The organism is Kitasatospora sp. NPDC002040 (genome assembly GCF_040296785.1).
Lineage (GTDB): Bacteria > Actinomycetota > Actinomycetes > Streptomycetales > Streptomycetaceae > Kitasatospora.
Genome location: NZ_JBEOXV010000024.1, coordinates 1 through 57671 on the forward strand (window position 1 = coordinate 1; position 57671 = coordinate 57671).

General features: G+C 69.8%; 51 protein-coding genes and 2 pseudogenes (1 of these 53 running past the window's edge). 15 read left to right on the forward strand and 38 right to left on the reverse strand.

Features of this window, described 5'->3' with window-relative positions; all coding sequences use genetic code 11:
* Positions 1-241 precede the first annotated feature (241 nt).
* The 3 genes from ABT118_RS30155 (at position 242) to ABT118_RS30165 (ending at position 2666) form a co-directional block, all read left to right on the forward strand.
* Positions 242-1039 (forward strand): hypothetical protein, encoded by a 798-nt coding sequence (locus ABT118_RS30155; protein ID WP_350675871.1) that lies wholly within the window; start codon positions 242-244, stop codon positions 1037-1039.
* 61 nt (positions 1040-1100) lie between these two features.
* Positions 1101-1844: a DUF4166 domain-containing protein gene (locus ABT118_RS30160; protein ID WP_350675872.1), complete on the forward strand. Its 744-nt coding sequence runs from the start codon at positions 1101-1103 to the stop codon at positions 1842-1844.
* A 165-nt stretch (positions 1845-2009) separates the two neighbouring features.
* A complete protein-coding gene (locus ABT118_RS30165; RefSeq protein WP_350675874.1) occupies positions 2010-2666 on the forward strand; it encodes a TetR/AcrR family transcriptional regulator in 657 nt (218 codons plus the stop codon).
* 115 nt (positions 2667-2781) lie between these two features.
* Here ABT118_RS30165 and ABT118_RS30170 read toward each other — a convergent pair whose 3' ends face one another.
* The 8 genes from ABT118_RS30170 to ABT118_RS30205 form a co-directional block, all read right to left on the reverse strand.
* Positions 2782-4305, reverse strand: a complete 1524-nt coding sequence (locus ABT118_RS30170) for a CoA-acylating methylmalonate-semialdehyde dehydrogenase (RefSeq protein ID WP_350675879.1) — start codon at positions 4303-4305, stop codon at positions 2782-2784.
* Positions 4306-4549: 244 nt separating this feature from the next.
* On the reverse strand, positions 4550-4990 hold the full coding sequence (locus ABT118_RS30175; RefSeq protein WP_350675882.1) for a hypothetical protein: 441 nt from the start codon (positions 4988-4990) through the stop codon (positions 4550-4552).
* A 151-nt stretch (positions 4991-5141) separates the two neighbouring features.
* Positions 5142-6536 carry an NAD(P)/FAD-dependent oxidoreductase gene (locus ABT118_RS30180; RefSeq protein WP_350675886.1) on the reverse strand — a complete coding sequence of 465 codons (1395 nt, stop codon included), beginning with the start codon at positions 6534-6536 and terminating at the stop codon, positions 5142-5144.
* A gap of 55 nt (positions 6537-6591) precedes the next feature.
* The gene (locus ABT118_RS30185; RefSeq protein WP_350675889.1) at positions 6592-7395 is read right to left on the reverse strand and encodes an ABC transporter permease; all 804 of its coding nucleotides are present in this window, start codon (positions 7393-7395) and stop codon (positions 6592-6594) included.
* Positions 7395-8318, reverse strand: coding sequence for an ABC transporter permease (locus ABT118_RS30190; protein ID WP_350675894.1), 924 nt, complete (start codon positions 8316-8318; stop codon positions 7395-7397). Before ABT118_RS30190 ends, ABT118_RS30185 begins: the two co-directional genes overlap by 1 nt.
* Entirely contained in the window at positions 8315-9460 is a 1146-nt protein-coding gene (locus ABT118_RS30195; protein ID WP_350675898.1) for an ABC transporter ATP-binding protein, read from the reverse strand. The genes ABT118_RS30190 and ABT118_RS30195 overlap by 4 nt, the downstream gene beginning before the upstream one ends.
* A gap of 40 nt (positions 9461-9500) precedes the next feature.
* Positions 9501-10748, reverse strand: a complete 1248-nt coding sequence (locus ABT118_RS30200; protein WP_350675901.1) for a polyamine ABC transporter substrate-binding protein — start codon at positions 10746-10748, stop codon at positions 9501-9503.
* A gap of 43 nt (positions 10749-10791) precedes the next feature.
* A complete protein-coding gene (locus ABT118_RS30205) occupies positions 10792-12306 on the reverse strand; it encodes a gamma-aminobutyraldehyde dehydrogenase (protein WP_350675904.1) in 1515 nt (504 codons plus the stop codon).
* A gap of 322 nt (positions 12307-12628) precedes the next feature.
* Between ABT118_RS30205 and ABT118_RS30210 the strand changes: the two genes are divergently transcribed.
* The gene (locus ABT118_RS30210; protein ID WP_502884727.1) at positions 12629-14284 is read left to right on the forward strand and encodes a PucR family transcriptional regulator; all 1656 of its coding nucleotides are present in this window, start codon (positions 12629-12631) and stop codon (positions 14282-14284) included.
* A gap of 37 nt (positions 14285-14321) precedes the next feature.
* Here ABT118_RS30210 and ABT118_RS30215 read toward each other — a convergent pair whose 3' ends face one another.
* From ABT118_RS30215 to ABT118_RS30225, 3 genes are all read right to left on the reverse strand, one after another.
* Complete coding sequence (locus ABT118_RS30215) at positions 14322-15473, reverse strand: polyamine ABC transporter substrate-binding protein (protein WP_350675911.1); 1152 nt, start codon at positions 15471-15473, stop codon at positions 14322-14324.
* Between the two features lie 65 nt (positions 15474-15538).
* Positions 15539-16897, reverse strand: coding sequence for an aspartate aminotransferase family protein (locus ABT118_RS30220; protein WP_350675914.1), 1359 nt, complete (start codon positions 16895-16897; stop codon positions 15539-15541).
* A 149-nt stretch (positions 16898-17046) separates the two neighbouring features.
* Positions 17047-18492: a gamma-aminobutyraldehyde dehydrogenase gene (locus tag ABT118_RS30225; protein WP_350675918.1), complete on the reverse strand. Its 1446-nt coding sequence runs from the start codon at positions 18490-18492 to the stop codon at positions 17047-17049.
* A 265-nt stretch (positions 18493-18757) separates the two neighbouring features.
* On the opposite strand from ABT118_RS30225, the gene ABT118_RS30230 reads away from it, so the two are divergent.
* The 4 genes from ABT118_RS30230 (at position 18758) to ABT118_RS30245 (ending at position 22712) form a co-directional block, all read left to right on the forward strand.
* Positions 18758-19231 carry an Lrp/AsnC family transcriptional regulator gene (locus ABT118_RS30230; RefSeq protein ID WP_057232352.1) on the forward strand — a complete coding sequence of 158 codons (474 nt, stop codon included), beginning with the start codon at positions 18758-18760 and terminating at the stop codon, positions 19229-19231.
* On the forward strand, positions 19228-20619 hold the full coding sequence (locus tag ABT118_RS30235; RefSeq protein ID WP_350675925.1) for an aspartate aminotransferase family protein: 1392 nt from the start codon (positions 19228-19230) through the stop codon (positions 20617-20619). The genes ABT118_RS30230 and ABT118_RS30235 overlap by 4 nt, the downstream gene beginning before the upstream one ends.
* A 213-nt stretch (positions 20620-20832) precedes the next feature.
* On the forward strand, positions 20833-21561 hold the full coding sequence (locus tag ABT118_RS30240) for an ABC transporter ATP-binding protein (protein ID WP_350675928.1): 729 nt from the start codon (positions 20833-20835) through the stop codon (positions 21559-21561).
* Positions 21558-22712: a hypothetical protein gene (locus ABT118_RS30245; RefSeq protein ID WP_350675931.1), complete on the forward strand. Its 1155-nt coding sequence runs from the start codon at positions 21558-21560 to the stop codon at positions 22710-22712. Before ABT118_RS30240 ends, ABT118_RS30245 begins: the two co-directional genes overlap by 4 nt.
* 67 nt (positions 22713-22779) lie before the next feature.
* Here the strand turns inward: ABT118_RS30245 and rlmN are convergent, their stop codons facing one another.
* The 4 genes from rlmN to ABT118_RS30265 all read right to left on the reverse strand — a co-directional run bounded on the left by rlmN (position 22780) and on the right by ABT118_RS30265 (position 27066).
* Positions 22780-23880 carry a dual-specificity RNA methyltransferase RlmN gene (rlmN, locus tag ABT118_RS30250; RefSeq protein ID WP_350675935.1) on the reverse strand — a complete coding sequence of 367 codons (1101 nt, stop codon included), beginning with the start codon at positions 23878-23880 and terminating at the stop codon, positions 22780-22782.
* 125 nt (positions 23881-24005) lie between these two features.
* Complete coding sequence (locus tag ABT118_RS30255; RefSeq protein ID WP_350675939.1) at positions 24006-25337, reverse strand: restriction endonuclease; 1332 nt, start codon at positions 25335-25337, stop codon at positions 24006-24008.
* 71 nt (positions 25338-25408) lie between these two features.
* Positions 25409-26233 carry a protein phosphatase 2C domain-containing protein gene (locus ABT118_RS32795; RefSeq protein ID WP_502884722.1) on the reverse strand — a complete coding sequence of 275 codons (825 nt, stop codon included), beginning with the start codon at positions 26231-26233 and terminating at the stop codon, positions 25409-25411.
* Entirely contained in the window at positions 26233-27066 is an 834-nt protein-coding gene (locus ABT118_RS30265) for a sigma-70 family RNA polymerase sigma factor (RefSeq protein WP_350675945.1), read from the reverse strand. Before ABT118_RS30265 ends, ABT118_RS32795 begins: the two co-directional genes overlap by 1 nt.
* A gap of 372 nt (positions 27067-27438) precedes the next feature.
* Between ABT118_RS30265 and ABT118_RS30270 the strand changes: the two genes are divergently transcribed.
* The 6 genes from ABT118_RS30270 to ABT118_RS30295 all read left to right on the forward strand — a co-directional run bounded on the left by ABT118_RS30270 (position 27439) and on the right by ABT118_RS30295 (position 33684).
* Entirely contained in the window at positions 27439-28152 is a 714-nt protein-coding gene (locus tag ABT118_RS30270; protein ID WP_350675949.1) for a hypothetical protein, read from the forward strand.
* The gene (locus ABT118_RS30275) at positions 28149-28448 is read left to right on the forward strand and encodes a helix-turn-helix domain-containing protein (protein ID WP_350675958.1); all 300 of its coding nucleotides are present in this window, start codon (positions 28149-28151) and stop codon (positions 28446-28448) included. Before ABT118_RS30270 ends, ABT118_RS30275 begins: the two co-directional genes overlap by 4 nt.
* A 288-nt stretch (positions 28449-28736) precedes the next feature.
* Positions 28737-28964: a helix-turn-helix domain-containing protein gene (locus ABT118_RS30280; protein WP_350675963.1), complete on the forward strand. Its 228-nt coding sequence runs from the start codon at positions 28737-28739 to the stop codon at positions 28962-28964.
* Positions 28965-29519: 555 nt separating this feature from the next.
* On the forward strand, positions 29520-30863 hold the full coding sequence (locus tag ABT118_RS30285; RefSeq protein WP_350675970.1) for a DUF3987 domain-containing protein: 1344 nt from the start codon (positions 29520-29522) through the stop codon (positions 30861-30863).
* 959 nt (positions 30864-31822) lie between these two features.
* Positions 31823-32077 carry a helix-turn-helix domain-containing protein gene (locus ABT118_RS30290; RefSeq protein ID WP_350675977.1) on the forward strand — a complete coding sequence of 85 codons (255 nt, stop codon included), beginning with the start codon at positions 31823-31825 and terminating at the stop codon, positions 32075-32077.
* Between the two features lie 365 nt (positions 32078-32442).
* The gene (locus ABT118_RS30295; RefSeq protein WP_350675984.1) at positions 32443-33684 is read left to right on the forward strand and encodes a tyrosine-type recombinase/integrase; all 1242 of its coding nucleotides are present in this window, start codon (positions 32443-32445) and stop codon (positions 33682-33684) included.
* Between the two features lie 196 nt (positions 33685-33880).
* On the opposite strand, the gene ABT118_RS30300 is transcribed toward ABT118_RS30295, so the two are convergent.
* The 5 genes from ABT118_RS30300 to rpsB all read right to left on the reverse strand — a co-directional run bounded on the left by ABT118_RS30300 (position 33881) and on the right by rpsB (position 38450).
* Positions 33881-34900 (reverse strand): phosphatidate cytidylyltransferase, encoded by a 1020-nt coding sequence (locus ABT118_RS30300; protein WP_502884723.1) that lies wholly within the window; start codon positions 34898-34900, stop codon positions 33881-33883.
* On the reverse strand, positions 34900-35421 hold the full coding sequence (gene frr / locus ABT118_RS30305) for a ribosome recycling factor (RefSeq protein WP_502884728.1): 522 nt from the start codon (positions 35419-35421) through the stop codon (positions 34900-34902). Before frr ends, ABT118_RS30300 begins: the two co-directional genes overlap by 1 nt.
* Positions 35422-35541: 120 nt before the next feature.
* Positions 35542-36297, reverse strand: coding sequence for a UMP kinase (gene pyrH / locus ABT118_RS30310; RefSeq protein WP_350676002.1), 756 nt, complete (start codon positions 36295-36297; stop codon positions 35542-35544).
* A 270-nt stretch (positions 36298-36567) separates the two neighbouring features.
* On the reverse strand, positions 36568-37407 hold the full coding sequence (gene tsf, locus ABT118_RS30315) for a translation elongation factor Ts (protein ID WP_350676008.1): 840 nt from the start codon (positions 37405-37407) through the stop codon (positions 36568-36570).
* Positions 37408-37538: 131 nt separating this feature from the next.
* Entirely contained in the window at positions 37539-38450 is a 912-nt protein-coding gene (rpsB, locus tag ABT118_RS30320) for a 30S ribosomal protein S2 (protein ID WP_350676012.1), read from the reverse strand.
* A 573-nt stretch (positions 38451-39023) separates the two neighbouring features.
* On the opposite strand from rpsB, the pseudogene ABT118_RS30325 reads away from it, so the two are divergent.
* Positions 39024-39596: pseudogene (locus ABT118_RS30325) on the forward strand (peptidoglycan DD-metalloendopeptidase family protein); the annotation flags it as partial.
* A 98-nt stretch (positions 39597-39694) separates the two neighbouring features.
* Here the strand turns inward: ABT118_RS30325 and ABT118_RS30330 are convergent.
* The 18 genes and pseudogenes from ABT118_RS30330 to rplS all read right to left on the reverse strand — a co-directional run.
* Positions 39695-40363: a TetR/AcrR family transcriptional regulator gene (locus ABT118_RS30330; RefSeq protein ID WP_350676019.1), complete on the reverse strand. Its 669-nt coding sequence runs from the start codon at positions 40361-40363 to the stop codon at positions 39695-39697.
* Between the two features lie 171 nt (positions 40364-40534).
* On the reverse strand, positions 40535-41446 hold the full coding sequence (gene whiG / locus ABT118_RS30335) for an RNA polymerase sigma factor WhiG (protein ID WP_502884729.1): 912 nt from the start codon (positions 41444-41446) through the stop codon (positions 40535-40537).
* 272 nt (positions 41447-41718) lie between these two features.
* Positions 41719-42393 (reverse strand): annotated as a pseudogene (locus ABT118_RS30340) (DNA-processing protein DprA); the annotation flags it as partial.
* A 71-nt stretch (positions 42394-42464) separates the two neighbouring features.
* Complete coding sequence (locus ABT118_RS30345) at positions 42465-43178, reverse strand: hypothetical protein (RefSeq protein ID WP_350676025.1); 714 nt, start codon at positions 43176-43178, stop codon at positions 42465-42467.
* Between the two features lie 136 nt (positions 43179-43314).
* Entirely contained in the window at positions 43315-43785 is a 471-nt protein-coding gene (locus ABT118_RS30350; RefSeq protein WP_350676032.1) for a hypothetical protein, read from the reverse strand.
* A complete protein-coding gene (locus ABT118_RS30355; RefSeq protein ID WP_350676039.1) occupies positions 43782-45872 on the reverse strand; it encodes a hypothetical protein in 2091 nt (696 codons plus the stop codon). Before ABT118_RS30355 ends, ABT118_RS30350 begins: the two co-directional genes overlap by 4 nt.
* A gap of 62 nt (positions 45873-45934) precedes the next feature.
* A complete protein-coding gene (locus tag ABT118_RS30360) occupies positions 45935-47848 on the reverse strand; it encodes a hypothetical protein (protein ID WP_350676044.1) in 1914 nt (637 codons plus the stop codon).
* The gene (locus ABT118_RS30365) at positions 47845-49335 is read right to left on the reverse strand and encodes a site-specific integrase (RefSeq protein ID WP_350676050.1); all 1491 of its coding nucleotides are present in this window, start codon (positions 49333-49335) and stop codon (positions 47845-47847) included. The genes ABT118_RS30360 and ABT118_RS30365 overlap by 4 nt, the downstream gene beginning before the upstream one ends.
* Before the next feature lie 73 nt (positions 49336-49408).
* The gene (locus ABT118_RS30370; RefSeq protein ID WP_502884724.1) at positions 49409-50044 is read right to left on the reverse strand and encodes a DNA-processing protein DprA; all 636 of its coding nucleotides are present in this window, start codon (positions 50042-50044) and stop codon (positions 49409-49411) included.
* Positions 50045-50123: 79 nt separating this feature from the next.
* Positions 50124-51776, reverse strand: a complete 1653-nt coding sequence (locus ABT118_RS30375) for a YifB family Mg chelatase-like AAA ATPase (RefSeq protein WP_350676055.1) — start codon at positions 51774-51776, stop codon at positions 50124-50126.
* A gap of 1 nt (position 51777) precedes the next feature.
* Positions 51778-52335, reverse strand: coding sequence for a YraN family protein (locus ABT118_RS30380; RefSeq protein WP_350676063.1), 558 nt, complete (start codon positions 52333-52335; stop codon positions 51778-51780).
* A gap of 195 nt (positions 52336-52530) precedes the next feature.
* Positions 52531-52857, reverse strand: a complete 327-nt coding sequence (locus tag ABT118_RS30385; RefSeq protein ID WP_145793704.1) for a DUF2469 domain-containing protein — start codon at positions 52855-52857, stop codon at positions 52531-52533.
* On the reverse strand, positions 52854-53387 hold the full coding sequence (locus tag ABT118_RS30390) for an NUDIX hydrolase (protein ID WP_350676070.1): 534 nt from the start codon (positions 53385-53387) through the stop codon (positions 52854-52856). The genes ABT118_RS30385 and ABT118_RS30390 overlap by 4 nt, the downstream gene beginning before the upstream one ends.
* Positions 53388-53460: 73 nt before the next feature.
* Positions 53461-54201, reverse strand: coding sequence for a signal peptidase I (lepB, locus tag ABT118_RS30395; RefSeq protein WP_350676075.1), 741 nt, complete (start codon positions 54199-54201; stop codon positions 53461-53463).
* A gap of 153 nt (positions 54202-54354) precedes the next feature.
* Positions 54355-55266, reverse strand: coding sequence for a signal peptidase I (gene lepB, locus ABT118_RS30400; RefSeq protein WP_350676080.1), 912 nt, complete (start codon positions 55264-55266; stop codon positions 54355-54357).
* A 237-nt stretch (positions 55267-55503) separates the two neighbouring features.
* Positions 55504-56316 (reverse strand): signal peptidase I, encoded by an 813-nt coding sequence (lepB, locus tag ABT118_RS30405; RefSeq protein WP_502884725.1) that lies wholly within the window; start codon positions 56314-56316, stop codon positions 55504-55506.
* 196 nt (positions 56317-56512) lie between these two features.
* Positions 56513-57247, reverse strand: a complete 735-nt coding sequence (gene lepB / locus ABT118_RS30410; protein ID WP_502884726.1) for a signal peptidase I — start codon at positions 57245-57247, stop codon at positions 56513-56515.
* A gap of 221 nt (positions 57248-57468) precedes the next feature.
* Positions 57469-57671, reverse strand: partial view of a 50S ribosomal protein L19 gene (rplS, locus tag ABT118_RS30415; RefSeq protein ID WP_184913868.1) — the 3' portion only. It continues 148 nt past the right edge of the window; only the last 203 of its 351 coding nucleotides appear in the window; its start codon lies beyond the right edge, outside the window — the gene reads right to left on this strand; the stop codon is at positions 57469-57471.

The window sequence follows — 57671 nt, forward strand, 5'->3', positions numbered from 1 at the left end:
CAGAAGGTGTTTCAGAGGATTGGCCACCCCGGGACCGTCCGCGCCGATGCGTGTCCGGTGCTCCCTGCCGAGCGACTAGAGAACACTACCCCCGCCACGGCCCGTACGCAAACTCCGGCCCGAGGCGGCATCCCGGCCCGCCTCTTGAGCAATCGCTCAAACCTCTGCCATCATGGCGGCGCCACGCTTGAGCAGTCGCTCAAAACCCGTTCACCCCTGGCGAGAGAAGGGAGAACCGACCATGCCCGGAAGCGCCAACACCAACGTCAAAGCCAGACCCCACGCACGGCCCCTGTACGTCGAAGTCACCATCGACGCGCCACTCGACCGCATCTGGGAGCTGACCCAGTCACCTCATCTCCACCAGCGATGGGACGCACGGTTCAGCCGGATCGCCTACGGCGACGTCGAGGCCGACGCCAACGCCAACGCCGGGGACAACGACAGTCACGGCACCACGGGAGCGGTCCGCTTCCACTACCGCCTGGGCGTCGGGCCTGTCGGCGGGCGGGGTCCGGCCCTCACCGGGAACGGCATCACCACGGCAGAGCGTCGCCGGGCGGACGGTGCCAGGATCAGCGCCCTTCGCTTCGCCTCGGACTCGCGGTGGTCTCCCCTCCAGGAGGGCACCGGCTACTGGCGGTACGTCCCGGAGGCCGGGCAGGTCCGCTTCCTCACCGGGTATGACTACCGCACCTGGCCGGGTCGCTCGGCGGGCCGGCTGGACCGCTACGTGATCCGGCCCTGGGTGGGGTGGCTGACGGCCTGGTCGTTCGACCGGCTCAGGCTCTGGGCCGAACTGGGGATCACCCCGGAGCGCTCACGGCGCAACGCCTGGTTCGACGCCACGGCCCGTACCGCCGCTGTCCTCGCCGTCGCCGCGGTGGCCGGGCTGCTGCCGGCGCTGGGGACCGCCCTCATGGTTTCCCTTCTCCCTCCCCTGCCCACGACCCCCGCCGCCAGACGGTGCGTCAGAAAGCCGCCCGACCCCAAGTCCGCCCGACCGCCCGGTGCGCTGGCCCGACTGGCCCGCCCCTGAGCCGGCACCACCCCACCGCCCCACAACCCCCGTAGCTCCGAAGCCGAAGAGGGAGACCCCCATGCTGCAGACCAGCGCCCGCCCCGTCGCCGTCGACAACGCCGCCACCACTCTGCCCGCCACGACCTCGATCTTCCGGAATGCCCTCGGCTCCGAGTTCGACCGGCTGCACCCGCAGTTGCAGCGCCGCTTCGGCTTCTCCAGCCAGGACCGCACCGCCTGCATCGGCACCGGCCGGATGGACCGGGTCTGGCACGGGTCCCCTCTGGTGACACCGCTGCTGCGGTTGGGGAGCAGCTGCAACATCCTGTTCCCGGAGCGCGGCCGCGACGTGGCGTTCACCATCGCCAACTACGCCTACCAGGACGGGTTCGGCCGGGAGACCGTCACCTTCGTGCGGACCTTCCAGTTCACCCGGCCGCGGCGCTTCGACGCGACGATGATCGCCTCGGACCGTCCGGGCACGGTGATCGACTACCTGGGTACCCACCAGCACCTCGCGGTGGACCTGGACCTGAAGGTCAGCCCGGCCGGCGGGCTGGTGATCACCTCCGGGGACCAGCGGGTGTCCGCCCTGCCGGGCTCGCCCCGCTGCCCGGCCGCGCTGACCGGCCGGGCCACCGTGCACGAGTGGTTCGACGACGAGGCGGACCGGTTCCGGATCTCGGTCCGGGTGACCAATCCGGTGATCGGCCCGGTGATCGGGTACGAGGGCTCGTTCACCGCCGAGTACGTGTCGACCGACGCCGACGGCAGCGGGGTGCCCCGGCACGTCCGCCCGGTCCGGGAATGCGCCCGCACCTGACCTCCGCCACACCCGACCGCCACCCGGCACCACCACGCCCGAGGAGACGAGCTTGGAAGGACCGATCCGAACGTGTCACCAGGAGCCCTGCGGGAGCAGCCGACGGAAGCGCCGCCAGGACGGGCGGAACGACCGGGCAGAGCCCCGCGCACTACGCTGCTCCGCATGAGCGACACACGCGAACGGCTGATGGAAGCGGCCATCGCCGCGCTCAGACGACACGGCATCTCCGGCGTCTCGGCCCGCAGCATCGCGGCCGAGACCGGCGCCAACCAGGCCCTGGTCTTCTACCACTTCAAGACGGTCGAGGGCCTGCTGGCCGCCGCCGCACTCCGGGAGACCGGGCTCCGGCTGGACCGCTACCGCCCGCGGCTGGCGCAGGCCGGGTCGCTGCGCGACCTGCTGCAGGTCGGACGGGAGCTGCACGAGGAGGAGCGCGAGCTCGGCAACGTGGCCCTGCTCGGCCAGTTCCTGGCCGGCGCGCCGACCTATCCGGCGCTCGGCGCCGCGACCGCCGACGCGCTCCGGCTCTGGAGTGCGGAGATCGAGCAGGTCATGGCGCGGATCTTCGCCGGGCACCCGCTCGCCGACCTGCTGGACGTCCCCGGACTGTCCCGGGCGGTGTCGGCCTCGTTCATCGGGTTGGAGCTGTACGAGGGGGTGGACCCTGACGGTGCGTCGGCCGCCTTCGACGCCCTGGACCGGATGGGCGCGCTGGTCGAGGTGGTGGACGGCCTCGGTCCGGTCGCCGCCAAGGCCCTGCGGGTCAAGCTCCGCCGGAGCACGCGGGCGGACGGCGCCACCCGCGACCGGAACGCCTGACGACGACGGCAACGCCAACGGCGGCCCGCCCCGAAGGGCGAACCGCCGTCAGCGCACATCCGCACGCGTCAACACGCATCGACACGCTCAAGCGCGCACCGGAACCGCGCAGAGATCAGGAGTTGGTCGGGAACCCGAGGTTGATCCCGCCGTGCGACGGGTCCAGCCAGCGCGAGGTGACTGCCTTGCCGCGGGTGAAGAACTGCACCCCGTCCGGACCGTAGGCGTGGGTGTCGCCGAACAGCGAGGCCTTCCAGCCGCCGAAGGAGTAGTAGGCGACCGGCACCGGGATCGGCACGTTGATGCCGACCATGCCGACCTCGACCTCGTGCTGGAAGCGCCGGGCCGCGCCGCCGTCGTTGGTGAAGATGGCGGTGCCGTTGCCGTACGGGTTGCTGTTGATCAGCTCCAGGCCCTCCTGGTAGGAGGCGACCCGGACGACCGAGAGCACGGGGCCGAAGATCTCGTCGTTGTAGACCGACATGCCGGGCTTGACGTGGTCGAACAGGGTCGGGCCGAGCCAGAAGCCGTCGGCCGTGGGGGTACCGGCGGTGTCCTCCCCGGCGATCGCGTGCTTGCGTCCGTCGACGGCCAGCTCGGCGCCGTCGGCGAGGCCGGACTCGACGTACGAGGTCACCTTGTCGCGGTGCTGGCCGGTGACCAGCGGGCCCATCTCGCTCTCGCCGTTGCAGCCGGGGCCGACCTTGAGGGTGGCCATCCGCTGCTTGATCTTGTCGACCAGCTCGTCGCCGATCGGGTCGACGGCGACCAGGACGGAGACCGCCATGCAGCGCTCGCCGGCCGCGCCGAAGCCGGCGTTGATGGCGGCGTCGGCGCTCAGGTCGAGGTCGGCGTCGGGGAGCACCAGCATGTGGTTCTTGGCGCCGCCGAGGGCCTGCACGCGCTTGCCGTACCGGGTGCCGGTCTCGTAGACGTAGCGGGCGATCGGGGTGGAGCCGACGAAGCTGACGGCCTTGACGTCCGGGTGCTCCAGCAGGCGGTCGACGGCGACCTTGTCACCGTGCACCACGTTGAAGACGCCGTCCGGCAGCCCGGCCTCCTTCCACAGCTCGGCCAGGAAGTTGGCGGCCGAGGGGTCCTTCTCGGAGGGCTTGAGGATGACGCTGTTGCCGGCCGCGATCGCGATCGGGAAGAACCAGAGCGGCACCATGGCCGGGAAGTTGAACGGCGAGATGATCGCGACCGGGCCGAGCGCCTGACGGATCGAGTAGACGTCGATGCCGGTGGACGCCTGCTCGGTGAAGCCGCCCTTCACCAGCTGCGGGATGCCGCAGGCGTACTCGATCACCTCCTGGCCGCGGGCCAGCTCGCCGAGGGCGTCGGAGTGCACCTTGCCGTGCTCGGAGACGATGATCGAGGCCAGCTCGTCCTTGCGGGCGTTGAAGAGCTCGCGGAAGGCGAAGAGCACCTGGGTGCGCTTGGCGATCGAGGCGTGCCGCCACTCGCCGAAGGCCGAGGCGGCTGCGGCGACGGCCTGGTCGACCTCGGCGATCGAGGCGAAGTCCACCTGCCCGGTGACCTGGCCGGTGGCGGGGTCGAAGATGTCGCCGCGCCGCGGGGCGGAGCCGGCGGTGGCGACGGGGGCGCCGCCGATCCAGTGGGTGATGTGCTTGCTCAAGGTCGTCTGCCTCCGAAGTCCGTTCGGCGTCTCGGCCGACGGTCCCTGGTACGCGCCGCCGGCATCGGCCGGGCGGCGGGATCACGGGCTACCGCGCTCGTTCTCCAGTCTGCTCACCGTCGCGCCCCGGCTCAACGAACAGGCTGACGGGGAATGCAGATTCAGCCTTACAGGTCGTCACCGCAGCCGCCCAAGCAGGGACGTTTCTTCAGCATCTCGGGCCCTGCCCACAGCAGCACCCCGCTCACAGCATCCGCGCCGCCGCGTCGTGCAGCGCGAGCTCCAGCACCGCCGGATCGGTCAGCCGCCCCGACCCGTCCGGAGCGGCCAGCCAGCGCAGCCCCCGCCCGCTGCCCGCCGGGTGCGGCAACGCGACCCAGGTGCCGCTGCCCGCGCTCCGCACACCGGTGCCGATCCAGCGCGCCGCGGTGCCGACCGGCACCAGGAAACCGAGCTGCCCGTCGGCGAAGTCCGCGTACACCGGGCCGGTGCCGGTCAGCCGGGAGAGCACCTCGAAGGTGAGGTGCCCGAGCCGGCCGGGCACCAGCAGGACGTCCCACAGCCGGCCGGCCGGGAGCAGCATGACGCCCCGTCCGCTGCGCTCCCAGTCCTCGCGGCAGGCCTCCGGATCGGGTGCCGCAGCGGTGAGCCAGTCCACCGCGCGGTCCCCAGGGGTGCTCGCCATCGGTCCTCCTCCTCGGGTACCTGTCAGGAGGGAGAGGAGCGGAACGCCGGTCTCTTACACGCAAACGCCGAAAAAGAACGCCGAAAGGTGGGGCGCCCCGTCGAAACGGAGCGCCCCACCCGGTGACCACGGCTCAGCCGGCGACCACGGCTCAGCTGTCGAAGCCCAGCCCGAGCCGGTCGAGCGAGCGCAGCCAGAGGTTGCGGTGGCCGCCGTGCCGGTCGGAGCGGTCCAGCGACCACTTGGTGAGTTCGATGCCGGCCCAGCGCACCGGCTCGGGCGGGAACGGCAGCGGCTTGCTGCGCACCATCTCCAGCGCCGTACGCTCCGTCAGCTCGCCGGCCAGCAGGTCGAGCATCACCTCGGCGCCGTAGCGGGTGGCGCCGACGCCGAGGCCGGTGAAGCCGGCCGCGTAGGCGACCCGGCCCTTGTAGGCGGTGTCGAAGAAGGCCGAGAAGCGGGTGCAGGTGTCGATCGCGCCGCCCCAGGCGTTGGTGAAGCGGACGCCGTCCAGCTGCGGGAAGGTCTGGAAGAACTGCCGTGCCAGGGTGCGGAAGGTCTCCGGCCGCTGGTCGTGCTCGGCCCGCACCTTGCTGCCGAAGTGGTAGATGGTGTCGTAGCCGCCCCAGAGGATGCGGTTGTCGGCGGAGAGCCGGAAGTAGTGGAACTTGTTGGCGCTGTCGCTCAGCCCCTGCCGTCCGCTCCAGCCGATCGAGGCGAGCTGCTCGTCGGTGAGCGGCTCGGTCATCAGGGCGTAGTCGTACACCGGGACGATGTACGGCCGGACCCGCTTGACCAGGGAGGGGAAGACGTTGGTGCCGAGCGCGACCTTGCGGGCGAAGACCCGCCCGTACGGCGTGCGGACGGCCATCCCGCTGCCGTACTCGGCGAGCGAGAGGCCCTTGGTGCGCTCGAAGATCCGGACGCCCAGGCCGAGGCAGGCGTCCCGCAGGCCCCAGGCGAGCTTGGCGGGGTGCAGCATGGCCACCCCCTCCTTGTCCCAGATGCCGCCCAGGAAGGTGGGCGAGTCGACCTGCTCGCGCAGCTGGTCGGCGTCCAGGAAGGTGAGCTCGCCGCCGTACTCGGCGACGGCCTCGGCCACCTCGCGCAGTTCGGCGAGCTGGTGCGGCTGGGTGGCGATGTCGATCTCGCCGGTGCGCTCCCATTCGCAGTCGATGCCGTAGCGCTTGACCGCGTTCTCGATCTCCGCCAGGTTGGCCAGCCCCTGGCGCTCCAGCTCGGCCAGTTCGCCGGGCCAGCGCTGGAGGCCGTTGCCGAAGCCGTGGGTGAGGCTGGCGGCGCAGAACCCGCCGTTGCGCCCGGACGCCGCCCAGCCGATCTCGTTCCCCTCGATCAGGACCACGTCCAGCGAGGGGTCCCGTTCCTTGGCGATCAGTGCGGTCCAGAGTCCGGAGTAGCCGCCGCCGACCACCAGCAGGTCGCACCTGGTGTCGCCGACCAGGGCGGGCAGCGCCTCCGGGCGGCCCGGGTCCTCCAGCCAGAAGGGGGTCGGGCGGGCATCACTGAGCGCACGGGCGGAGTCCATGCCTATCAGCTACTTTCTGCGGATTGACGGTATTTCAGACGATCTGAACAGAATGTCAGGCTTGCGCCTTGCGACGGTTGCCGACCCACTGGCCGACCACCGTCAGCACCACGGCGGCGAGGAACATCGCGGTGCCGATCACGTTGACCTGCACCGGGATGCCGCGCTGCGAGGCACCCCAGACGAACATCGGGAAGGTGACCGTGGTCGGTCCCGAGTTGAACTGGGTGATGATGAAGTCGTCGAACGAGAGCGCGAAGCTGAGCAGCGCGCCGGCCGCGATGCCGGGGGCGGCGAGCGGCAGGGTGATCTTCAGGAAGGTCTGCACGGGCGTGGCGTAGAGGTCCTGGGCGGCCTGCTCCAGCCGGGGGTCCATGCTCATCACGCGGGCCTTGACCGCCGTCACCACGAAGCTCAGGCAGAACATGATGTGCGCGATCAGGATCGTGGTGAACCCGAACGGGATCCGCATGTTGAGGAAGAGCGTGCCGAGCGAGGCGGCCATCACCACCTCGGGCATCGCCATCGGCAGGAAGATCAGGCCGGTCGCCCCGCCCCGTCCGCGGAACCGGTACCGAGCCAGCGCGAAGGCGACCATGGTGCCGAGCACGGTGGCGCCGATGGTGGCCAGCACCGCGATCTGCAGGCTGAGCGAGAGCGAGCCGCACATGTCGGCGACGCCGCAGGGGTCGGTCCAGGCGTCGGTGGAGAACTGGTTCCACTCGTAGTTGAACTTGCCGCTGGGCTTGTTGAACGAGAACGCCAGCACCACCAGGTTGGGCAGCACCAGGTAGGCCAGGGCGAGCACGCCCGCCAGCACCACCAGGTGGGCCCGCACCCACTTCAGGATTCGGCTCATCAGACCAGTTCCTCCGTCCCGGCCTTGCGCATGTAGACCGTCACCATGCCCAGGATCAGGGCCATCAGAATGAAGCTCAGCGCGGCCGCCGTCGGGTAGTCGAGCACGTTGAGGAACTGCTTCTGGATCGCGTTGCCGATCATCTGCTCGCTCGGCGAGCCGAGCAGCTGGGCGTTGATGTAGTCGCCCGAGGCCGGGATGAAGGTGAGCAGCGTGCCCGCCACCACACCCGGCAGCGAGATCGGGAAGGTGACCTTGCGGAAGGTGGTGAACGGCCGCGCGTACAGGTCGCCGGCCGCCTCGTGCAGCCTCGGGTCGATCCGCTCCAGCGAGGTGTAGAGCGGCAGGATCATGAACGGCAGGAAGTTGTAGGTCAGGCCGCAGATCACCGCGAGCGGGGTGGCCAGCAGCCGCTCTCCGGTGGTCAGGCCGATCCAGTCGGTGACGCTCAGCAGGTGCAGCGCGTTGAGCGCCGACACCACCGGGCCACCGTCCGAGAGGATGGTCTTCCAGGCCAGCGTGCGGATCAGGAAGCTGGTGAAGAACGGCGCGATCACCAGGATCAGGATGACGTTCCGCCAGCGCTTGCCCGCCTTGAAGGCGATCGTGTACGCCAGCGGGTAGCCGATCGCCAGGCAGAGCAGGGTGGCGATCGCGGAGAAGCCGAACGAGCGGACGAAGTGCCACTTGTACTCGCTCAGCGCGTCCCAGTAGGTGGAGAAGTGCCAGGTGAGCCTGAAGCCCTGCTCCAGCGAGCCGGTCTGGAGCGAGGTGGAGGCCTGGTAGACCATCGGCACCACGAAGAAGACCACCAGCCAGGCGAGGCCGGGCAGCAGCAGCCAGTAGGGCGTCAGCTTCCGGCGCGGCGGCCGGTCCTGAAGAGGTATCACCTGGGTCGGTGCGGCCTCGGTGGTGGCGGTCACGCGGCGGCCTCCCCGGTGCCCGCGTCGATCGCCTGCGCGGCGTCGAGGCCGAAGGAGTGCGCCGGGTTCCAGTGCAGGACGACCGGGGCGCCGGGGGTGAGCCGGGTGGTGCGGTCCATGTTCTGCTCGAACACCGCGAGCTCCTGGCCGGTCTCGGCGCGCACCACGTACTGGGTGGAGACGCCGATGAAGCTGGAGTCGACCACGGTGCCGGAGATCCGGTTGCGGCCCTCGGCCACCTCGGTGCCGGCGCCCGCGATGGTGATCTTCTCCGGGCGGATGCCCAGGTAGACCCGCGCGGCGTCGGTGGAGCAGCGCGCCCGCGGGACGGCCAGCCGGGTGCCGCCGGCGCTGAGCAGCAGCGAGCCGTCGGCGCTGCCGGTGACCTCGGCCGGGATCAGGTTGGACTGGCCGAGGAAGTTGGCCACGAAGGTGGTGCCCGGGTTCTCGTACAGGTCGGCGGGAGCGCCGAGCTGCTCGACCCGGCCGCCGTTCATCACCGCGATGGTGTCGGCCATCGTCATGGCCTCCTCCTGATCGTGGGTGACGTGCACGAAGGTGATGCCGACCTCGGTCTGGATCCGCTTGAGCTCCAGCTGCATCTGCCGGCGCAGCTTGAGGTCGAGCGCACCGAGCGGCTCGTCCAGCAGCAGCACCTGCGGGTGGTTGATCAGTGCGCGGGCGACCGCTACGCGCTGCTGCTGGCCGCCGGAGAGCTGGTGCGGCTTGCGCCGGGCGTACGGGCCGAGCTCGACCAGCTCCAGCATCTCCTCGACCTGCTTCTTGACGTCCTTCTTCCCCCGGCGGCGGAGGCCGAAGGCGACGTTCTCGAAGATGTCCAGGTGCGGGAAGAGCGCGTAGCTCTGGAAGACGGTGTTCACCGGCCGCTTGTACGGCGGCAGCGCGGTCACGTCCTGACCCCCGATCAGGACGGTGCCGCTGGTGGGCTCCTCCAGTCCGGCGATCATCCGCAGCGTGGTGGTCTTGCCGCACCCGGAGGCGCCGAGCAGGGCGAAGAAGGAGCCCTGGGGCACGGTCAGGTCGAGCGGGTGGACGGCGGTGAAGGCGCCGTAGGTCTTGCCGATACCGGTGAGGCGTACGTCGCCACCGGCCGTCGCCGCCTCGCGCAGCTGCTCAGTCATGGTGTCTCTCTGTCGGGAAGAAGGGGCCGAGTGGTGGGGGTCAGGCGCCGATCAACTTGGAGAACTTGTCCTCGAAGTCGGTCTCCTCGGCCTCGGTCAGGCTGCGGAAGACGTGGACCTGGGCAGCCATCTCCGGGGTGGGGAGCACCAGCGGGTTCTCCGCCACCTCGGGGGCCAGCTTGGCGAGTTCGTCCTTGATCCCGGCCACCGGGGAGACGTAGTTGATCCCTGCGGTGAGCTGGGCCGCGACGGCCTGCTGGTAGTAGAAGTCGATCAGCAGTTCGGCGTTCTTCTTGTGCTTCGCCCGGGCCGGGACCAGCAGGTTGTCAGTGGAGGCGACATAGCCCTCGGTCGGGATGACGAACTCGATGTCGGGGTTGTCGGCCTTCAGCTGGATCAGGTCGCCGCCCCAGGCGATGCAGGCCGCGATGTCCCCGGAGGAGAGCTCCTGGCCGTAGTCGTTGCCGGTGAACTTGCGGATCTGCTTGCTGTCGACGGCCTGCTGCACCCGGGCGATCGCGGCGTCGTAGTCGGCCGCGGTGAACTTCGCCGGGTCCTTGCCGAGCGAGAGCAGCACCATGCCGATGGTGTCGCGCATCTCGGACAGGAAGGTGACCCGGCCCTTCAGCTCGGGGTCGTCGAGCAGTTGGGCGACCGAGGTGACGGCCTTCCCCCCGGTGGCCTTCCGGTTGTAGGCCACCACGACCTGGATGCCGGACCACGGGTAGGAGTAGAGCCGATTGGGGTCCCAGTCCGGGGCGCGGTAACGATTCTCCAGATTGGTGATCGCGTGGGTGAGGTTGGCCGGGTTGAGCCGCTGCGCCCAGCCGAGCCGGATCATCCGGCCGGCCATCCAGTCGGTCAGCACCATCAGGTCCCGGCCGGTGTCCTGACCCGCCGCCAGCTGCGGCTTCACCTTGCCGAAGAACTCGACGTTGTCGTTGATGTCCTCGGTGTACTTCACCTTGATGCCGGTGGCCGCGGTGAAGGCGTCCAGGGTGGGCCGCTTCTCCTCGTCCTTGGCGTCGACGTCGATGTAGAGCGGCCAGTTGGAGAAGTTGACCACCTTGTCGCTGTCGGAGTCGTCCGGCCCTGCGGCCGCCTCACCGGTGCCGGTGCTGCGGGCGGGCGGGATCCCGCAGGCGGCCAGGGTACCCGCGCCGGCCACCAGGCCGGCCGCGCGTATCAGGGCCCGCCGGCTCATCGCGGCCCGGCCGTTGGCGAGGCTGCGTTCCCAGGCCTTGCGGACCGGGTCCGACAGGCCGTCGGCGATCTCGTTGAACTCCATGCGGGGACACCCTCCGGGGGAAGAGGTGAGGAGCAGACGGGGGTTATCTGTCTCCGAAGACCGTGCGGTGCCAGTCCTTCCTGGCCACCGCGGTGGTGTCGAACATGACGTGCTTGAGCTGGGTGTACTCGTCCAGCGAGTACTGCGACATGTCCTTGCCGTAGCCGGAGGACTTGTAGCCGCCGTGCGGCATCTCGCTGATGATCGGGATGTGGTCGTTGACCCAGACGCAGCCGGCCTGGATCTCCCGGGTCGCGCGCAGCGAGCGGTGCACGTTGGTGGTCCAGGCGGAGGCGGCCAGACCGTAGGGGGTGTCGTTGGCCAGCCGCAGGCCCTCCTCGTCGGAGTCGAAGGGCAGCACGACCAGCACCGGGCCGAAGATCTCGCCCTGCACCACCTCGCTGTCCTGCGGCGCCCCGGTGATCAGGGTGGGGAGGTGGAAGGCGCCGGGGGCGAGCTCGGTGCCGTCGTGGCCGAGGCCGAGCGCCTGACCGCCCGTCACCACGGTGGCGTACGAGCGGGCCCGCTCGACGAAGCCGGCCACCCGGTCCCGGTGGGTGAACGAGACCAGCGGGCCGAGGTCGGTCGCGGGGTTCAGCGGGTTGCCGATCCTGACCTGGCTGTACAGCTCGGCGACGCCCGCCACGAAGGCGTCGTACAGCGGGCGCTGGATGTACGCCCGGGTGGCGGCGGTGCAGTCCTGGCCCGCGTTGATCAGCGAGGCGGCCACCGCGCCGTGCACGGCGGCGTCCAGGTCGGCGTCGTCGAAGACCACGAACGGGGCCTTGCCGCCGAGCTCCAGGTGGGTGCGCTTGACGGTGGCGGTGGCCAGCTCGGCGACCCGCTTGCCGACCGGGGTGGAGCCGGTGAAGGAGACCATCGCGACGTCCGGGTGCGAGACCAGGTGCTCGCCCGCGCCCCGGCCGGCGCCGGTGACCACGTTGACCACGCCGTCCGGGATGCCCGCCTCGGTGCAGGCCCGGGCGAACATCAGCGAGGTGAGCGGGGTCAGCTCGGCCGGCTTTAGCACGATGGTGTTGCCCGCCGCGATCGCCGGGAGGATCTTCCAGGCGGCCATCTGGAGCGGGTAGTTCCACGGCGAGATCGAGCCGACCACGCCGATCGCCTCCCGGCGTACGTACGAGGTGTGGTCGCCGGAGTACTCGCCCGCGGCCTTGCCCTCCAGGTTGCGGGCGGCCCCGGCGAAGAACGAGGTGTTGTCGACCGTGCCGGGCACGTCGAACTCGGTGGAGAGCTTGATCGGCTTGCCGGTCTGCGCGGTCTCCACCCGGGCGAAGTCCTCGGCGTGGTCGGCCAGCACGGCGGCCAGCTTGAGCAGCGCCTCGGCCCGGGCCCCGGGGGTGGTGCCCGACCAGGCGGGCAGCGCGGCCTTCGCCGCGGCCACCGCGCTGTCGACGTCGCCGGTCGAGGCGAGCGTGACGTGCTGGACCACGCTGCCGTCGGCCGGGTTGACGACCTGGAAGGGCTCGGTGCCGGTGCCCTCGGTCAGCCGGCCCGCGATGTACTGCGCGCCTGCGCTGAAGTCGGTCAGGTCCATCAGGTTCCTCCAGGGTGCCCGGTGAGTCGGCCAGGGTGCCTCGGGGTCCGGTGATCCTGACACCCGGGGGTTGCCCCTACAAGGGATTCCGCGGTTGCGTTCTCGTTACGCGACGGATTTCGGGGGCAACACCGCATTCATCCCACGGCCCGGGGTCCGGGCCGGTACTGCCGACCCGCTGACGATGCCCGCTCACTCCTCGGGGTGACAAGGGTCACTCCGACAGCCTCGGCCACAAGGGCCTTACAGGGTGGAAAGGCAACAGGTCGTCGGGCGGATGCATGATTCACCTGACACCCTGCTGCCCATGGAAGGTCCTCCCGTGCTCCCCACCGTCGCCCGCGTGCTCGACCTCGACGTGATGCGGCGCGGCCTGCCCCAGGTGGTGGCCGGCGCGGATCAGCTGGAGCGCCCGGTCCGCTGGGTGCACGTCAGCGAGCTCCCCGACGTGGCCGGCATGCTCCAGGGCGGCGAGCTGGTGCTCACCACCGGCATCGCCCTGCCCGAGGACCGCGACGGGCTGGCCCGGTACGTCCGCGAGCTGGCCGAGATCGGCGCCGCCGGGCTGGTGGTCGAGTTCGGCCGCCGCTACTTCGACAACCTGCCGCGCGCCCTCGTGCACGCCGCCGAGCAACGCGGACTGCCGCTGATCGCACTCCGCCGGGAGCTGCGCTTCGTCGCCGTCACCGAGGCCGTGCACGCGCTGGTGGTCAACGCCCAGCTGGAGCAGCTGCGGATCTCCGAAGCCGTCCACCAGGTCTTCAACGAGCTCGCCGTCGAGGGGGCCGAGCCGGCCGAGGTGGTCCGCCAGGTGGCCCGGATGGCCGGGGCCCCGGTGGTGCTGGAGAACCTCGCCCACCAGGTGCTCGCGCACGAGACGGCCGGCCGCCCCGAGACCGAGCTGCTCGAAGGCTGGGAGCGCCGCTCGCGCGGCGTCCGCCCGCCCGGCCGGACCGGGTACGACCCGCGCAGCGGCTGGCTGGTCACCGCCGTCGGCGCCCGGGGCCAGGACTGGGGCCGGCTGATCCTGGTCGACGACCCCCGCCCGCTGCCCGACGGCGTCCCGCACCCGCACGCGATGCTGCTGGAGCGCGGCGCCGCCACCCTCGCGCTCAACCGGCTGGTGGTCCGGGACCGCGAATCGCTGGAGCGGCAGACCCACCGCACCCTGCTCTCCGGCATCCTCACCCACGCCCTGACGGTCAGTGAGGTCGCGCTGCGGGCCGCCGCCCTGGGCGTCCCGCTGGACAGCCGCCGCCTGGTCGGCGTGGTGCTGCGCCAGCGGCGCGGCCCGATCCCCGCCGCGCTGGAGGCCCAGGCCCGGCTGCGCGACTTCACCGAACTCACCGCCACCGCGATCCGCACCAGCCGGCTCTCCGCCCTGGTCGGCGCGCTCGACGACGAGGGCGTCGGGGTCCTGATCGCGCTCGGCTCGCAGCAGGACGAGCACGCCGCGCTCGAAGGCTTCGCCGCCGCGCTGCGCAAGCTGGTCGCTGAGGGCGACCGTGACGCCGCGTCACCCGCCCCCGAACCGGTGATCGCCGTGGGCTCCTCGGTCGGCTCGGTCCGCGACGCCCGCCGCACCCTGCTGGAGGCCACCCAGGTCGCCGACGCCGCCCTGCACGACGCCCCCGGCGGGCGGGCCGCCTCGTACTACCGCCTGCCGGACGTCCGGCTGCGCGGCCTGCTCCACCTGCTCCGGGACGACGCCCGCCTCCAGACCTACGTGGAGCGCGAGCTCGGCCCGCTGCTGGCGTACGACGCCGAGCACGGCGGGCAGCTGGTCCAGCTGCTGCGGATCTACCTGGAGCAGGGCCGGAACAAGTCGGCCGCGGCCGACGCCGCCCACCTCTCCCGGCCCTCCTTCTACGACCGCCTGCACAAGGTCGAACGCATCCTCGCCGTCGACCTCGACCAGGTCGAGTCCTGCCTCTCCCTGCACGTCGCCCTGCTCGCCCTGGACGCCGTCCGGCGCTGACTTCCGGCCCCCGCTTCGGAAGACCGGGACCCGGGGGTCAGACGCCCGCGACCTTGCCCCAGATCCGGTGGAAGTCCGGCCGCTCCGCCGCCGTGACGTCGCGCATGCTGTGCAGCCGGGCCCGCATCTCGTCCGTCGGGAACATCAGCGGCTCCTCCGCCAGCGCGGCGGTCTCCGCGTCCGAGCTCCCCGCCAGCACGTCCCGCGCCGCCGGCACCGGGCAGATGTACTGCACCGCCGCCGCCAGCTCGGCCGCGACCTCGGGCCGGTAGTAGTAGTCGATCAGCAGCTCGGCGTTCTGCTTGTGGGCGGCCCGGTTCGGCACCATCAGGCTCTCCGCCCACAGCTCGCCGCCCTCCTCGGGGACCACGAACTCGATGTCCGGGTTCTCCGCCTTGAGCTGGATCGCGTCGCCGGAGTACGCCTGGCAGGCGATCGCCGCACCTGACGCCAGGTCACTCGTGTAGTCGTTGCCGGTGAACCGCCGGATGTGCCGGGTGTCCACCAGCTTCTGGACCTGGGCCATCGCCTTCTCCGCGTCGTCCGCGGTGAACTTCGCGATGTCCGCGCCCTGGGCCAGCATCAGCAGTCCGAGCGCCTCGTCCATCCCGGCGAACAGCGTCACCCGCCCCTTGAGGTCCGGTGCCCACAGGTCGGCCGTCGACCGTATCTCCCGCCCGAGCGCCTTGCGGTTGTACGCGATGCCGGTGATCCCGGACTGCCACGGCACGCTGTGCCGGCGCCCCGGGTCGAAGGCCGGCGAGGCGAGCTGCGGGTCGAGGTACTTGGCGACGTTCGGCAGGTTCTCGGCGTCGAACTGCTGCACCCACCCCAGCGCGACGTACCGACCGGCCATCCAGTCGCTGACCACCATCAGGTCGCGTCCCGGGTCGCCGCCCTGCGCCAGCACCGGGCTGATCTTGCCGAAGAACTCGTCGTTGTCGTTGATGTCCTCGGTGTACGTGACCTCGATCCCGGCGTCCTCGGTGAAGGCGTCCAGGGTCGGCCGCCCGCCCTTGTCGTCGGTGTCGATGTACTGCGTCCAGTTGGAGAAGTTCAGCGTCTTGTCGCGCTCCGAACGGTCGGCGGCGGCCCGCCGCTCCTCGGGCACGTACGCGGCGGGGATGCCGCAGGCGGAGAGGCCGAGCAGGCTCGCGGTGCCCAGCAGGGCGCGGCGGGTGAAGGTCATGTGACTCGTCTCCGGGCAGAGGAACGGCCCCGGGCGGCACTGCCCGGGGCCGAACGGACGGTACGTCAGCTGGTGTGCGCGTCGGTGAGGGTGAGCACCTCGTCGAGGACGGCCAGACCGGTCTTGGCCTCCTCCTCGCTGACCGTGCACGGCGGCACCACGTGGAAGCGGTTCATGTTGACGAAGGGCCAGAGCCCGCGCTGCTTGCAGGCGGCGGCCAGCTCGGCCATCGGCGCGTTGGCGGCACCGGCGGCGTTGTACGGGACCATCGGCTCCCGGGTCTCGCGGTTCTTCACCAGGTCGAGCGCCCAGAACACGCCGAGTCCGCGCACCTCGCCGATCGAGGGGTGGCGCTCCGCCAGCTCGCGCAGGCCGGGGCCGAGCACGGTCTCGCCGATGTGCTTGGCGTTCTCCACGATGCCCTCCTCGGCCATCGCGTTGATGGTCGCCACCGCCGAGGCGCAGGCCAGCGGGTGACCGGAGTAGGTGAGCCCGCCGGGGAACGGCCGCTCCGCGAAGGTGGCCGCGATCTCGGCCGAGATCGCCACCCCGCCGAGCGGGACGTAGCCGGAGTTGACGCCCTTGGCGAAGGTCAGCAGGTCGGGGGTGACGTTCCAGTGGTCGGCGGCGAACCACTCACCGGTCCGGCCGAAGCCCGCCATCACCTCGTCCAGGATGAAGACGATGCCGTACCGGTCGCAGATCTCCCGGACCCCGGCCAGGTAGCCGGCCGGCGGGATCAGGATGCCGGCCGTGCCGACCACGGTCTCCAGGATGATCGCGGCCACGGTGCCGGGGCCCTCGAACGCGATCACCTGCTCCAGGTGCTCCAGCGCGCGCTCGCACTCCTGCGCCTCGTTCTCGGCGTGGAAGTTGGAGCGGTAGGCGTAGGGCCCCCAGAAGTGCACGATGCCGGAGACGCCGGTCTCGTTGGCCCAGCGACGGGGGTCGCCGGTCAGCGCGATCGCATTGGCGGTGGCACCGTGGTACGAGCGGTAGGTCGACATGACCTTCTGCCGGCCGGTGTGCAGCCGGGCCATCCGGATGGCGTTCTCGTTCGCCTCGGCGCCGCCGTTGGTGAAGAAGATCTTGTCGAGGTCCCCCGGGGTGCGCTCGGCGATCAGCCGGGCCGCCTCGCTGCGCGACTCCTGGGCGAAGCCCGGGGCGATGGTGCAGAGCTTGGCGGCCTGCTCCTGGATCGCGGCGACCACCTTGGGGTGCTGGTGGCCGATGTTGGTGTTCACCAGCTGCGAGGAGAAGTCGAGGTAGCGGTTGCCGTCGTAGTCCCAGAAGTACGAACCCTCGGCACCGGCCACCGCGAGGGGGTCGATCAGTGCCTGGGCGGACCACGAGTGGAAGACGTGCGCGCGGTCGGCGGCCTTGACAGCCTGCCCGGCGGCCGAGTCAGCAGTGGGGGTGCTCATGCCGGTAAGCGTAGGGAACCGACGCGCCGACGGGCAGTTGCATCATGTCAGGCGGGCCGCCGCTCACCCGACAGCCTGACAAGCAGCAGGGGCGCACCCGATCGGATGCGCCCCTGAAGTGAGCCTGCGTCAGCCCGTGGACCGGATCATCAGATCGCGGTCATGACGTGCTTGACCCGGGTGTAGTCCTCGAAGCCGTACGAGGAGAGGTCCTTGCCGTAGCCGGACTTCTTGAAGCCGCCGTGCGGCATCTCCGCGACCAGCGGGATGTGGGTGTTGATCCAGACGCAGCCGAAGTCCAGCCGGCGCGACATCCGCATGGCGCGGGCGTGGTCCTTGGTCCAGACCGAGGAGGCGAGCGCGAACTCGACCCCGTTGGCGTAGCCGACCGCCTGGTCCTCGTCGGAGAACTTCTGCACGGTGATGACCGGGCCGAAGACCTCGTTCTGGATGATCTCGTCGTCCTGGTTCAGGCCGGAGACGACGGTGGGGGCGTAGAAGTAGCCGACCTCGCCGACCCGGTGGCCACCGGCCTCGACCTTGGCGTGCGCGGGCAGGCGCTCGATGAAGCCGGCCACCTGCTTGAGCTGGTTGGCGTTGTTCAGCGGGCCGTAGAGCACGTCCTCCTCGTCCACCCCGCCGGTCTTGGTGTCGGCGGCGGCCTTGGCCAGCGCGGTCACGAAGTCGTCGTGGATGGACTCGTGCACCAGCACCCGGGTGGCGGCGGTGCAGTCCTGGCCGGCGTTGAAGAAGCCCGCGACCGAGATGCCCTCGACCGCCTCGGCGATGTCCGCGTCCTCGAACACCACCACCGGCGCCTTGCCGCCGAGCTCCAGGTGCACCCGCTTGACGTCCTTGGACGCCGACTCGGCGACCTGGATGCCGGCCCGTACCGAACCGGTGATCGAGGCCATCGCGGGGGTGGGGTGCTCGACCATCAGGCGGCCGGTCTCGCGGTCACCGCAGATCACGTTGAAGACGCCGGCCGGGAGCTCCAGCTCCTTCAGCACGCCGCCGATGATCTCGGCCAGCAGCACGGTGGAGGCCGGGGTGGTGTCGGAGGGCTTGAGCACGACCGCGTTGCCGGCCGCGATCGCCGGGGCGAACTTCCACACCGCCATCATCATCGGGTAGTTCCACGGTGCGACCTGGGCGCAGACGCCGACCGGCTCGCGGCGGACGATCGAGGTCATCCCGTCCATGTACTCGCCCGCGGCCTTGCCCTCCAGCAGCCGGGCGGCACCGGCGAAGAAGCGGATCTGGTCCACCATCGGACCGATCTCCTCCGACAGCGTCAGCGAGCGCGGCTTGCCGGTGTTGTGACACTCGGTGTCCACGATCTCGTCGGCCCGCGCCTCGACCGCGTCCGCGATCTTGAGCAGCAGCTTCTGCCGAACGGACGGCGTGGAGTCACGCCAGAGGGGGAACGCCGCCGCGGCCGAGGCCATCGCCGCGTCCACGTCCGCCGCGCCGGACAGCGGCGACGTCGCGTACACCTCGCCGGTGGTCGGGTCGATCACGTCGAGCGTGCGGCCGTCCGCCGCATCGACGAACTCACCGTTGACGTAGTTGCGCAGCGTACGGAGCTCGCTCACTGGTCTCTCCTCGGTCGGGGCCTGCCACGTTGCAGGAACCGGCGCCAGGGTACTCCGGCGCCGAGTGGCCGGGCTGTGGGAGCCGCGGTCCACTGGGGTGGTGTGCACGCCTCCGCGTGTACCTGACCAGCCTAGCCGGTCAGCTTCCCTTCTCGGCAGCCCCATCGGACAAGTGCCACGCAATCCGCACTGATTTTTGGAAATGACGACGGAATCAGCAGCCGACGCGGTTGCGCGCAACGGGTGGATCAGGCACAGTGGCGACGTGGCCAACCGCGACCGGAACGCGAGCGTTCCCCTCGATGCCGCCTCCAAGGCGATCATCGAGCAGCTTCAGGAGGACGGGCGTCGCCCGTACGCCGCCATCGGCAAGGCCGTCGGCCTGTCCGAGGCGGCGGTACGTCAGCGGGTCCAGAAACTGCTCGACCAAGGCGTGATGCAGATCGTCGCCGTCACCGATCCGCTCACCGTCGGGTTCACCCGGCAGGCGATGGTCGGGATCAACGTCGAAGGCGACATCGAGCCCGTCGCCGACGCGCTGGCCGCCCTCGACGAGGTCGACTACGTGGTCTGCACCGCGGGCTCGTTCGACCTGCTGGCCGAACTGGTCTGCGAGGACGACGAGCACCTGCTCGAACTGATCAACAAGCGCATCCGCGCGCTTCCCGGCGTGCGGAGCACCGAGAGTTTCGTTTACCTGAAGCTCCGGAAACAGACCTACACCTGGGGCACCAGATGACTGCCGACCCGGCGCAGAAGGACCTTTCCAAGACCGCCTACGACCACCTGTGGATGCACTTCACCCGCATGTCGTCGTACGAGAACTCCCCCGTGCCGACGATCGTCAAGGGCCAGGGCACGTACATCTGGGACGACAAGGGCAAGAAGTACCTGGACGGGCTCGCCGGCCTGTTCGTCGTCCAGGCCGGCCACGGCCGCGAGGAGCTCGCCGAGGCCGCCGCCAAGCAGGCCAAGGAGCTCGCCTTCTTCCCGGTGTGGAGCTATGCCCACCCGAAGGCCGTCGAGCTGGCCGAGCGCCTGGCGCACTACGCCCCGGGCGACCTGAACAAGGTCTTCTTCTCCACCGGTGGCGGCGAGGCGGTCGAGACCGCCTGGAAGCTGGCCAAGCAGTACTTCAAGCTGACCGGCAAGCCGACCAAGCACAAGGTCATCTCGCGCGCCGTCGCCTACCACGGCACCCCCCAGGGCGCCCTGTCGATCACCGGCCTGCCGGGCCTGAAGGCCCCGTTCGAGCCGCTGGTCCCGGGCACCCACAAGGCGCCGAACACCAACATCTACCGCGCCCCGGCCTTCCTGGAGCGCGACGGCAAGATCGACCCGGAGGCGTACGGCCGCTGGGCCGCCGACGAGATCGAGGTGGCGATCCTCAACGAGGGCGCCGACACCGTCGCCGCCGTCTTCGTCGAGCCGGTGCAGAACGCCGGCGGCTGCTTCCCGCCGCCGCCCGGGTACTTCGCCCGCCTGCGCGAGATCTGCGACCGCCACGACGTGCTGCTCGTGTCGGACGAGGTCATCTGCGCCTTCGGCCGCCTGGGCACCATGTTCGGCGCCGACAAGTTCGGCTACCAGCCCGACATGATCACCTGCGCCAAGGGCATGACCTCGGGCTACAGCCCGATCGGCGCCACGATCATCTCGGACCGCCTGGCGGAGCCGTTCTACAAGGGTGACAACACCTTCCTGCACGGCTACACCTTCGGCGGCCACCCGGTCTCCTCCGCGGTGGCGCTGGCCAACCTCGACATCTTCGAGCGCGAGGGCCTGAACCAGCACGTCCTGGACAACGAGTCGAAGTTCCTCGGCACCCTGGACAAGCTGCGCGACCTCCCGATCGTCGGCGACGTGCGCGGCAACGGGTACTTCTACGGCATCGAGCTCGTGAAGGACAAGGTCACCAAGGAGTCGTTCAACGACGACGAGGTCGAGCGCGTGCTCTACGGCTTCCTCTCGAAGGCGCTCTTCGACAACGGCCTGTACTGCCGCGCCGATGACCGTGGCGACCCGGTCATCCAGCTGGCCCCGCCGCTGATCTCCGACCAGTCGACCTTCGACGAGATCGAGCAGATCCTGCGGGTCAGCCTCACCGACGCGTGGGCCAAGATCTGACCAGCTCTCCGTCCCACCCTCCGCCGAAGGCGGCCCCGACCGAGGGGCCGCCTTCGGGCGTTTCCGGCCGTCATCGGGGGGATTTCTTCCGGCCAACACGCCGTGTTCGCCAGCTTTTGACCCTGATTGGGTCAGTGTGCCGCATCCTCGACCCGCCCCGGTCGTTCTAATCTGACGACTGTCATATCCCCGTCGCGCACCAGGATGGACCCCATGTCAGCGGCCCCGCCCGACAACGACGTGCTGTGGGCCCGAGGGATCGTCAAGTCCCACCACGGCACCCCCGCCCTGCGCGGGATCTCGATCGGCGTCCGGGAGGGCGAGGTCCTCGCCGTCACCGGCCCGCGCGGCTCCGGCAAGAGCACCCTGCTCGGCTGCCTGTCCGCACTGCTCCCGGTGGACGAGGGCGAGGTCTGGTTCAACAGCGCCCCCGTGCACACCCTGGGCCGGGTCGGCCGGGAACGGCTGCGCCGGGACCGCTTCGGCTTCGTCGGCTCCGAACCGCACCTGGTCCCGGAACTGACGGCCCGGGAGAACGTCGCCCTGCCGCTGCTGCTCTCCGGCGCCGGCCACAAGGCCGCGTACACCGCCGCCGCCGAGTGGCTGGAGCGGCTCGACGTGGCCGACTTCGCCAAGCGCCGCCCGGCCGAACTGATCCAGAGTCAGCGCCAGCGGATCGCGGTGGCCCGGGCGCTCGCCCCGCTGCCCGCCGTGGTCTTCGCCGACGACCCCACCGCCCCGCTGCACCGCGAGGCCAAGGACCAGGTACTGCGGATACTGGCCAGCGCCGCCCGCTCGCACCAGCTCACCCTGGTGCTCGCCACCCACGACCCCGAGCTGGTCAAGTACGCCGACCGCACGGTGGCCATGCTCGACGGCCGGCTCACCGGACCGGTCGCCCCCGTGCCGCGCGGCGCCGCCGCCCTCACCGCGGGGCGGTGACCGTGCTGTACTTCCGCCTGGCCCGCGGCTACCGGCCCGCCGACCTCGGCCGCTGGCTGCTCACCGCGACCGCCGCCGCCGTGGTCGCCGCCCTGCTGCTGCGCGCACTCGGCCGCGCGCTCAACGACCCCGCCGCCGGCGCCGTCCCCCGGCTGCTCTGGTGCCTGCCCCCGCTGGCTGCGGTCGGCTGGTTCGCCGCCGTCGCCGCCCGCGCCGTTCCCGCCGCCCGTCCCGAGCGGATCAACGGCCTGACCGCCGCCGGGGCCGGACCGGTCCGGCTCCGGCTGCTGGTCGCCGGGGAGATCGCGCTCGCCTGCGCCCTCGGCAGCGCCCTCGCCCTGCTGCTGTTCCTGGTGCTGCGCAACGACATCGCCGGCCCCGCACTGGCCGCCGACCTCGGCATGGGCAGCCCGCTGCCCGCCGCCGCGCCGGTCACCCTGCTGGTGCTGGTCCCGCTGGTCGCCGGGGTCTCGGCCGCCTGCGCCGTCCCGTCCGCCGATCCGCTGCCCACCGGCCTGGAGCGCACCGCCCCGACCGGCTTCGGCCCGCTTCGGATCGCCCTGCCCACCGGCCTGCTGGTGACCGGCCTCGCCCTGGAGCTGTACGGCCTGCGGCCCGGCGGCTCGGTCGACGGCCGCCCGGTCGTGCTGCCCGGCGGCCTCGGCGACACCGGCGTCCCCGTGCTGGTCGGCTGGACGTTCGCGGCGCTCGGGCTGGCCCTGCTCACCGCCCCGCTGCTGGCCCTGACAGGCCGCCTGCTCGCCCTCGGCCGACCCGCCCCGCTCCGACTGCTGGCCGGCCGCAGCCTGACCGCCGAGGCCCGGCGGCTCGGCACCCCGCTGGCCGTGCTAGCGCTGGCGGGCGCCGCCGTCCTGGCCGCCTTCCGGTACTGGATCGGGCGCCCCGGCAGCTCGGAGGCCCTGACCAACGTCGAGGGCGTCCTGGTGGTCGCCTGCGCGCTGGCCGCCGTGGTGGTCCGGGCCGCCGAGGTCCGCAGCGCCCGGCGGGACGTCAGCTCCGCCCTGCTCCGGCTCGGCGCCGCACCCGGGCTGCTGTTCGGCGCGGCCGTCCTGCGGGTGCTCGCGGCCGGCACCGTACTGCTGCTCACCGGCGGGGCGACCGCCGTGCTGGCGGCGGGCGCCCTCGGCTGACCTGGCGCAGGAACGCGAGCGGGGCCCGGACTTCCGTCCGGGCCCCGCTCGCTGTGACGTGGTGGTGTCAGCCCGCGGCGGCGAGCTGACCGCAGGCGCCGTCGATCTCCTGGCCCCGGGTGTCGCGGACCGTGGTCGGCACACCGTGCGCCTGCAGCCGCCGGACGAACTCGCGCTCGTCCTCGGGCCGGGAGGCGGTCCACTTCGAACCCGGCGTCGGGTTCAGCGGGATCAGGTTCACGTGCACCCGGTGGTTCTTGATCAGGCGGCCGAGCAGGTCGGCCCGCCAGGCCTGGTCGTTGATGTCCTTGATCAGCGCGTACTCGATCGAGATCCGCCGGCCGGACTGCTCCGCGTAGTTCCACGCGGCGTCCAGCACCTCGGCCACCTTCCACCGGGTGTTCACCGGCACCAGCTCGTCCCGCAGCTCGTCGTCCGGAGCGTGCAGGGAGAGCGCCAGGCGGCAGGACAGGCCCTCGTCCGCGAGCCGGTTCATGGCCGGGACCAGGCCGACGGTGGAGACGGTGATGCCGCGCTGGGACAGGCCGAAGCCGTCCGGCGCCGGGTCGGTCAGGCGGCGGATCGAGGCCAGCACCCGGTTGTAGTTGGCCAGCGGCTCGCCCATGCCCATGAAGACCACGTTGGACAGCCGCGCCTCGCCGCCCGGGATCTCGCCCGCCTTCAGCGACCGCATGCCGGCCGCGATCTGCTCGACGATCTCGGCCGTGGACAGGTTGCGGGTCAGCCCGGCCTGGCCGGTGGCGCAGAACGGGCAGTTCATCCCGCAGCCGGCCTGCGAGCTGATGCACATGGTGACCCGGTCCGGGTACCGCATCAGCACCGACTCGACCAGGGTGCCGTCGAACAGCTTCCACAGCGTCTTGCGGGTGGTGTCGTCGTCGCAGGAGACGTGCCGGACCACCGACATCAGCTCGGGCAGCAGCGCGTCCGTCAGCTTCTCCCGGCTGGCCGCAGGGATGTCCGTCCACTCGGCCGGGTCGCTCGACAGCCGGCCGAAGTAGTGGTTCGACAGCTGCTTGGCGCGGAACGGCTGCTCGCCCAGCTCGGCGACGGCCGCCTTGCGATCGGCGGGGGCGAGGTCGGCAAGGTGTCGCGGGGGCTTGGCGCCACGCGGCGCGACAAAGGTCAGTTCTCCGGGCTTAGGCATGGTTCATCCAGTGTCGCAGATCCGAAGGCATGGCCCATGTCCCGCCTGGGTCCGAGGCCGCAGCACTGGTCATCATCGGTCATAGCTGGCTGGCTTCGCACGGCCCACAGACGGCCCAGCCCGATCTACCCATCTAGCTTGCCGAGCGCCCTACGGACTCCAGCTCCTCTCAGCCAGTCCGTCAGGCGGGTCTTGGAGGACACCAGCTCCTCCAGGTCGTCACCGTCGAGAGCAAAGATGATTCCACCCTGCGCCTGAAAAGCCTTGAGCCTTGCAAGAAACGGCCTTGTAAATCCCGCCATCGACACAAAGATTCCAATCTTGCACAATGCAGACCGGTCTTTCATCTTGGACTCAAAGACGCGAAGTTCAGGAACCCCAGGCTTATTCTTCCAGTTCTTGCACTCAATCAGTATCAACGGACTTCCTTGGGCAACCCAAAACGGGTCACGGAGGCCATTGGTGACGAGGATATCAATCTCCTCTTCTGCAGTGCGAAAATTCTTCTCGACCACCTCCAGCTCTGGCTCCTCAGTTCTAAGGATCGCCTCCATTAGGGCTTCCAGGATATCCCCGCGAGCCTTCGCAGAAAGACCCCCGCCGTCGCCAGAAATAGACCTCAGCTTACCGAGGAGACCAGCAGATCGGGCGAACCAGAACTCTCGCCCAAGGGCATTGTCGAACCCGGAAAGCACCCCGAAGAGTCGGCCAAGAGTCTGCGCAACACCAACGAGTGACTGCCCAGAGACCTCCCAGTATCTAGCCGCATACTCGTGAGCTGAATCCTCGCCATCCACGTCTTCTTGGGCGGCATCCTCGCTAATATCAAACGAGATGATGAGGTCTTGCGGGAGGTGCTTTAGGAACGTGCACACGATCATCGGCCAGCAGATCAAGGGGGCACTGCGGTCGAGAACCGTGAGCGACTCTACTGCACGAAAGATGCGATATGGGTCAACGATTCCAAATCGTTCAGCCCCATCGAAGACACGACTGTGATAGTCCCAGGACCTTTCAAGGTCTCCCTCGTAGGTCAACTCACTGAGGAGAATTAGATCTTCTCCCGCCATCCACTGAGCCACCATCAGAGCCCCGAGGGCAGAGAGGTCAGACTCAGCAGGCAAGGATACGAACTCTTCCAACTCTGCGCGTGCTTGCTCGTCAGTCAGGTCTCTAAATTTGACATCGGCCATTTTTATCCCATACGCACCGGCCTCGACAAATCGATTGTCCGAATATGCATCTACTGTCGCATGCCAGCCAAATCCAGCCCGTTCGAGATTCTCCAAAGCGGAACCCACTGAGCATGCAAAGGCCACCTGCCAAGAGTCATCATCCGCAGGAGGTTTAATTTCCAGCTGGTCGAACCGAAAAAGCAAACGAGGCAGCGGGCTCGCATCTTTCCGCCACTGCAGGACAGTCTGACCATCAACCTGAAGGTATGTGTCGAACCCCATTGCGCGTTTCCCCCTCGGAATCGATATCGGTACCTACAATTCGCTTTTCGCTCTAGACAGGGCTGCGAACTCTAGGTGCCAGGTGCATCTTCAAAGCGGGCGTAGACCACTGACGCATCATCGCTTTTCTTGTTGCGAGGCCATCGCTCGCCGACGGGATCGGAGTCCTCAAGTTCCCGCGTCAAGCGGATCAGTGCGGCCGGCCCATCGCCGCCTCGCAACGTATTCAGCACGCCAGTCCAGTCCGCAGCTGCGAACAGGTCCACGATTCGCGCGGCTCCGTCGGTAAGCACCGCTACCTCTCGGACCCCAATAACGGGGACCGTCCCAGTCAGAGCATGCTCCACTCCGGACGGCTCCGACGTCGCAATCCAGTAGCCGCCGTCCTTGTTCTTGGCCGCCAGCTCTCCGGCCTTCATCTGCAGGAGAGCTGCTTGCTTCTCAGGTGCCCCGATCGGGTAACGGTCAGCCTGGTCTCTGGCTGCGCGGGCGGTAGCGCTTACGCGCTGATCGGTCACAATTGAGATTTGGTCGGCATCAACAATTGCCAGGGTTACGTCTCCTAGCACCAGGTACTCCAGCGCTTCCCCCGTACGCACAATTCCAACAGCCGCAGACGGACTGCCCGGATGGGACAAGTCACACTGTGGATGGCGCCCAGCGACCCGCTCAATCGCCATTGTTAGGGAACGTTCAAGCGTGCAGCCACGGTCTGCCGCAAACTCACGAATCGCGGAGCCCAACTGCTCAACAAACCATGAAACACCATGAATACAGCCAGTGTCCGTGCGTGCTGTCGCACCATCAAGGACCACAAGGAGGTCAGAGCCACCAGAGAGCCAATCCTCGTTCGCCTTACCTGGCGTCCCAGGATTAGAATCGCAAACCACCCACATCAGGAAACCCCCTCGTGCTTGTAGAGCGGCGTCACCTGGTCGACGCTCTCAACGTTCCCTGTGTGCTCGTCGAGATTACACTTCACAAGCAAGGAGAACCGGCGGGTTTTGACCTCGCGATACAGCTTCTCCAGGTTGGCTTCCAGGAACTGAGTCGCCCCAAGAGTCCCCGGGCCGTGAATCCCAGCAAGGTATAGAAACGTGCCCTTGCCATCCGGCCGAGGAAGTCGTCCGATATAGGCGTAATCACTCTGCTTCTCATTGCCAATCGGCGAGCGAAACTCCATGCCAGCCACGCGGTCGACAAGATACCAACCTCGTTCATCGCTCTCAAAGCCGAGGCTTGCATCTGATTCGAGAACCTGTCCCACAAAAGGAAGGATTCTTGGACTTCCGACAACGATTAGGTTCGGCCGGTTCAAGTTGACCATTCCCGGCGGAGGGACAACCTCATTGTGCGTCTTCAAGTTCAGATTGCGCGCAAGCTCAGAAATCCGCTCATACCCGGCAAGCATTTCGGCGGAAACCACCAGCTTCGGCTTTTCGGCCTCTCGCTTCCCACCGAGCGCCACAGTGAGTTCGCCACTACCAAGAAAGATGCGCTCCGGCCGAGGCCCCGAAGACAGGAGCTGCCCCACGCGCGCCCTGGTCATCCCGATCTGTCCAGCGATCTGCACCTGCGTCATGCCGGCCGACAGCAGCTCCTCTAGGGCCTCGCGACGAATGCGGGACAGTTCCAGGATGCTGGCCTGGTGCTCGTCGATCAGGCCACCAGCCCGCCGCGCACGCTCCGCAGGGTCAGACAGCTCAGTGAGCCCCTGAATCTCGATCACCCTCGTTCGCCTCCAGCCACGGGTCCAACTCAGCCAGACAAGCGTATCGGGTGAAGGGGCTTGACGCACGCAAGGGGGGTTGCCATAAGCTCGACCCCAGGAAGGCAACCCCCCTTGACGTGGGGAGTCGCCTAGCCATGCTGCGGGGAAGCGATGCCCAAACCGCCAAGTCAAGTCATCGCTCCCCGCCCCTATGCAGGGAGTTCCATCATGCCTGTTCTGTCTGTAGGTGCACGAGTGTCAGCCCCGTTGTCCGGGGGTCTGTCGGTGGTTGACCGGCGGTTGCCGGGGCGTCGGTACCCGTTGGTGCCGGTGTGCGGGTTGGAACTGAACCGGCTCCAGGTCGCCACGGCCCTGTACGAGGGTCAGGTCATGTCGGTGGATGAGGACCCGGGGTCGGCGTTCTCGGAGCTGGCGGGTCGTCTGCGGGTGGCGGTGAACGTGCTGGGTGTGTCGGGGATCGACCGGGCGGCGCGGGACATGGTGCACCTGGACGTGACCGCCTGGTCCAACGGCGATGTGGCCGACGCGTGGGCCGACGCTCACGAGCTGGTGGTGGGCCACTGGTACAGCCACGCCTACTCGCGGCGGATGACCGCCTGGGAGCGGGCGGTGGCGCTGCACCTGGTCGGTGAGGAGTTGTTCCCGCGCCGTCCGGCGGCCGACTCGTCGGCGGACGACATTCCCGCCGCTGACGTCTCCGCCCTGGTCGCCCAGGGCGCCGCCCTCGTGCCCGTGGAGCTGCTGGAGGACCTGGCGGACGCGCTGCACGAGGAGCAGGGCCGGTGGGACAACCGCCCGGTCACGCCGCAGCAGCGGGAGCGTCGGGCACTGCTCAAGCGGTGGCTGCCGGACTTCAACCGGCGCCGGTACTGCCTGCGGACGGCCCGTCAGCACGGCTACATGCACTCGCTGTCCACGCCGCTGGTGGTCAACACCGGCTCCGGGGAGAGGTTCCTCGGTGCCAGCGTGCCGGACAGCCCGGAGCTGCACCTGCGCGAGAGCACTCACCGGCAGCAGCGGCTGGCCGAGCGCGCGCAGCGTGCCGCCCTGCGGGCCCCGCGCGGTGCTGGGCGGGCCGTGTGAACACCAACGGCGTTGTGGTGGCCTCCGTGCTGCTGGCCGAGCTGGTCGGCTTCGACTCGGACGAGCCGTTGCAGGTGAAGCAGATCGCCGCTGCCCTGGGCACGACGAAGTGGACCGTCCACCGCGAGGTGAACTCCGGCCGCCTGCCGCACTACCGGATCGGCTCCGGCATCCGGATCGAACGGTCCGCCTTCCGTGCCTACCTGAAGGACCACAACATCCCCGTGCGGCTGGGCCCGGTCGCTGGCTGCCAGGCCGCCCAGCCCGGCTGGGCACCGGACACAGACGGCTCTTAGGGCAGGAGTCGGGCCCTGCCTACCCCTCCCCTAAGAGCCTCCCGGCCACCCACGGACCGGCGGCCGGTGAGCGCCGCTCAGCCCCGCTCACCGGCGCTCACCGGCACTCACGGAGCGCTCACCTGATTGGCCAGCGATCGGATCCCGATCGGATTCCCATCGGCCGGCATCGGCTGCCGATCGGCGGCTCCGCCAATCAGGAACCGATCAGCCGCCGATCAGCGAACCGATGCTGACCTGCGAAAGCCATTCCATCCGATCAGATCCACACACCCCCTTGGAGAGACCGTGAGCACCCCGGCCACCACCATGCCGTCCGCTGAGTACCTGACCGCCCCTCAGATCGCCGCCTTGCTGGAGCTGTCGTCGGAGACCGTCTACCGGATGGCCCGCAGCGGCGTCCTGTCGTCCTACCGCGTCGGCAACGGCCGGGGCCTGGTCCGGTTCCCCCTCGACGGCTTCCGCGCCTACCTCGCCGCCAACCACCTGCCCGCCGCACTCGCGGGCCACATCTGACCGGTGGACACCCGACCGTCCACCACGTACCCGGCAGCCCTACCCGCCGTACCCGGGTGTACCCGGCTGCCGTACCCGGTGTACCCGCCGGGTGTACCCGCACCGGATACACCCCCGGGTACACGTACCCCGGCCCGGCACTCACGGCCACTCAACTGCCCCGGCTGCGGGAGGACGGGGGCGGGAAAAGCCGCTTTCCCCGCCCCGCGCCCCATCCGGCCCGCACCGACTACATCGACTACATCCCAGGTCAGACCCCGACCGGACGCCCGACTACACGGGCCCCGTAGTCGACTACACGACCGCTGTAGTCGGGCCTGTAGTCGGCCGTTCAACGACACGACCAGTCGGTGGACAGCACGCCCGACCAATACCCGACCACCAGCGTCCACCGACCCGACCGGAGACCGCCGTGAGCGCCGCCCGAAGCCCACCACCCACCGGCCCAAAGGCAAGACGCCACCCCGCCCCTACCCGGCCGGGGAGTTGGTGTCTTCCCGGCCACCGGCCGACCACCGAACCGTCCACCCTGACCACCGACCGCTGGAGCAGCCCGTGACCACCGACACCCAGCCGTCCACCGAGGTGACCACCATCCGACCAACCCGAGCGGCGAACCCGCTCTACGACCCCGCGCCGGGCCTTGAGCGGCCCGCACGACCCGGCCCGACCCCGGACCCCGAGGTGTTCTGCGGCTGGGTCGGCGAGACCGTGCACGCCCTCGACCCGACCACCGAAGCCGACCCCGTCGCCATCCTGGTCAACCTGCTCTCCGCCGGAGGGGCCGTCATCGGACCGGGCCCGTTCCTGTGGATCGGCAACGACCGCCACCCCGCCCTCATCTGGGCACTCACCGTCGGCGCCACGGCTGCCGGCCGGAAGGGCGCCGCGTCGAACACCGTCAAGCGCCTGCTGAAGGCGGCGTTCCCGGACTTCGTGGCCACCAACACCCCGTCGGGCCTGTCCTCGGGTGAGGGGCTGATCGAAGCGGTGCGCGACGGCGACCCCGACGACGGCGGGGGGAAGGGGAAGAAGCAGCCCGGAGTGCTCGACAAGCGGCTGTGGGTGGTGGAGTCCGAGTACGGCATCACCATGGCCCGCGCCCGCCGCGAAGGCTCCTCCCTGGGCGGGGTGCTGCGGCAGGCGTGGAACGGCGAAGACCTCGGGGTGATGAACCGCGAGGCGATGCACTCCACCGCCCCCCACATCGCGCTGATCGGCCACATCTCCCCCCGTGAGCTGCGCGCCAAGATGCAGGACTCCGAGCTGGCCGGGGGCACCTACAACCGGTTCCTGCCGGTGTTCGTCCACCGCAACCTGCTCCTCCCGGACGCTCCCGGCGCCCCGGACCAGCTCATCGTCGACCTGGCCGCCCGCTGGTACTCGGTCCTCAACGACGCCCGCCGCGTCGGAGAGGTCCAACTCGACGATGATGCGGCCCAGTTGTGGCGCGACCAGGTCTATCCGGCGCTGTCCGGGGATGAGGACGGGGATGGGCCGCTGGCGGAGTTCACTGCCCGCGCCGCCCCGTACACCAAGCGGACCGCCATGGTCTACGCCCTGCTCGACCACACCGACCGCATCGGCGAACAGCACCTGCGCGCCGCCTGGGCCCTCACCCGCTACGCCCGCGCCAGCGCCGCCCACATCCTGGGCACCGACGCCAACAGCACCGGAGATCCCGACCTGGACAAGCTGGCCAGTGCGGTCAGGAACGCCGGGTCGAGCGGGCTGACCGGGGACGAGGTGTACCGGCTGTTCAAGCGCCGCAACGCCACCCAGCGCGCTGAGCTGACCGCCCGGCTGTGCGAACTGCCCGGCTACGCCGCCGTGCAGGTCCCCGGGGACGGCCGCCACCGCACCGTCTACCTCTACGCGCCGCCGACGCTCCCCGGGTGAAAAGGGTGCGAAGGGTGGAATGCCCTCCCACCTGCGCAAACGCCGGGTGCCAGGCCGGGTGGAAAGGGGTGCCAGGCCCCACCATCCCGGCCAGCACCCACCCCTGGCACCCCTTTCCACCCACCTTTCCACCCGACAAAACCCCAGGTCACAGCCCTTATCAACCTTTCCACCCTTTCCACCACCGGAGCACCCCATGACCAGCACCACCCAGCACCCCGCCAGACCCGCCACCACGTCCGGCACACCACCCCGGCCCCGCCCCCGGGCCCGCTCCCCACCGAGCCCACCGGGCGCCGTCCCGGGCAGCACTGACAGCCGACTGGCGCCAGTCACCCGACGGGCAGCACAGCCCCAAAGCCCGGGTAACGCGCGCGAGCCGACAGTCACCCGACTGTCGCCTGTCATCCCAGGCACCCGGAAGCCTCCCGCGAACGCCCCGGGCCTGTAACCCCCGGCCCTGACCTGTGGATGACAGGTGACAGGCGACAGGTGACAGACAGGCCAGACGACAGGCCACCGCACCACCCCGGGCACTTGTCTTGTCGCTTGTCGCTTGTCGCCCCGACAAGCCCCAGCACCCCGCCGGCCCCGAGAACACCCCCTCCGCGCGACAAGCCACACGACAAGCGACAAGGCGCACCGCCCGAACAGACAAGAGGAGCACCCGCTCCGCCCCCGGTGCTCCTCTTGTCTGTTCGGCCGACAGCCCACCCCATCCGGTGTCAGGTGTCTGACGCGTCAGACACCTCCTGACACCAACCGCCCGAATCCCCGGGTAACGCGCGCGCGACCCCGTCAGACGCGTCTGACACCCCGTCTGACACCCAGCCTGACGCACCTGACACCCCGCCCTGACAGCCGCTGACACCCGGGCTGACACTCCCTGACTCCCCGGGAACTAGCACCCGCCCCCGCTAGAGCTAGGCCCACCGACTCCCACCGCAGGAGAGCGCCCGATGCCCCGCCGCCAGGTCACCATCACAGCCCTGACCGCACAGCCCACCACCCCGCCGGCCAACCTCCGGCCCCTGCCCGACCGCTACCTCACCCCCGAAGACGTCGCCTCACTCTTCGGCGTCCCGCTGGAGACCGTCTACCAGTGGCGCCGCAAGCGCACCGGCCCGCCCGGCTTCCGCGTCGGCCGCCACCTGCGCTACCACCCCGACGCCGTCGCCCAATGGGTCAGCGACCAGGCCCAGCGGGTTGCCTGACGCCCCGGCAGCCGGTGCTACCTGTAGCGCCCCACCCCGCTACCGGTAGCACCCCCGGTAGCGCCCCGACCACACCTGATCAGGCCGATAGCAGCTAGCGGCCCTCCCCCATCGCGCCCAAAAACAGGCTCACAGCCCCTCCTGACCACCCGCCACAACCGCTCTAACGCCAGGGAGCCGTCAGGGAGGCAGGGAGTTCTCCCTCTCCGCCTCCCTGCCCCGAGCACCCGTCCCGAACAGCGCAGATCACCGCGCAGGGAGGCAGGGAGGCACCCCGCGCCAACTCCGCCCGGCCGCCGAAATCGCACCCGCCGCCACCCCGGTGCCTCCCTCCCTGCCACACCACTGACCCGAGGACACAGACCATGGCTGGACACATCCAGGACCGCTGGTTCAAGACTGAGACCGGCCCCGACAGCAAGCCGCGGCGCGTAAAGACCGACCGCCACGGCACCGGCCAGCGCTACCGCGCCCGCTACGTCGGACCCGACGGTGCCGAGAGGTCGAAGTCCTTCCCCGACCGGCAGAAGCGCCAGGCGGAGGAGTGGCTGGCCAACATCGAGGCGGACATGTCGCGCGGTCAGTACATCGACCCGAAGGCAGCCCGGACGACGTTCCAGCAGTTTGGGGAGAAGTGGCTCAAGGCGCAGACCACCGACCTGTCGAGCCAGGTACTCGTGGAGACCCGGCTCCGGCTGCACGCCTTCCCCCGGATCGGCAACCGCCCTCTCGACTCTTTCCGGCCGTCGCACATCCAGGAGCTGGTCAAGGAGCTGGAGCTGAGCCCCATCTCCGGCGGGTACGCCAAGAACATCTACTCCGATGTGCGCGCGGTGCTGTCGGCGGCGGTGGACGATGGGCTGCTGGCCCGGAACCCGTGCGGCGCCAACTCTGTCCGGCCTCCGACCGTCGACGCCAGGCGCGTCACGCCATGGCTCCCGGAACAGGTGTTCGCCGTCCGGGAAGCGCTGACCGAGCGGTACCGAGCGATGGTCGACCTGGGCGCGGGCTGCGGGCTGCGGCAGGGCGAGATCATCGGTCTCTCGGCCGACGACGCGCTGAACTTCGAGACCGGTACCGTCCGCGTCCTGCGACAGGTGAAGCTGATCCGGGGGAAGGCTGTCTTCGCTCCGCCGAAAGGCAACAAGGCCCGTGACGTGCCGCTCCCCGGTGCGGTGGTCAAGGCGCTGCAGGCCCAGATGGAGTCGTTCGAGCCGGTCCCCGTGACGCTCCCGATGCGGACCCCGGACGGGCCGAAAGTGACCTTCCGTCTGCTGTTCAGCAACTCGGCCGGCGGGCCGGTCTGGCGCAGCAACTTCAACATCCAGGACTGGAAGCCCGCCCTGGCGGCAGCTGGGCTCATCCCGGTGCCGAAGGCCGGACAGCCCCACGCGTCGGCTCGTGAGCACGGCATGCACGCCCTGCGGCACTTCTACGCGTCGGTGCTGCTCGATGCTGGGGAGAGCATCCGGGCCGTGAGCGACTACCTGGGACACTCCGACCCGGCCCTGACGCTCCGGGTGTACGCCCACCTCATGCCGGACAGTCAGGACCGGGCCCGGAAGGCTCTGGACCAGCTCTTCCGGCGGGGCGATTCAGCGGCCTGACGGCCCAGGCACGGCCCAGCACTGACGTAGGGCCCCTGAGCAGCGACATACTCGCTGGTCAGGGGCCCTGCTCGCCCGGACCCGGTGTTGTTCTCCGGGCTTAGGCATGGTTCATCAAGTGTCGCAGATCGACAAAGCCCCGGATGCCGTGGCATCCGGGGCTCCTGCGTCGCCGGGTTCCGGGACCGACGCGGCGTCAGCTGCCGACGAAGGCGGCCAGCAGCAGCCAGACCACCGGGGCGGTCGGCAGCAGCGAGTCGAGCCGGTCCATGATGCCGCCGTGGCCGGGCAGCAGCGTCCCCATGTCCTTGATGCCGAGGTCGCGCTTGATCATCGACTCGGCCAGGTCGCCCAGGGTCGCCGTGACCGCGGCGCAGGCGCCGAGGATCAGGCCCTGCCACCAGGTGCCGTCGTCGATCACGTACTGCATCAGCAGCGCGCCCGCGATCATCGACAGCCCGATGCCGCCGGCCAGGCCCTCCCGGGTCTTGCCCGGGCTGATGGTCGGCGCCAGCTTGTTCTTCCCGAACTTGTAGCCGACCGCGTAGGCCCCGGTGTCACTGCAGATGGTGACGATCAGGAACAGCAGGATCCGGCGCGGACCGTCGTCGGCCGCCAGCATCATCACCACGAAGGTGGCCAGGAACGGCACGTAGAACGCGGTGAAGATCCCTGCCGTTATGTCGCGCAGGTAGTTCTCCGGCGGCTGTCCCATCCGCCAGACCATCACCGCGAGCCCGGTCAGCGCCAGCGCCGCGGCCGCCCACTCCGGACCTGCCCAGTACCCGGCCCCCAGCATCGCCAGGCTGCCCACCAGCAGCGGGACCAGCGGCGTGCTGATCTCCTTGCGCTCGGCCAGCCGGCTGGTCAGCTCCCACACGCCGACCAGGACCGCGGCGGCGACCACGAAGAGGAAGAGCACCTTCACCACGAACAGCGAGGCGACGATCACTGCGCCGAGACCGACCCCTACCCCTATCGCGGCCTGCAGGTTGCGGCCACCGCGCTGCTTGCGGGGCTGCTGGTCGGGCTGGGCCACGGCTGTCTCCTGCCCTGGGGCGGACGTCGGGGTCGGGTGGTGCGGCATGACTGGAGTCTGTGCCGAGGGGCCGGGTCGGTACACCGGGAGCTGCTGCGAGTGACCCGTTTGGGGTCCAAGGTCACCCGCAGCAGAGGAGTCGGGCGCCGGAGACCGGCGCCCGGAAACGTCGTGCATCAGACCTCGAGCAGCTCGGCTTCCTTGTGCTTCAGCAGCTCGTCGATCTGCGCCACGTACTTCGCCGTGGTGTCGTCGAGCTCCTTCTCCGCGCGACGGCCGTCGTCCTCGCCGATCTCGCTGTCCTTGACCAGCTTGTCGACCGCGTCCTTGGCCTTGCGGCGGATCGCCCGGATCGAGATCTTGGCGTCCTCGCCCTTGGCGCGGGCCTGCTTGATGTACTCGCGGCGGCGCTCCTCGGTCAGCACCGGCAGCACCACGCGGATGATCGAACCGTCGTTGGACGGGTTGACCCCGAGGTCGGAGTCGCGGATCGCGGTCTCGATGCTCTTCAGTGCGGTCTTGTCGAACGGTGCGACGACCGCCATCCGGGGCTCCGGCACCGAGAACGAGGCGAGCTGGTTGATCGGCGTCAGCGCACCGTAGTAGTCCGCGAAGATCTTGGCGAACATGGCGGGGTGCGCCCGGCCGGTCCGGATCGCCGCGAAGTCGTTCTTGGCGACCCCGACGGCCTTGTCCATCTTCTCCTCGGCCTCGAAGAGGATCTCGTCGGTCACTGTCTGCTCCCTGTCCCGTTCATCTGCTGTGGTTCCGCCCGGCGAATACCCCGGACGGCTGATTGCTGCTCAGGTGACGACTGCTCAGGCCCGGGCAGAGTCCTGGCTGATGAGTGTGCCGATCTTCTCACTGTTCACCGCGCGGGCGATATTGCCCTCCGCCAGCAGCTCGAAGACCAGCATCGGCAGGTCGTTGTCCTTGCACAGCGTGATCGCGGTCAGGTCGGCCACCTTGAGGTCGCGCGCGATGACCTCGGTGTAGTCGAGCGAGTCGAACTTGACCGCCTCGGGGTTGGTGCGCGGGTCCGAGTCGTACACCCCGTCGACGCCGTTCTTGCCCATCAGCAGCACCTCGGCGTGGATCTCCAGGGCGCGCTGCACGGCGGTGGTGTCGGTGGAGAAGTACGGCATGCCCATCCCGGCGCCGAAGATGACCACGCGGCCCTTCTCCAGGTGCCGGACGGCCCGCAGCGGCAGGTACGGCTCCGCGACCTGGCCCATCGTGATGGCGGTCTGGACCCGGGTCTCGATGCCTTCCTTGATCAGGAAGTCCTGCAGCGCGAGGCAGTTCATCACGGTGCCGAGCATGCCCATGTAGTCGGAGCGGGCCCGGTCCATGCCGCGGACCTGGAGTTCGGCACCGCGGAAGAAGTTGCCACCGCCGATCACGATCGCCACTTCGGTGCCGCCGCGGACCACCGTGGCGATCTCGCGGGCGATCTTGTGCACGACGTCCGGATCGACGCCGAGGCCGCCGCCGCCGGCGAACGCCTCACCGGACAGCTTGAGCAGAACCCGTCGACGGTTGCTCTCCTGCACGGGCTCCTGCGTCTCCGTCATGGACTTCTCCTTCTCCACCTACTGGTTCACAGGCGGGGCCATCGGCGGGCACTGCCGGGCCCCTGACCTGCGCGTACACGCAAGGAGGCCACTGCCGCGGGAACCGGTACGGTGTCCTGCACGGCAATGGCCTCCTCGTCGTTCATGGTGCCGACGTGGCCCGCCCGTTGACTTCCTGGCGCTGGTCGAGCCCGATCGGCGCGTTCCGGGCCGTCCTGCTGGACGGCCGGGCGGTTCCTACCTTAGGCGGGAACCGCGGTGGAACGTGGGTCAGGCGCCGACGCGGAAGCGGGCGAAGCGCTTGAGGGCGACGCCGTTCTCCTCGAGCACCTTGGCGACGGTCTTCTTGCTGTCCTTCGCGAAGGCCTGCTCCAGAACGGAGTTCTCCTTGACGAAGCCGGTGACGCGACCCTCGACGATCTTCGGCAGGGCAGCCTCGGGCTTGCCCTCCTCACGCGCGGTGGCCTCGGCGACCCGACGCTCGTTCTCGATGTCCTCGGCCGGGATCTCCTCGCGCGACAGGTACTTCGGACCGAACGCGGCGATGTGCTGCGCGATGTCCTTGGCGACCTCGGCGTTCTCCTTGTCGAGCTCGACGAGGACACCGATGGTCGGCGGGAGGTCCGGGTCCGACTTGTGCAGGTAGACGCCGACGAAGCCGTCGCCCTCGAACTGCGCGAAGCGACGGAAGACGATCTTCTCGCCCAGGGTCGCGTTGGCCTCGTCCACGAACTGCTGGACGGTCTGGCCGGCGACGATCTCGGAGGCCAGCGCGGCGTCCAGGTCGGCCGGGGAGGTGGCGGCGACGTGGGCGGCGATCGCGTTGGCGACCTCGACGAACCGGCCGCCCTTGGCGACGAAGTCGGTCTCGCAGTTCAGCTCGACCAGGACGCCGGAGTTGGCACCCTCGGCGATCAGCGCGGTGACGGCGCCGTTGGAGGCGTCACGGCCCTCGCGCTTGGCGACGCCCTTCTGGCCCTTGATACGAAGCAGCTCGACGGCCTTCTCGACGTTGCCCTCGGCCTCGTCGAGCGCCTTCTTGCAGTCCATCATGCCGGCGCCGGTGAGCTCACGGAGCTTCTTGACGTCCGCGGCGGAGATGTTCGCCATGGTGTGAATCTCTTCTCGCGTCTCGCGTGTCTGCGTGGGGAGGTGCCGAGCGGGCTGGGTTCAGCCCCTGGCACGGGAGAGAGGGGCACTTACCGGTGTCGTACCGGCGAGTGCCCCTCACCCTTGGTACGTCAGGCCTGGTCGGCCTCGGCGGCCGGGGCCTCCACGGTCTCGGCAGCAGCCTCGGTGACCTCGGCGACCTCGGCCTCGACGGCGGCGGGGGCCTCAGCCTCGGCGGCGGGGGCCTCGACGGTCTCGTCGGCCTTCTTCTCGCCCTCGAGGATGTCCTTCTCCCAGTCGGCCAGCGGCTGGTCGGCACCCGGGTCGGCCTTGACGTCGCCCTTGGCGACACCGGCGCGGGACTTCAGGCCCTCGGCGACGGCGTCGGCGATGACCCGGGTCAGCAGGGTGACGGAGCGGATCGCGTCGTCGTTGCCGGGGATCTTGTAGTCGACCTCGTCGGGGTCGCAGTTGGTGTCCAGGATCGCGACGACCGGGATGTGAAGCTTGCGGGCCTCACCAACCGCGATGTGCTCCTTCTTGGTGTCGACGATCCAGACAGCGCTGGGAACGCGCTGCATGTCGCGGATACCACCGAGGGTCTTCTCGAGCTTGGTGTGCTCGCGCTCGAGAACCAGGAGCTCCTTCTTGGTGAGGCCGGAACCGGCCACATCCGTGAAGTCGATCTCGCCGAGCTCCTTGAGGCGCTGCAGACGCTTGTAGACGGTCGAGAAGTTGGTCAGCATGCCGCCGAGCCAGCGCTGGTTCACGTAGGGCATGCCCACGCGGGTGGCCTGCTCGGCGATGGCCTCCTGGGCCTGCTTCTTCGTGCCGACGAAGAGGACGCTGCCGCCGTGGGCAACCGTCTCCTTGACGAACTCGAAGGCGCGGTCGATGTAGTTCAGCGACTGCAGGAGGTCGATGATGTAGATGCCGTTGCGCTCCGTGAAGATGAAGCGCTTCATCTTCGGGTTCCAACGACGGGTCTGGTGACCGAAGTGGACGCCGCTCTCAAGCAGCTCCCGCATCGTGACGACGGCCATGGCCGTGCTCCTCGGTGTTCTGCCCAGCTCGCCTGGTCCGTCGGTCTTTCGTCCGGACGGACCCGGGGTGCCGGGTGTTCTCGGTTGTTCCGTGTCGGTCGGGCGACCTTCACGCCTGACGCCCCGACGTGCCGAGCCACCTGCGCCTGTGCGGTGACTTGACCGCGCCAGGCTCGGCGGACCGAGCGGCACTCGCACCGGACGGGCCTCGGCACCCCTTGCGGGGTGACCTCTGCCGCCGGTGGCGGGGCGTGCGAAGTCGACCCGGGCAGACCGGGTCGCGTGTGAAGTGTACGGGAAGCGCCGAGCCGGGAGCGACTCCGTGCTTGCGGGGTCGGACGGGTGGGGGTAGGGCGGGTGTTCGGCGCCGTCGGGGGCGGGGTGGGGCGGGCGGGAACGGCGGGGTGGGACGGGGTGGGGGTGGGGTGAGGCGGGGGCGGGACCGGGGTGGCCGGTGACGCGGGAGGACGGATTCACCCCTGTGGGGGATCGGCGCTGTCCCCAGGGCGGGGTTGTCCACAGGGGCGGAGTGGGTGGTGGTTCCGGAGTGGGGTGGGCACCAGCCTGCTCGGCATGAGTTCCCTCGCTCTCCGTCCCCTGTCTCCGCTCCCCGTCACCGCCGTCCGGGGCACCGGGCCGACTCCGCAGCCACCGGACCGGCGGGTACTGGTGCTGCTGCTGGCGCTGCTCACCGCGCTGCTGTTCGCTGGGCTGCCGCAGCCGCCGGCGGCCGGCACCGCAGTCCCCGGCGTCGGGCCCGGCATCGGGCCCGGCATCGGCCCCGGGCCCGGACGTGCCTGGCCGGTGGGTGGACCGAGTGGGCTGCTCCAGCGCTTCGACCCGCCGCCGGTGCGCTGGGCAGCCGGCCACCGGGGCGTGGACCTCGCCGCCTCACCGAGGGACACGATCCGGGCCGCCGCCCCCGGGGTGGTGTCGTTCGCCGGGATGGTCGCCGGTCGACCTGTGGTGACGGTGACTCACCCCGCCTCGGGGAACCCGCCGTTGCGCACCACCTATCTCCCCGTCACCGGCAGCCTGCCGGTCGGGACGGCGGTCGCGGGCGGCGAACCGATCGGAGTCCTGGCGACCGGCGTCGGGCACTGTGCAACGGGCTGCCTGCACTGGGGGCTGCTGCGAGGAAAGCGCTACCTGGACCCGTTGGCTCTCTTGGGCACCGGGCAGGCGAGGCTGCTGCCACTGGACGGGGCTGCCGCCGGAGCACGGACCCGCGCGCGGGTTCAGGCTCAGGCGGAGGGTGCGGCGCTCTCGGTCGGCTCAGCCAGCTCGGTCGGCTCGACTGACTCAGCCGGCTCGGCTGCTTCGGTGCGGTGGGCCGGGCAGAGCCCGTGCAGCACCATCGAGACCGCGGAATCGGAGACCGACTGCGCCCCCTCCTCACCGGCCCGCTCAACCTGGCGAACGGCGGCCTCGACCACTCCTTGGAGCAGCGCAGCCGCCACCCGGGGCTGGTCGTGCCCGATCTCCTGCAGTGCCTGCACCACGAGGTCGACCAGCGAGTGGTGCGCGGCCCTGATCCGGTCCCGTGCGGCTTCATCGAGTTCGAGCGCGGAGATCGCGACGACGGCGCGGTGCCGAGGGTCGGCAGCCAGGGCGAGCTGGCCCCGGACGTAGGCCTCGACCCGGGTGTGCGGAGTGTCGCAGGCAGCCATCCCGGCTTCGATCTCCGCCGCCCAGAGCGGGAAATCGACCGCGCAGAGCTCCTCGACCACGGCGCCGCGGGAACGGAAGTACTCGTACACGGAGGAGCGGGCGAGCCCGGCCCGCGCGGCCAGGGCGGGGAAGGTCAACGCCTCCATGCCGCCCTCGGTGAGCAGCGTCCGGGCAGCGTCGAGGAGCGCTGCGCGCTGCAGCTGACGATGCTCGGCCACGGTGGCCGCCCGGATTTTCGGCACGCCCCTACTGTACGGAGCCCTACGCAATTCCGGGACGGCGCCATCGGAATCGCCGGGCGTGCGATGCACCACCCCAGCGCACTCCCCGCCTCGTGCGCCGGGTGCGGCTGCATCTGACCTGGCTCGGCTTGGCTTGGCTTGGCCGGCAGGCCGACCAGCCGACCGAGTGGATCAGCAGACCTCGGAGAGCTTGGCGCGGAGCTGGATCACCGACTTGGTGTGGATCTGACTGACCCGGCTCTCGGTGACGCCCAGCACCTGACCGATCTCGGCGAGGGTCAGGCCCTCGTAGTAGTAGAGGGTCACCACCGTCTTCTCGCGCTCCGGCAGGGTGTTGACCGCCGTGGCGAGCAGGCGGCGCAGCTCCCGGTCCTCCGCGACCTCCACCGGGTTGTCGGCGCCGGTGTCCTCCAGCGTGTCCATCAGGCTGAGCCGGTCACCGCTCTCACCGGCCGGGTGCAGCAACTCGTCCAGGGCCACCACGTTCGCCAGCGAGAGCTGGCTGAAGATCGCGTGCAGCTCCTCGATCGCGATGCCCATCTCCGCCGCCACCTCGGGCTCGTGCGGCGTCCGGCGCAGCCTGGCCTCCAGCGTGGCGTACGTGCGCTCGACCGCCTTGGCCTTCTGCCGGACCGAACGCGGGATCCAGTCGAGCGCCCGGAGCTCGTCGATGATCGCGCCGCGGATCCGACTGATCGCGTAGGTCTCGAACTTGATCGCCCGGTCGACGTCGAACTTCTCGATCGCGTCAATCAGCCCGAATACGCCGGAGGAGACGAAGTCGGCCTGCTCCACGTTGGCCGGGAGCCCGACTCCGACCCGGCCTGCCACATATTTGACCAGTGGTGAGTAGTGCAGGATCAGCTGCTCCCGCAATCTGGCGTCCCCGGTCTCCTTGTAGGAGCGCCAGAGCAGCTCCAGGGCTGACCGGTCGTCAACAGCAGTTGCCGAGGCGGCGGAGGCCGCCGGTTTCGCCGCCGCGGCGCCTCGACGAGCTGCTGGGGGACGTGACGTCGCCGGGGCGGAGGCGTCCTCAGCCGTAGTCCGGGCCCCCACCCGGCCGGCCTGCCTGGTCACCCCCATCACCCCTGGCGCTCTGTTCTGCGCCTCGGCGGCGGGACGAGCCTCGGCCCCCGGCCCTGGCCCTCCCGAGGACCTGAGGGCACCGGTCACCCTGTGTCCGGGAATGTGTGTGGGCATACGTTGGTCTGCGCCGTTCTGCCGAGTCATGTGCTGATAGGGAAGGCACTGCGAGCGTAGCGTGACCAAGTCACTGCACAGTGCTACCGCCACTCGGTCGTCCCCCGAACCGGTGGTGCACTCGGCGTGGCGTGCTCCGCGTCCGCCCCTCGGCGTCACTCCTTCCGGGTGCGGGCTCCACGCACCAGCCGCCAGTGCGCACCGCACCGTTCGACGAAGCCGAGTGATCCCAACTCGTAGAGCCGCTGCAGGACTTCGTCCACCGAGAGTCCGGCGTGCTGTGCCAGGCGCTCCACCGGAGCGCCCTCGGCGGAGGCGGGCACGGCCTCCAGTACCCGGGCTACCGGAGGGGGCAGCAGGTCCCTGGGGAGAACCGGACCGGACCGGCGTGGCGCCAGGTCGTCCCCGATGGCACCGACCAGCTCGCCGATCTCGGCCGCATCGGTCACCAAGGTCGCGCCACCGCTGCGGATCAGCGCGTGCACCCCGGCCGAGAGTTCGGAGGTCACCGGGCCGGCCACCCCCATGGTGTGCCGGTTGAGGTCACGGGCCCGCCGTGCGGTGCTCAGAGCGCCGCTGCGCATGGCGGCCTCCACCACCACCGTGCCCCGGGTCAAGGCGGCGATCACCCGGTTGCGCAGCACGAAGCGGAATCGGTTCGGGTGCTCACCGGGCGGGAGCTCACTGAGCAGCAGGCCCTGCGCGGCGATACGGGCGATCAGCTCCGAGTTGCCCGGCGGGTAGGCCACGTCCACCCCGCAGGCCAACACTCCGAGGGTCACACCGCCGACCGCGAGCGCGCCCCGATGCGCTGCGGCATCGATCCCGTATGTTCTCTAGCTGGTCCGGCTGTGTTGTGCCAGCAGCCCGGCGGGGGTCAACGTGTTGACGTTGCCCAGAGTCAGAGATGCGAGATGTTCAGCCCGAGAGCGGGCCTTGGCGTCTTCGCCCACTTGGGCACTGGCTGGTGCAGGTGGGTTGCCGCAGAATCAGCGGTAAGGCGAACGATCGAACGGAAGAATCGGACACAGTCGATGGCATCCGAGAGTCGAAGGGTTGGGGCGGCCTTCGCGCTCGGCGACGACTGTGGGTCGCGAACAGCTCCCAGGACCGGATAGGAGTGAATCGTTGCATGTCCATGAGCGACAGCGTGGCGGACCTGAAGCCACTGCCTGATCACCTCGTCGACATGCTTCGGCTCGACGACGACAGAGGTCTTGCCCCGCCCACCGTTCTGGGACCAGGTCCAGCTGGGACGAGGATCGAACCCAACTCGCTTGAGCAGTTCGCGTGACTTGTGCGAGTCGGGGGTGGCGAACTTCTGCAGGGCCACCTCGAAGTCGTGCTCCCACTGGTTCATCGCTCCGGCCAAGAGACGGTGGGTCCCTGGGACAGCCCTCAGCTCCACCAGGGCTTCGTCACGTAGCGCTGCAGCGGCATCCTGAATGAACGCCTGCCAGGACGCGACCGCCAGGACGATCGTCCCCCGGTTGACCGACGGCTCAACGACCAACCGACCGCGGCTTCCATCGCGTCCAGCCCGATGGACGGCTATCAGGTTGTCGCAATGCTGCATGGCGCTGGCGTAGTTGTCGACCGCACCTTGGATGTCCATCTCGCCCACCTTGTTCTGTGGGGTCGGATGCCACCCCAAGGCAACTGATTACCAGTCAGCACATGAGCTGATTGCCGCGATCAGTATGTCCGACAGCTGGAGTCAGCTGAACGACCTTCGGCCAACCGGTGGTTGGTCACTGGTCGTCGGTGAACCGCAGCGAGGGCGCCCGCGAGAGCGGCGTGACGTTGGCGAGGGTGGCATCTCGCGCGGCGATAGCCGCATCGCGCTGTCCCGTGACCGCGGCGAGGTCGGTGGCCAACTGCTCAATCATGATCGCGTAGGTATGGACGACATCGGCCAGCCTGCCGTTCTCCTTGCGGACTTCCGCCAGATCCTCTTGGAGCTTGGCAATCTTGCGGTCCGCGGCCTGGATCGGCTCGGACTTGTGCTCAGCGGCCTTAAACTCCGCCTGGAACTTGGCCATGACCGTGATCGGGTATTTGTGTGTCAGCAGCCACCGCTTGACCTGGGCTTCTCTGGCGAGGTCGAGGATGGTGAGCTTGCCGGAGGAGTGAAGCGGGGTGCCGGCGATCAGCCGGTCGGCCGCCGCCCGCAGCTTCAGCAGCAGGTCAGCCGGGGGCTCCTCTTCTGTTCCAGAGCTCACGGCCGAGCCTCCCGCGCTGCCCGGCCCTGATCGTGCTCGGAAATGATCTTCTCCAGGTAGGCCAGTCGACGGCGTTCGCGTTCCAGGCGGATCGGCGGGCTGGCCTCGTCCGCGACCGCCGCTCGCAGTTGATCGGCCTCCGCGCGGATCGCGGTGATGTTCTCCTCAGTGCGGGCGATGTTGCGGCAGCCAGGCCGGCAGTCGTCGGTGTCAGGGGTGAAGCGGGTGTCGTCCAGAGCCGGCTCCAGCTCACAAAGCGCGGTCGGCGCCGCGAAGACGCAGGTCATAGCCTTGCCGGGATAGATCTGCAGAGACGGGTTCGCCAGGATGTGGCGTGCTTCCCGGCCGGTTCGGACCACCCGGCCTGCGAACTTCTGGACGCCGCCGCCCACCCGGGAACGGAAGGCATCGGCCGCGGGCCCGCTGACATGCTCCCCATCCTTGAGCCGCCGGTCGGCCGACTCCAGCTCGTCCAGCCTGGTCAGCCACCGCTCGAAGGCCAGGTCGTCAGGGAAGCCGGACGCGTAGGTCCCGGCATAACCCTGAGTAATTTGAACGCGAAGGTGTCCGTACTGAATCGCGGCCGCGACCAGCCCGCGCGGGCGCCGGCAGATGAACCAGGCCAGCGTCCGCCGCAGGCGACTGCCCGTCAGACTCACCGGGTCGAGCGGGATCGTGTCGTCACGACCGGCCCGCTGGCAGTAGGTGCTCACCCACTCGACGAAGCGGTTCAGGTCACCGTTGATGGGGGTGTTGGTGCGTGCGCCGCCCTCCCGCGCGTTGGGGCCGTTGACCACCAGCCAGGTCGGGAAGAGCACGTCCTGGTCGTGCAGCCGCTCCTGGACCGAGATCGCGAGGGCGACGGCCTCTGTGGCGATCCAGGGTTCCTCGCGGTGCTGGCCCTCAGGGATCTTGGCGCCGTTCTCGTCCGTCGCGCCCTTCCACTTCTTCCCGTCGACCCGCCACAACCCCGTCACGGGATCACGGCTTGAGCATCCCCTCCGGAGGTTGAGAACCTCCCCGGGACGAGCGCCGGTCAAGTAGGCGACCAGTAAGAAGCACGCGGTGCTGAGAGCCTTCAGCGTGGCCTCGAACTCGTCGTAGCGAAACCCCTTCAGCCAGGGCTCGCCGCCAAGCAGGCCCTTCGGCCGGGTGGCGAGGTAAGCACCGTCGGCGAGCGGGAGGCCGGACTCCAGGAACGCCCGCCGGTAGGTCTGATTCGTCCGCAGCGCGTCCGGCACGATGTCCAGGAGCTTCGCCAGGAACGGCCAGTCCGGCTCCCGCTGCCCCGACTCGTCCAGGCGGCCGGGGAGCTCGCGCCCGGTGCGGCGGAAGTCCGCCAGCAGGGCACCGATCTCCGGGGTCGCGCCGGCCTGGCCCGGGACGCGGACCCTGCGGTGGGGCAGGCCCGGGCTGTAGCGGCCCGGGTGGAACCCGAACAGCGGCCGGAACTCGGCCAGGGCCGCGATGATGTCCTCGGCGAAGTCCTCGACGAATCGCAGAGCCCAGCACAACGTCATCGACATGGTGGTCTCTTGGATCCGCGGGGTGCGGTTCTCCGGGTGCCGCTCCGACTTTCCCAGCAGGATCCGTGAGTCCTTGCCTCCGAACGGCGGCATCGCCGGGAGCCGTCCCTCGGGTGGCAGCAGCTCGCGAAGCGCCCAGAGGCGGCGGACCGCCTGCAGCAGATCGCACCGGTAGCCGTGGCTGATCTCGGCCTCGCGTACCGAGTCCAGGTAGGCGTCCAGGTCCTGCGGGGTGACGGTCTCCAGCGAGTCGATCCCGTGCGTGTCCAGCCAGTCCAGCAGTCCACGTAGGTTCCGCAGTTGGGCGGTCATCGTGTAGACGGCCAGCCGGCCGTTGATGCTGGCCCGTCGCAGGATCGGCAGGCCCTCCTCGCAGTTCAGCTCCAGCCACATGTAGGTCTTCGCCATGAGGCGAAACCGCTCAGGGACGAGAAGGAAGTTCAGGCTGACCCGGTTGAGGTGGTCCTCGAAGATGGCCGGCGTCAGGTTCCACCGGTCCTCGGCGAACCGCGACATCTCGGCCCGGGAGGTGCCCGGCCTCAGCTTGCGGTTCAGCAGCACCGCTGTGTCCGCGGCGGGCAGCAGGCCCGGCCGGACCTCCAGCCGGGCGAATTGATCGTTTGTCATCGGTGGTCCAACTCCTGGTCGAGAAGACGCCGTACCAGTTCGCGGTCCGCGTCCGTGGCCTGTCCGGCGGCCCGGGCGACAGCTGCCGGACCGGCCTGGTCCAGCAGGTCCTGCAGCTGGTTGAACGGGAACGCGAACCTCTCGGCCCAACGCAGGGCGGTCATGTGGGTGCGGCGCTCGCCGATCGTGTCCCGGGCGACGACCTGGATCGGGAGGTGGTGCGGCATCGCGCGAGCGCTTCCGCAGTCCAGGCACTTCAGGAACGACGCCCGGCAGGGCTGGCCCGCAGGGCTGTGCGAACTGTTGAGGTTGTCGGTGCAGCCGGCCAGCACGGTGTCCGCGTCCCGGGCGACCAGCAACCTGAGCATCTCGGTCGTCACCCCCAGCCGCCGCGCGACCGCTTCCGGGTGCCGCAAGGCCTCGGCCAGGTCCGCCTCGCTCATCCGCGCGATGCTGCCCGCGCTCTTCGCCTTGACGACCTCCTTCTCCAGCACGTCGGCGACCAGCTCCTGGTACTCACGCAAGGACGAGCGGTCCCGCCGAAGGTAGGTGTCGGCCAGCGTCCGCTGTGTCTGGGCGACCGGCTTCTGCTCACGAGCACTGTGCGTCACCCGCATCCGGCCGACGCTGACGATCAGCCGCTGCGGCTTCCCGTCCTCCCCCGCCTCGTCCGCCACCAGGTTCAGGCCTTGGCCCCACCCGCCCACCGCCGACTGCGGCAGCAGGTCTCGGAATCCGCGCCCGGACCGGACCTGCGGCTCATCGCCGGGCAGCCGTGCCGTCTGGCTCAGGCCGGACTTGGGAACCCAGTAGACCAGCAGCCGGTCACTGCCCATGATCCGCCGGGCCGCCGCGCTCAACTCCCAGGCCAGCATGTAGAGGCCGAACGGTGTCAGCAGCTCGTCGCGCGCCGACACCTCCACCTTCTCTCCCGGCGCCGACGCCCAGGTCGGCAGATCACTCCAGGCCGCGGTCATGTAGCGGCGCCGTCCGCGCCGGGGCTTGCTCAGATCCACCTGGGCGGTGGCCACCGGCCCCGCCCCGCCGTCCGGCCGATGGTGCGCGGCTGGCGCCCGGATGATCGTCCCGCCGTTCTCCCCCGTCAGCCGGACCAGCAGCACCACGAACGCGCAGGCCTCGGCGCGCGACAGGTGCAGAGCCGTCGTCAAGTCCACTACCGAGCCGTGCCGGGCAACCACCGGCAGAAGAGCCTTGCCCGAACTGTTCCTCGCAAGCTCCCCCGTCAGGTCGACCATGTCCAGGATCCAGCCGAACTCGTAGACATCCGGCTCACCGACCGGCGAGATCGCGCCCTCCCGCCATCTCTTCAGCACCAGCCGGTTGTCCCGGATCCGCTTGGCCGCCGCCCGGACCACCTTCCGCGCCGCGTCCAAGACCGCCTTCTCCTCGGCGGCGTTGTAGCTGCCCCTGGACTGCAACTGGTCCCGGCGCATCGGCACCCACTCGGCGCACTTCGCGGCGAACCGCGGATCCAACCCGTCCATGTGGACCAGCAACGCCCGCAGCAGCCCGATCACCATCCCGCCCGTGGCCAGGGACTTCCTCTGCAGCGCGAACTCCTCCAGGTGCCGGGGCCGCAGCTCGGCTGGCGAGGTCGGAGGCGAAGCGTCAGCGACCAGAACCTCGATGAAGTAGCGAAGCTGCCGGAAGCAGTTCTCCGCAGCTCCGAGTGCCTTGATCTGCCCCGACGGCCCCGTGTGGACATCGAAAGCCCGTGCCAGCGCCTCCCGCATCGGCCTGGCCAGCGCGAAACCGCCGAAGTCGAAGTCCTTCCACCGGCCGTCCTGCTCGGAGCGGAACCGCACCACGCAACGGCCCTCCTCCAGGAACAGCCGCTGCGGCGGCACGTAGCCGGCCGACGGCATCGCCGCCCCACGGCCGCGGCTCACCGAGGCACCGTCAGCGGATCGCCCAGCACCCGGCGGTCCGGCCCGAACACCGCCGCCATCAGATCCGGGATCCCGCTGTGCTCCGCGTGCATCAGCAACAGCTCCAACTCCAGTGCCTGGAACGGCTCCAGGTATGTCTCCTTGGTCGTGCGCTGGTCCAGATGCCCCAGCAGCAGCTGCACCAGGTCCCAGGTGCTGCCGAACTCGTGCCTGAAGTCCCGCTGTTCCTGCTCGTCCAGGTGGGCGAGCCGCTTGTCGTAGAGAAGCCGGCCCACCGAGTACCAGCGCAGAGCGAAGCTGTGACGGAGCATGTGGGCGGCGCCGGCAAAACCAACCAGCCCCAGCGCGGCCAGCCGCTTGTTGGCCTCGGTGAAGGTGTGCTCCCAACCGTGCGGGTCCCGCGGCAAGCCGTCCTCGTTCAACCACAGCGCGACCGGCTCCAGGCCCTCCGGCGTCTCCCTCAGCAGCCGACGACGGGCCGCCGGCCTCAGCGCGTCCAGCGATACCTCGCTGACCGAACCGTCCGCCGACCGCAACCTCGCCCGCCGACCGGCCAGCACCCGCACCAGCACCCGGGCCCCCTGCATCCGCTCGTACCGGCCCTCGGCCTGACCACGGCGGACCGCGCTCGCCCGCTCGCCATCGCAGTAGTTCAACGTCCCCAGCAGGGTCCGGCGCGGCATCCAGTAGCGGCGCGAGCGTTTGCCCTTCGCCGTCTGTTCGGCCAGGTGGCAGGTGTAGAAGCCCCGGCTCGGGTCGTCCGGCGGCAGCTCGACCAGCAGGACTGAACCCCACTCCTCCAGCCGCAGACCCGTGCCATAGAGGCCGTCGGCGAACGCTCCGTTGCGCTGCCCGGTGCGGCCCCGCCAACTGCGGTCTTCCTCCCCGTCCAGGGTCAGCCCAAGAAGCCCCACATCCCTGTAGCGCTCGTAACCAGCCGGATCGAACCACTTCACGTCCCGGTCGCGCGTCGCCTTCGGCGCCGTAACCGGGCGCTCCGGCACGCTGCCGTCCCAGCGTCGCCCGCGGCCCCGCCGGGTCCGGATCGGGTTGCGGATCCCGTACTCAGCCGACGCCCACCCGTAGAACAGCTGCATCGCGGTCAGGTTGTCCCCGTAGGTGCCCGGCGCGACGGTGCGGGGATTGCGTTCGTCCTGCACCCGCCAGACCTTGAACGCCTCCTGGGCGTCCTCGTCCGTGTCGTCCCACGGGCGCCCGTAGGACGACAGGAAGGTCAGCCAAACCACCAAGCCGAAGGCGTACTTGCGCCAGGTCGCAGGCTCCAGGCCACGGATCTCATCACTTTCGAACCAGCGGTTCACCCGCAGATCCGCGGCCCCCAGCGGGTCCAGCAGGAACGGCTGACCCGGCCGCCGACGGCGTACCGAAGCCCGCTCCAGGACGTCCAGATGTCGCAACACGACCGGATCGCTGTGCCCACGGCCCGGATCCACCTGGTCGCCGTGGAAGAAGACCTTCCAGCTCACACCCTGATCTTGCAGACCACCAGGTCAGCACCGACTCACCCTCCAACTCGTTCACCCAAACGAGTGACATGGGCTAGGTGACGCCCACCAACACGGCTCTGCAACAACACAGAACTGGATAGAGAAGCGACGCGGCACCCGAGACCACGACCCAGCCGCGCTCGGCCAACTGGGCCGAGAGCTCGCCGGCGACGTGCGCGCCGTACGCGGTGCAGGCCCGGGCACCGACCACCGCCACTGAGCGCAGCGCGAGCATCCGCAACGATCCGGCACCACGGACCCAGAGGCCGATCGGTCGGCCGTCTCCCAGGTCGTCCAGCTGGGACGGCCACTCGATATCGCCCGGAATGATGAACCGGCCACCGGCGGCTTCCACCCGTTCCAGGTCGGCGTCGGTGTCGAGCAGTGGAAGCCTGGCCCGGTAGGCGCCGAGGCGGTCCGCGTCCAGATCGAGGTAGCCAGGCACGGTACGGCGGTGGATGGCCTCGATCAGCGTGACTGCGCCGACCTGACTGAGCCAGCGGCCGATCACCGCGTCACCCGGCTCGATCAGCCGGGTGAGTGCCGCCCGGGCGCGGCGCTCCGCGCCTTCCGCCGGGTGGGTGGCCGGATCGGCATCCGACTCCGCCGGTGGGGGCGTGGACGGGCGCATCCTCGGCTGGGCAGGGGAGTTGGCGGCAGCTGTCGGGGTGGGGTTGGTGCGGTTCACCTGCGCCTCCACAGTGACGACGGATCAGACGGGCGGGCGGAACTGCCTCCCGTGAATTCGGCCTGCCCGGCCCCGGCCGTCAGAACTCACCACCCAGGTCCTCGTCCGGCTCCCCGTCGGACCGGACGGCCAAGTCATTGACAGGGAGGCCCCGCTGCACTCCGGTGCGCAGGACCAAGGCGGTGCGGACATCGATCCGGCTCGGCTGTTCGCGCCCGGCCAGGTCAGCCACCGTCCACGCCACCCGAAGCACCCGGTCCAGGCCGCGGGCGGTCAGCAGGCCGCGCTCCAGTTCCCGTTCGGCGTCTGCCAGTGCGCCCGGGGCCAGCTGCCAGCGGGTGCGGAGTGTGTGGCCTGGGACCTCCGCGTTGGTGCGCCATGGGGTCTCGGCAAGCCGAGCGGCCGCCCGTGCTCGGGCGGCCAGCACCCGCGCGGCCACTTCCCGGGTACCTTCGGCTCCGCCCTCCCGCCCCATCAGCTCCGCCCTGGTCACCGGTGCCACCTGGACCTGGAGATCGACGCGGTCCAACAGCGGCCCGGAGAGTCGGCCCTGATAGCGATTCACCATCGTCGGTGTGCACTCGCAGCCTTCACCTCGACGGGAGTGGCGGCCGCACGGGCAAGGGTTGGCCGCGAGGCAGAGTTGGAACCGGGCGGGCAACCGCACCGAGCCGGCCGAGCGCGCGATGGTCACCTCGCCGGACTCCAGCGGCTGACGCAGAGCGTCCAGCACGCGCACCGGGAACTCGGGGGCCTCGTCCAGGAAGAGGATGCCCCGGTGCGCCAGTGAGACGGCGCCCGGCCTGGGCAGCCCGCTGCCGCCACCCACGATCGCGGGCATCGTGGTCGAGTGGTGCGGCGCGTAGTACGGCGGGCTGTCGATCAGGGGCCGGTCGACCGGAAGCAGCCCCGCGACCGAGTGCACGGCCGTCACTTCGAGCGCCTCGGACTGGGTCAGCGGCGGGAGCAGCGCCGGCAGCCGCTCGGCCAGCATGGTCTTGCCTGCGCCGGGAGGGCCCTTCAGGTAGAGGTGGTGGCCGCCGGCGGCCGCGATCTCCAGGGCCCGGCGCGCCTCGTGCTGACCCGCCACGTCAGCGAGGTCGAGTTCGGCGGCCCGCTCGGCGGAGAGGCCCCGGACGCCGCCGCCAGGGAGCATCAATCCGGCCAGCGCGGGATCCCGGCGTCCGATGCCATGGCCGACGGGCTCGTCGGGTTCCGGGGCACCGGTGAGGATGGCGATGAGCTGCCGCAGGCTACGGACTCCGCGCACCGTGACGTCCGGGACGAGCGAGGCCTCAGGTGCGGTCTGCTCGGCGACGATGACCTGGCGGTACCCGGCGTCGGCCGCCGCGAGGACGGAGGGCAGGACACCTCTGACGGGGCGGACCCGGCCGTCCAGCCCCAGCTCGCCGATGATCAGCAGGTCGGCGATGGCGGCCGGCTCGAGCCGCTCGGCGGCTGCCAGCACAGCGCAGGCGACGGCCAGGTCGAAGCCGCTGCCGCCCTTCGGTACCGAGGCCGGGCTCAGACCGACCGTCAGTTTCCGCTGCGGCCAGGCCTCGCCACTGTTCACGACGGCGGCGCGGACTCGGTCCCTGGCTTCGGAGAGCGCTTTGTCGGGAAGACCGACGAGGGCGAAGGTGGCGAGGCCGGGCTCGAGATCCGCCTGGACCTCCACCACGACGCCGTCCACTCCCACCAGGGCAACGGAGCAGGTGCGGGCGAAGGCCATCTCAGACCGCCCCGCGCAGGTGCTCCACCAGGGCGGCACCCTTCAGACGGTTGACCACGGCGACCAGGTCGATCCGCACACCGCCGGGCGGCAACGGAACCGGCGGGAGCGCCGGGACCGGCAGCGTGCGCCTGACAGTCGGCTTGGCAGCTCGGCCGCCCTTGCCCGGCTCGGCCTTGCCGGGCTCCGCTTCGGGGGCTTCGGGGCCGGCTTCCGGTACGGACGGCTCAGGCTGCGCAGAGCGGTCTCCGGGGGGCTGCACCGAATCGGCCAGGCGGGCAAAGTGCTCGGGCCATCGTTCACCGAGCCACCGCTCTGCCAGATGGCGCAGCCGTTCGGCCTTGGTCTGGTCGATGCCTTCGTTGGGGTGCTGAAACCCCCGCTCTGAGCGCGTCTTGACCTCGCAGACGGCGATCGTGTCCCCGTCCAGCGCAATGATGTCCAGCTCGCCCTCGGCGCAACGCCAGTTGCGCTCCAGGATCCGCAGCCCGCCCTCGGTGAGCCAGCGGACCGCGACTTCTTCGCCGTAGCGGCCGAGGCCGTTGTTGGAACTCTGCACGGCAATCACCTCCGTGCCAGGAGGCTGTCGCATCAGCCCGAGAACGGGCCAGAGTTCCTGTTTTCTGTGGATAACTCAGGGATTGTGGATAACCAAATCACCCTTATGGGAGGTTTTTTCAGCAACCTCTGGACATCGGGTCCAGAGCTGGTAGACGGTCTCCTCGCAGGGGCCGACTCTGCTGTCTCCGCGCTCTCAGCTGCCGAAGGAGGCGTCGTCCGAGGGCAGCTCGAGATCGCTCTTGGCCAGCTCTTCGATATTGACGTCCTTGAAGGTCAACACCCTCACCTTGCGGACGAACCGGGCCGGCCGGTACATGTCCCAGACCCATGCGTCCGCCATCGAGACCTCGAAGAAGACCTCTCCCTGCACCGAGTGCACCTGGAGCTCGTAGTCGTTCGTGAGGTAGAAACGCCGCTCGGTCTCGATCACGTATTTGAACAGGCCGACGACATCCCGGTACTCCCGATAGAGCTTGAGCTCCATCTCGGTCTCGTACTTCTCGAGGTCTTCGGCACTCATCCAGGTGTCCCCTCAACTCGATACGTCCACCCCATTGTGGACCACCCGGCCCTTCCGCAGAGCCGTACCGGCCGGACTGGCGGTCCGTCCGCCAACAGCCGCTCCACCAGTTCGGCCAGCTCGACCGGATAGACCGTCTCCCCGGTCTCCTGAAGTTCCGCCACCGTCCACCACCGCGCGGTCAGCAGTTGGGCATGCTCCTCGGCCGCCACCTCCGGCACACGCAGTTCGGTCACACGGGTACGGGCCAGATGGAACCACTGCTCCTGCTCGTACCGCTGCTCCAGATAGGAGAAGGACACCGTGTCGTACGCCACCACCGGCCCGAGCTCCACCCCGGCCAGCCCGGTCTCCTCGGCCAGCTCCCGCAGCGCGGCAGCGCGCAGCTCCTCCCCCGGCTCCACACCCCCGCCGGGGGTGAACCACCAGAAGACCCCGGGTACCGCCGGGTCCGTTCCCCGGAAGAGCAGGAGCCGGTCGCGCTCGTCCAACAACAGCACCCGCGCCGCCCGGCGCCGCTCCACCGCCATCGCCGACTCCTCCGCAGAACGCCACGGACCGTGCTGCCGTACCTGCCGCGCCTGTTGCTGCTGCCGCCGCAGGTCAGCTCCGCCGCAGTCGCCGGGCCAGCGAGAACAGCCCGCCCACCGCCGAGGCCAGCAGGACCAGTGCCGCACCGGCCGCCATCGTCAGCCCGGCGGGCCCAAGCAACCCCGGCCTGGCAGCCGTCGGACCGGCCAGCCCGTCAAAGGCCACCGTACGCTCGCTCAACCCCGCCCGAGCGGCGGGCCAGACCGTCCCCTCCACCCGGCCCAGCACCTCGGTGGTCGCCACCGTGCCGCCCGCCTGGTCGAGATGGCTCCGGGAGTCGAGCGAGGCGCCCCGGTCGTCCCCGAGCAGGAACAGCCGACCCGTCGGGACGGTGGCGGTGAACTGCCTGTCTTCGAACTGCTTTGCCGCGTACGGCTCCTCGAGTGGCTTGTCGTTCACTGTCAGCCTGTGCTGCGCATCGCAGCAGACCACGGTGTCACCGCCGACCGCAACCACTCGCTTGACCATGGGGGCATTGCCCCAGAGCTGGTCCTTGAAGACCACGATGTCGCCCCGTCCCACCGCGTCGCCCTTGACCGAGCGGGCCAGCACGGTGTCGCCGACAGCCAGGGTCGGGGTCATCGACGCGGTCGGAATCCGGTACGGGCGGTACTGGACGGCGAGCACTCCGAAGGCACCCACCAAGAGGACGAAGCCGAGCCCGATCACCAGGCCCTGAATCAGCGCCCAGGCGCTGCGCCGGGCCTTGGCCGGGCGGAGCGGGGCAGCAGCCGGGGTCATCACGTCGCTCATCGCCGTCACCTTCAGGTCGACCCGCCACCTGCACGGGTGGGCCGCGGCGGATCCGGGAAAGCCCGCGGGCCGTGGCACGTGCGAGCAGATTACTCGCCAGTACCACGGCCCGCGCAAGACCCTGACCCGTCCCAGGGCAAACCGCCTCAGCGGTCAGCGGCGGTAGCGCCGCAGCCACCAGACCACAGGCAGTGCGATCGCCGCACCGGCCGCCGGCGGCGCGTAGGGCAGTGCAGCGGCCGCGAGACCCTTCTGATCGAAGGTGTCCGGCACCGGCAGCGTCGCCCAGTTGCTGATCGGCCAGGCCACCACGAAGGCCCGACCCACCACGTTGTCCACGGGCACGGTGCCGCCACCGGGCTGGTCCTGGTGGAAGCGCGAGTCGAGCGAGTCGGCCCGGTGGTCACCCATGACCCAGATGCGGTTGTTCGGCACCTGCACCGGCCCGAACGGCTTGTCGCCACAGGGGGTGTTCCCGGGGAAGATGTAGGGCTCGTCCAGTGCGATCCCGTTCACCTTGACCGGGCCGGTGCCCTCGCACTCGACGGTGTCCCCGCCGACCGCGATGACCCGCTTGATCAGGTCCTTCTCGTTCGCCGACGGCATCAGTCCGACAAAGCTGAGCACGTCCTGCACACCGCGGACGAATGCGTTGTCGCTCTGCTGGGCCGGCTCGTCGCTCAGCCAGCCGCCCGGGTCGTGGAAGACCACGACCTCGCCGCGCTCCGGCTCCGCGCCGAACCACGGCGTCAGCTTGTCGACCAGCACCCGGTCGCCGATCTGCAGGGTGTTCTGCATCGATCCCGAGGGGATGGAGAACGCCTGGACAAAGAAGGTCTTGATCACCAGGGCCAGAATCAGCGCGATCCCGATCAGGATCGGGAGTTCCTTCCAGAACGAGCGCTGCTTGGGCTGCTTCTTCTTGGAGCTCCCTGCCGATTCGTCGGCCGAAGCCGAGGCCGCCGAAGCGGACTCCGCGGACCGGTCGGAGCCGTCCAGCTGCTCGGCGCCTTCGCCCTCGGGCTCAGGGCCTCCAGAGCGGGCACCGATCACCAGATCCCCCACAACATCTCCTCCCTGCTGTGCGGACGCACGCGCGTCCGCGCTCACAGTGCCGCACAGCGGGCACCACGCTCTGTGACCGTCGGTCAGCCCGCATCAGCTCTGCCCGCCACACGGACATCTGACACCGGGACACCAGCACAGCCTCCGGAGGCGATCGGACCGTACACCGAGCACTCCAGCACTTCTCTACCACTCCAGGCCGGGACGCCCGTGCTCCCACACGGTGGAACGGGCGATTCAGCCAACAGGCGGCGCGCGCCGCACCCGTGCGCGCCTGGGCCGCACGAGGAGCGGGATGACGCCCAACACACCCATAACGAGCGGAGGTTCCGCAAGATCCGGTTGAGTTCCAGGAGATTTAGCCCGATCAGGCTCGCCCGGGTATCCAGCCACCCCCGGAACGCTACGCCCCAGCGCCTCGGTCCGCACGGGAAGCGCCGACAGCGAGGCAGGGACGTCGAGTTGCCCGATCCGCTGCAGCGGCCAGGCGATGACGAAGGCGCGGCCGACCACGTTCTCCATGGGGATGGTGCCCTGGCCCGCCTCGTTCAGGTGGTAGCGGGAGTCGGCGGAGAGATCCCGGTGATCCCCCATCACCCACAACCGCCCTGCCGGGACGGTCACTTTGAACGGCTGCTTCGACGGCATGTTCCCCGGGGCGAGGTAAGGCTCGTCCAGCGGAGTGCCGTTGACTATCAGTCGACCGTTGGCGTCGCAGCATTCGATGGTGTCGCCGGGTACGCCGATCACGCGCTTGATCAGGTCCTGCTCGTCGTCCGACGGCAGCAGGCCGACGTAGGAGAGCGCCTGCTTGCCGCCGCGAAGCACGACGTTCTCCTGCTTGTCCTTGTGGATCGGCTCCAGCCAACCACCCGGGTCCTTGAAGACGACGATCTCGCCCCGGCTCGGACGACTGCCGAACCACGGTGTCAGCTTGTCCACCAGGACCCGGTCGCCGATCAGGATGGTCTGCTCCATCGACGGCGAGGGGATCACGAAGACCTGGACGGCAAAGGTCTTGAGCACCAAGGCGATCAGGAGCGCGGCCACGGCTATCAGCGGGATCTCGCGCAGCAGCGACCGGCGTCGGCGCCGAGCAGCTCGCCGCGCACTCTTCCGTCGGTCCGCCCGCCCTCGGGGCCCGGAGCCGGACGTACTCGGCGCCGTGGCCGCGGGCGACGGCTCCCCGGACGTGGTCGGGCCGTCGAGCAGGCCGGGAGCGCTGACGGTGGCGACGGTTCTGCCTCTACCTCTGTCCCCCATGACCACCAGTCCCCTCCACCGCAGCGAAGCTCGCCGGCCGATCGAACGAAGTCCAGTGGCCGATTGGGAAGACGACCCAGTCGGCCCGCCCGATCACCTTCTTCTCCGGGACGAAGCCGCCACCCGGCTCCCCAAGGTGATCCCGCGAATCCCGGGAGTCGCTCCGGTGATCCCCCATCACCCACAGCTTTCCGGCCGGCACCACGACGTCGAACGCCACCGTTGACGGAGCATCACCCGGATAGAGGTAGGACGACTCGTCCAGCGGCACTCCGTTGACCTTGAGCCGTCCGTCCGCTCCACAGCACGTCACTCGGTCTCCCCCGACGCCGACCACTCGCTTCACGTACACCGAGCCGTTGCCAGAGCTGAGCCCCACGGCCGACAGGAAGCGTTGCACAGCCGGTGTCTCCTCCGCGTAAGGCAGGAAGGAGCCCGTTCCGTCGAAGACGACCACCTCGCCGCGGCGGACGTGACCGCCGAAGGAGTAGGCGAGCTGGTTCACCACCAGCCGGTCTCCCACGCGCAGCGTGTTCTCCATCGACGCGGACGGCACCGCGAACGGCCGGGCGACGAAGGCGTTCACCAGCATCAGGGCCAGCACGCACACCACGACGATCCGCAGGAGGTCACGTACGGACCACCCTCTCGGGTCCTCGGAGTCGTCCCCCTCGGTGGACCCAGCGGACGGGTCGGATGCGCTGGGCTCGGCAGGCACTCCGCCGACAGCTCCGGCTCCGGGTGCGGCCTCGCCGCCGGCGCCGCCTCCCGCACCGGAAACGACCGCGGACCGCGACGGCGAGGCCGCACCCGGAGGTGCTGCACTGCCATCGCGGTCCGCGACTGGTTCTTGCGTGCTCATCGGGGCAGAGCCTATCCCGAAGGGGCTCGACCCGACCCGAGCGTACTGAACCCCCGGCCAGGCCGGGGGTCAGCGGATCAGCGGTCGCGCTTCTCCTTGATCTTCGCGGCCTTGCCGCGGAGGTCACGCAGGTAGTACAGCTTGGCGCGGCGAACCGCACCGCGGGTGACGACCTCGATCTTCTCGACGACCGGGGTGTGCACCGGGAAGGTGCGCTCCACGCCGACGTTGAACGAGACCTTGCGAACGGTGAAGGTCTCACCGATGCCGGCGCCGTGGC

What these genes read in the sequence shown, in the direction of transcription:
- rpsB (WP_350676012.1), bottom strand. Translation starts at nt 38,450, where the DNA reads ATGGCCGTCGTCACGATGCGGGAGCTGCTTGAGAGCGGCGTCCACTTC.
- ABT118_RS32795 (WP_502884722.1), bottom strand. Translation starts at nt 26,233, where the DNA reads ATGTGGGTGGTTTGCGATTCTAATCCTGGGACGCCAGGTAAGGCGAAC.
- ABT118_RS30155 (WP_350675871.1), top strand. Translation starts at nt 242, where the DNA reads ATGCCCGGAAGCGCCAACACCAACGTCAAAGCCAGACCCCACGCACGG.
- frr (WP_502884728.1), bottom strand. Translation starts at nt 35,421, where the DNA reads ATGGACAAGGCCGTCGGGGTCGCCAAGAACGACTTCGCGGCGATCCGG.
- ABT118_RS30200 (WP_350675901.1), bottom strand. Translation starts at nt 10,748, where the DNA reads ATGGAGTTCAACGAGATCGCCGACGGCCTGTCGGACCCGGTCCGCAAG.
- ABT118_RS30240 (WP_350675928.1), top strand. Translation starts at nt 20,833, where the DNA reads ATGTCAGCGGCCCCGCCCGACAACGACGTGCTGTGGGCCCGAGGGATC.
- ABT118_RS30195 (WP_350675898.1), bottom strand. Translation starts at nt 9,460, where the DNA reads ATGACTGAGCAGCTGCGCGAGGCGGCGACGGCCGGTGGCGACGTACGC.
- ABT118_RS30270 (WP_350675949.1), top strand. Translation starts at nt 27,439, where the DNA reads ATGTCGGTGGATGAGGACCCGGGGTCGGCGTTCTCGGAGCTGGCGGGT.
- ABT118_RS30375 (WP_350676055.1), bottom strand. Translation starts at nt 51,776, where the DNA reads ATGGCCTTCGCCCGCACCTGCTCCGTTGCCCTGGTGGGAGTGGACGGC.
- ABT118_RS30255 (WP_350675939.1), bottom strand. Translation starts at nt 25,337, where the DNA reads ATGGGGTTCGACACATACCTTCAGGTTGATGGTCAGACTGTCCTGCAG.
- lepB (WP_350676075.1), bottom strand. Translation starts at nt 54,201, where the DNA reads ATGAGCGACGTGATGACCCCGGCTGCTGCCCCGCTCCGCCCGGCCAAG.
- ABT118_RS30185 (WP_350675889.1), bottom strand. Translation starts at nt 7,395, where the DNA reads ATGAGCCGAATCCTGAAGTGGGTGCGGGCCCACCTGGTGGTGCTGGCG.
- ABT118_RS30235 (WP_350675925.1), top strand. Translation starts at nt 19,228, where the DNA reads ATGACTGCCGACCCGGCGCAGAAGGACCTTTCCAAGACCGCCTACGAC.
- tsf (WP_350676008.1), bottom strand. Translation starts at nt 37,407, where the DNA reads ATGGCGAACATCTCCGCCGCGGACGTCAAGAAGCTCCGTGAGCTCACC.
- ABT118_RS30390 (WP_350676070.1), bottom strand. Translation starts at nt 53,387, where the DNA reads ATGGCGGTGGAGCGGCGCCGGGCGGCGCGGGTGCTGTTGTTGGACGAG.
- rlmN (WP_350675935.1), bottom strand. Translation starts at nt 23,880, where the DNA reads ATGCCTAAGCCCGGAGAACTGACCTTTGTCGCGCCGCGTGGCGCCAAG.
- ABT118_RS30290 (WP_350675977.1), top strand. Translation starts at nt 31,823, where the DNA reads ATGCCCCGCCGCCAGGTCACCATCACAGCCCTGACCGCACAGCCCACC.
- ABT118_RS30165 (WP_350675874.1), top strand. Translation starts at nt 2,010, where the DNA reads ATGAGCGACACACGCGAACGGCTGATGGAAGCGGCCATCGCCGCGCTC.
- ABT118_RS30295 (WP_350675984.1), top strand. Translation starts at nt 32,443, where the DNA reads ATGGCTGGACACATCCAGGACCGCTGGTTCAAGACTGAGACCGGCCCC.
- ABT118_RS30175 (WP_350675882.1), bottom strand. Translation starts at nt 4,990, where the DNA reads ATGGCGAGCACCCCTGGGGACCGCGCGGTGGACTGGCTCACCGCTGCG.
- ABT118_RS30345 (WP_350676025.1), bottom strand. Translation starts at nt 43,178, where the DNA reads ATGGACATCCAAGGTGCGGTCGACAACTACGCCAGCGCCATGCAGCAT.
- ABT118_RS30160 (WP_350675872.1), top strand. Translation starts at nt 1,101, where the DNA reads ATGCTGCAGACCAGCGCCCGCCCCGTCGCCGTCGACAACGCCGCCACC.
- ABT118_RS30205 (WP_350675904.1), bottom strand. Translation starts at nt 12,306, where the DNA reads ATGGACCTGACCGACTTCAGCGCAGGCGCGCAGTACATCGCGGGCCGG.
- ABT118_RS30215 (WP_350675911.1), bottom strand. Translation starts at nt 15,473, where the DNA reads ATGACCTTCACCCGCCGCGCCCTGCTGGGCACCGCGAGCCTGCTCGGC.
- ABT118_RS30220 (WP_350675914.1), bottom strand. Translation starts at nt 16,897, where the DNA reads ATGAGCACCCCCACTGCTGACTCGGCCGCCGGGCAGGCTGTCAAGGCC.
- pyrH (WP_350676002.1), bottom strand. Translation starts at nt 36,297, where the DNA reads ATGACGGAGACGCAGGAGCCCGTGCAGGAGAGCAACCGTCGACGGGTT.
- ABT118_RS30180 (WP_350675886.1), bottom strand. Translation starts at nt 6,536, where the DNA reads ATGGACTCCGCCCGTGCGCTCAGTGATGCCCGCCCGACCCCCTTCTGG.
- ABT118_RS30300 (WP_502884723.1), bottom strand. Translation starts at nt 34,900, where the DNA reads ATGCACGACGTTTCCGGGCGCCGGTCTCCGGCGCCCGACTCCTCTGCT.
- ABT118_RS30385 (WP_145793704.1), bottom strand. Translation starts at nt 52,857, where the DNA reads ATGAGTGCCGAAGACCTCGAGAAGTACGAGACCGAGATGGAGCTCAAG.
- whiG (WP_502884729.1), bottom strand. Translation starts at nt 41,446, where the DNA reads ATGGGGGTGACCAGGCAGGCCGGCCGGGTGGGGGCCCGGACTACGGCT.